Origin of the sequence: Streptomyces sp. NPDC048338 (genome assembly GCF_043201055.1) — a bacterium.
Classification (GTDB): Bacteria; Actinomycetota; Actinomycetes; order Streptomycetales; family Streptomycetaceae; genus Streptomyces.
On record NZ_JBICYQ010000001.1, the window covers coordinates 510,957 to 566,536 of the forward strand.

At 73.1% G+C, this 55,580-nt stretch carries 52 protein-coding genes, 1 other RNA gene and 1 pseudogene (2 of these 54 cut by a window edge); 30 read left to right on the forward strand and 24 right to left on the reverse strand.

Features of this window, described 5'->3' with window-relative positions:
* Window positions 1-1,783, reverse strand: the 5' portion of a protein-coding gene (locus ACGFZF_RS02340) for a bifunctional [glutamine synthetase] adenylyltransferase/[glutamine synthetase]-adenylyl-L-tyrosine phosphorylase (RefSeq protein ID WP_393550641.1). Its footprint begins 1,208 nt before the window's first position; the window shows 1,783 of its 2,991 coding nt (coding positions 1-1,783); the start codon lies at window positions 1,781-1,783; its stop codon lies off the left edge, out of view.
* A 219-nt stretch (window positions 1,784-2,002) separates the two neighbouring features.
* On the opposite strand from ACGFZF_RS02340, the gene ACGFZF_RS02345 reads away from it, so the two are divergent.
* Window positions 2,003-2,518: a pyridoxamine 5'-phosphate oxidase family protein gene (locus ACGFZF_RS02345; RefSeq protein WP_393550642.1), complete on the forward strand. Its 516-nt coding sequence runs from the start codon at window positions 2,003-2,005 to the stop codon at window positions 2,516-2,518.
* The gene (locus ACGFZF_RS02350; protein WP_393550643.1) at window positions 2,515-2,946 is read left to right on the forward strand and encodes a VOC family protein; all 432 of its coding nucleotides are present in this window, start codon (window positions 2,515-2,517) and stop codon (window positions 2,944-2,946) included. The genes ACGFZF_RS02345 and ACGFZF_RS02350 overlap by 4 nt, the downstream gene beginning before the upstream one ends.
* 30 nt (window positions 2,947-2,976) lie before the next feature.
* Here the strand turns inward: ACGFZF_RS02350 and ACGFZF_RS02355 are convergent, their stop codons facing one another.
* Both ACGFZF_RS02355 and ACGFZF_RS02360 read right to left on the reverse strand, forming a co-directional pair.
* Window positions 2,977-3,498 (reverse strand): GNAT family N-acetyltransferase, encoded by a 522-nt coding sequence (locus ACGFZF_RS02355; protein ID WP_393550644.1) that lies wholly within the window; start codon window positions 3,496-3,498, stop codon window positions 2,977-2,979.
* Window positions 3,499-3,812: 314 nt separating this feature from the next.
* Window positions 3,813-4,247 (reverse strand): hypothetical protein, encoded by a 435-nt coding sequence (locus tag ACGFZF_RS02360; protein WP_356609225.1) that lies wholly within the window; start codon window positions 4,245-4,247, stop codon window positions 3,813-3,815.
* 504 nt (window positions 4,248-4,751) lie between these two features.
* Here ACGFZF_RS02360 and ACGFZF_RS02365 point away from each other — a divergent pair.
* The gene (locus tag ACGFZF_RS02365; protein WP_393550645.1) at window positions 4,752-6,248 is read left to right on the forward strand and encodes an IMP dehydrogenase; all 1,497 of its coding nucleotides are present in this window, start codon (window positions 4,752-4,754) and stop codon (window positions 6,246-6,248) included.
* Window positions 6,249-6,363: 115 nt separating this feature from the next.
* Here the strand turns inward: ACGFZF_RS02365 and glnA are convergent, their stop codons facing one another.
* Window positions 6,364-7,725, reverse strand: coding sequence for a type I glutamate--ammonia ligase (gene glnA, locus ACGFZF_RS02370; RefSeq protein WP_147977741.1), 1,362 nt, complete (start codon window positions 7,723-7,725; stop codon window positions 6,364-6,366).
* 225 nt (window positions 7,726-7,950) lie between these two features.
* Here glnA and ACGFZF_RS02375 point away from each other — a divergent pair, with 225 nt between their 5' ends.
* The 4 genes from ACGFZF_RS02375 (at window position 7,951) to ACGFZF_RS02390 (ending at window position 10,318) form a co-directional block, all read left to right on the forward strand.
* The gene (locus tag ACGFZF_RS02375) at window positions 7,951-8,370 is read left to right on the forward strand and encodes a hypothetical protein (protein ID WP_393550646.1); all 420 of its coding nucleotides are present in this window, start codon (window positions 7,951-7,953) and stop codon (window positions 8,368-8,370) included.
* Between the two features lie 82 nt (window positions 8,371-8,452).
* On the forward strand, window positions 8,453-9,130 hold the full coding sequence (locus tag ACGFZF_RS02380; protein WP_393550647.1) for a DUF3105 domain-containing protein: 678 nt from the start codon (window positions 8,453-8,455) through the stop codon (window positions 9,128-9,130).
* On the forward strand, window positions 9,127-9,777 hold the full coding sequence (locus ACGFZF_RS02385) for a DUF305 domain-containing protein (RefSeq protein WP_393550648.1): 651 nt from the start codon (window positions 9,127-9,129) through the stop codon (window positions 9,775-9,777). The genes ACGFZF_RS02380 and ACGFZF_RS02385 overlap by 4 nt, the downstream gene beginning before the upstream one ends.
* 121 nt (window positions 9,778-9,898) lie before the next feature.
* Complete coding sequence (locus tag ACGFZF_RS02390; protein ID WP_356609235.1) at window positions 9,899-10,318, forward strand: CBS domain-containing protein; 420 nt, start codon at window positions 9,899-9,901, stop codon at window positions 10,316-10,318.
* Here the strand turns inward: ACGFZF_RS02390 and ACGFZF_RS02395 are convergent.
* On the reverse strand, window positions 10,303-11,145 hold the full coding sequence (locus tag ACGFZF_RS02395) for an alpha/beta fold hydrolase (RefSeq protein WP_393550649.1): 843 nt from the start codon (window positions 11,143-11,145) through the stop codon (window positions 10,303-10,305). The genes ACGFZF_RS02390 and ACGFZF_RS02395 overlap by 16 nt on opposite strands.
* Window positions 11,146-11,470: 325 nt before the next feature.
* Between ACGFZF_RS02395 and ACGFZF_RS02400 the strand changes: the two genes are divergently transcribed.
* Both ACGFZF_RS02400 and ACGFZF_RS02405 read left to right on the forward strand, forming a co-directional pair.
* Window positions 11,471-12,298, forward strand: coding sequence for a DUF4190 domain-containing protein (locus ACGFZF_RS02400; protein ID WP_393550650.1), 828 nt, complete (start codon window positions 11,471-11,473; stop codon window positions 12,296-12,298).
* 102 nt (window positions 12,299-12,400) lie between these two features.
* A complete protein-coding gene (locus ACGFZF_RS02405; protein ID WP_393550651.1) occupies window positions 12,401-14,161 on the forward strand; it encodes an NAD+ synthase in 1,761 nt (586 codons plus the stop codon).
* Here ACGFZF_RS02405 and ACGFZF_RS02410 read toward each other — a convergent pair.
* From ACGFZF_RS02410 to ACGFZF_RS02425, 4 genes are all read right to left on the reverse strand, one after another.
* Window positions 14,127-15,389 carry an MFS transporter gene (locus tag ACGFZF_RS02410; RefSeq protein WP_393550652.1) on the reverse strand — a complete coding sequence of 421 codons (1,263 nt, stop codon included), beginning with the start codon at window positions 15,387-15,389 and terminating at the stop codon, window positions 14,127-14,129. The two genes, ACGFZF_RS02405 and ACGFZF_RS02410, sit on opposite strands and share 35 nt — an antisense overlap.
* Before the next feature lie 94 nt (window positions 15,390-15,483).
* Window positions 15,484-16,506 carry an endonuclease/exonuclease/phosphatase family protein gene (locus tag ACGFZF_RS02415; RefSeq protein ID WP_393550653.1) on the reverse strand — a complete coding sequence of 341 codons (1,023 nt, stop codon included), beginning with the start codon at window positions 16,504-16,506 and terminating at the stop codon, window positions 15,484-15,486.
* Between the two features lie 159 nt (window positions 16,507-16,665).
* Complete coding sequence (locus ACGFZF_RS02420; RefSeq protein ID WP_393550654.1) at window positions 16,666-17,298, reverse strand: TetR/AcrR family transcriptional regulator; 633 nt, start codon at window positions 17,296-17,298, stop codon at window positions 16,666-16,668.
* Between the two features lie 256 nt (window positions 17,299-17,554).
* Window positions 17,555-19,189: an MFS transporter gene (locus ACGFZF_RS02425; protein WP_393550655.1), complete on the reverse strand. Its 1,635-nt coding sequence runs from the start codon at window positions 19,187-19,189 to the stop codon at window positions 17,555-17,557.
* A gap of 177 nt (window positions 19,190-19,366) precedes the next feature.
* Here ACGFZF_RS02425 and panB point away from each other — a divergent pair, with 177 nt between their 5' ends.
* The 3 genes from panB (at window position 19,367) to ACGFZF_RS02440 (ending at window position 22,262) form a co-directional block, all read left to right on the forward strand.
* Window positions 19,367-20,230: a 3-methyl-2-oxobutanoate hydroxymethyltransferase gene (panB, locus tag ACGFZF_RS02430; RefSeq protein WP_393550656.1), complete on the forward strand. Its 864-nt coding sequence runs from the start codon at window positions 19,367-19,369 to the stop codon at window positions 20,228-20,230.
* 176 nt (window positions 20,231-20,406) lie between these two features.
* Entirely contained in the window at window positions 20,407-21,399 is a 993-nt protein-coding gene (locus ACGFZF_RS02435) for an ATP-binding cassette domain-containing protein (protein WP_393550657.1), read from the forward strand.
* A complete protein-coding gene (locus ACGFZF_RS02440) occupies window positions 21,396-22,262 on the forward strand; it encodes an ABC transporter permease (RefSeq protein ID WP_393550658.1) in 867 nt (288 codons plus the stop codon). Before ACGFZF_RS02435 ends, ACGFZF_RS02440 begins: the two co-directional genes overlap by 4 nt.
* A 25-nt stretch (window positions 22,263-22,287) precedes the next feature.
* Here ACGFZF_RS02440 and ACGFZF_RS02445 read toward each other — a convergent pair whose 3' ends face one another.
* Complete coding sequence (locus ACGFZF_RS02445) at window positions 22,288-25,602, reverse strand: BTAD domain-containing putative transcriptional regulator (protein ID WP_393550659.1); 3,315 nt, start codon at window positions 25,600-25,602, stop codon at window positions 22,288-22,290.
* A 97-nt stretch (window positions 25,603-25,699) separates the two neighbouring features.
* Between ACGFZF_RS02445 and ACGFZF_RS02450 the strand changes: the two genes are divergently transcribed.
* Window positions 25,700-26,497, forward strand: coding sequence for a site-2 protease family protein (locus ACGFZF_RS02450; RefSeq protein WP_393550660.1), 798 nt, complete (start codon window positions 25,700-25,702; stop codon window positions 26,495-26,497).
* A 50-nt stretch (window positions 26,498-26,547) separates the two neighbouring features.
* Here the strand turns inward: ACGFZF_RS02450 and ACGFZF_RS02455 are convergent, their stop codons facing one another.
* The gene (locus tag ACGFZF_RS02455) at window positions 26,548-26,733 is read right to left on the reverse strand and encodes a hypothetical protein (RefSeq protein WP_393550661.1); all 186 of its coding nucleotides are present in this window, start codon (window positions 26,731-26,733) and stop codon (window positions 26,548-26,550) included.
* 90 nt (window positions 26,734-26,823) lie between these two features.
* Window positions 26,824-27,528, reverse strand: coding sequence for an NADPH-dependent F420 reductase (gene npdG / locus ACGFZF_RS02460; protein WP_393550662.1), 705 nt, complete (start codon window positions 27,526-27,528; stop codon window positions 26,824-26,826).
* A gap of 102 nt (window positions 27,529-27,630) precedes the next feature.
* Between npdG and ACGFZF_RS02465 the strand changes: the two genes are divergently transcribed.
* Both ACGFZF_RS02465 and ACGFZF_RS02470 read left to right on the forward strand, forming a co-directional pair.
* Window positions 27,631-28,233: a hypothetical protein gene (locus ACGFZF_RS02465; protein WP_393550663.1), complete on the forward strand. Its 603-nt coding sequence runs from the start codon at window positions 27,631-27,633 to the stop codon at window positions 28,231-28,233.
* Between the two features lie 54 nt (window positions 28,234-28,287).
* On the forward strand, window positions 28,288-29,586 hold the full coding sequence (locus tag ACGFZF_RS02470; RefSeq protein WP_393550664.1) for an MFS transporter: 1,299 nt from the start codon (window positions 28,288-28,290) through the stop codon (window positions 29,584-29,586).
* Window positions 29,587-29,987: 401 nt separating this feature from the next.
* On the opposite strand, the gene ACGFZF_RS02475 is transcribed toward ACGFZF_RS02470, so the two are convergent.
* Window positions 29,988-30,227, reverse strand: coding sequence for a hypothetical protein (locus ACGFZF_RS02475; RefSeq protein WP_393550665.1), 240 nt, complete (start codon window positions 30,225-30,227; stop codon window positions 29,988-29,990).
* A 58-nt stretch (window positions 30,228-30,285) separates the two neighbouring features.
* Between ACGFZF_RS02475 and map the strand changes: the two genes are divergently transcribed.
* Together map and ACGFZF_RS02485 are read left to right on the forward strand one after the other, a co-directional pair.
* Window positions 30,286-31,143, forward strand: coding sequence for a type I methionyl aminopeptidase (map, locus tag ACGFZF_RS02480; RefSeq protein WP_147977758.1), 858 nt, complete (start codon window positions 30,286-30,288; stop codon window positions 31,141-31,143).
* 120 nt (window positions 31,144-31,263) lie between these two features.
* Window positions 31,264-31,914 (forward strand): heme oxygenase (biliverdin-producing), encoded by a 651-nt coding sequence (locus ACGFZF_RS02485; protein WP_393550666.1) that lies wholly within the window; start codon window positions 31,264-31,266, stop codon window positions 31,912-31,914.
* 82 nt (window positions 31,915-31,996) lie between these two features.
* Here ACGFZF_RS02485 and ACGFZF_RS02490 read toward each other — a convergent pair whose 3' ends face one another.
* Window positions 31,997-32,698: a PhzF family phenazine biosynthesis protein gene (locus ACGFZF_RS02490; RefSeq protein WP_393550667.1), complete on the reverse strand. Its 702-nt coding sequence runs from the start codon at window positions 32,696-32,698 to the stop codon at window positions 31,997-31,999.
* 388 nt (window positions 32,699-33,086) lie between these two features.
* Between ACGFZF_RS02490 and efeO the strand changes: the two genes are divergently transcribed.
* From efeO to ACGFZF_RS02510, 4 genes are read left to right on the forward strand one after another with little or no spacing between them, the layout of a single operon-like run.
* The gene (efeO, locus tag ACGFZF_RS02495) at window positions 33,087-34,238 is read left to right on the forward strand and encodes an iron uptake system protein EfeO (protein WP_393550668.1); all 1,152 of its coding nucleotides are present in this window, start codon (window positions 33,087-33,089) and stop codon (window positions 34,236-34,238) included.
* A 15-nt stretch (window positions 34,239-34,253) separates the two neighbouring features.
* Window positions 34,254-35,507, forward strand: a complete 1,254-nt coding sequence (gene efeB, locus ACGFZF_RS02500; RefSeq protein WP_393550669.1) for an iron uptake transporter deferrochelatase/peroxidase subunit — start codon at window positions 34,254-34,256, stop codon at window positions 35,505-35,507.
* 31 nt (window positions 35,508-35,538) lie between these two features.
* Complete coding sequence (gene efeU / locus ACGFZF_RS02505) at window positions 35,539-36,507, forward strand: iron uptake transporter permease EfeU (RefSeq protein ID WP_386541224.1); 969 nt, start codon at window positions 35,539-35,541, stop codon at window positions 36,505-36,507.
* The gene (locus ACGFZF_RS02510; protein WP_393551005.1) at window positions 36,464-37,375 is read left to right on the forward strand and encodes a hypothetical protein; all 912 of its coding nucleotides are present in this window, start codon (window positions 36,464-36,466) and stop codon (window positions 37,373-37,375) included. The genes efeU and ACGFZF_RS02510 overlap by 44 nt, the downstream gene beginning before the upstream one ends.
* Before the next feature lie 64 nt (window positions 37,376-37,439).
* Here the strand turns inward: ACGFZF_RS02510 and ACGFZF_RS02515 are convergent, their stop codons facing one another.
* Entirely contained in the window at window positions 37,440-38,207 is a 768-nt protein-coding gene (locus ACGFZF_RS02515) for a bifunctional DNA primase/polymerase (RefSeq protein WP_393550670.1), read from the reverse strand.
* Window positions 38,208-38,322: 115 nt separating this feature from the next.
* Complete coding sequence (locus ACGFZF_RS02520) at window positions 38,323-38,943, reverse strand: TetR/AcrR family transcriptional regulator (protein ID WP_393550671.1); 621 nt, start codon at window positions 38,941-38,943, stop codon at window positions 38,323-38,325.
* Window positions 38,944-39,052: 109 nt separating this feature from the next.
* Here ACGFZF_RS02520 and ddaH point away from each other — a divergent pair, with 109 nt between their 5' ends.
* Window positions 39,053-39,922, forward strand: coding sequence for a dimethylargininase (gene ddaH / locus ACGFZF_RS02525; protein ID WP_393550672.1), 870 nt, complete (start codon window positions 39,053-39,055; stop codon window positions 39,920-39,922).
* A gap of 85 nt (window positions 39,923-40,007) precedes the next feature.
* Here the strand turns inward: ddaH and ACGFZF_RS02530 are convergent, their stop codons facing one another.
* Window positions 40,008-40,997 carry a small ribosomal subunit Rsm22 family protein gene (locus ACGFZF_RS02530; protein WP_393550673.1) on the reverse strand — a complete coding sequence of 330 codons (990 nt, stop codon included), beginning with the start codon at window positions 40,995-40,997 and terminating at the stop codon, window positions 40,008-40,010.
* A gap of 134 nt (window positions 40,998-41,131) precedes the next feature.
* Window positions 41,132-42,415 carry a Bcr/CflA family multidrug efflux MFS transporter gene (locus tag ACGFZF_RS02535; RefSeq protein WP_393551006.1) on the reverse strand — a complete coding sequence of 428 codons (1,284 nt, stop codon included), beginning with the start codon at window positions 42,413-42,415 and terminating at the stop codon, window positions 41,132-41,134.
* Window positions 42,416-42,494: 79 nt separating this feature from the next.
* On the opposite strand from ACGFZF_RS02535, the gene ACGFZF_RS02540 reads away from it, so the two are divergent.
* A complete protein-coding gene (locus ACGFZF_RS02540; protein WP_393550674.1) occupies window positions 42,495-43,520 on the forward strand; it encodes a Gfo/Idh/MocA family protein in 1,026 nt (341 codons plus the stop codon).
* 112 nt (window positions 43,521-43,632) lie between these two features.
* Here ACGFZF_RS02540 and ACGFZF_RS02545 read toward each other — a convergent pair whose 3' ends face one another.
* On the reverse strand, window positions 43,633-45,264 hold the full coding sequence (locus ACGFZF_RS02545; protein WP_393550675.1) for an alkaline phosphatase D family protein: 1,632 nt from the start codon (window positions 45,262-45,264) through the stop codon (window positions 43,633-43,635).
* A gap of 135 nt (window positions 45,265-45,399) precedes the next feature.
* On the opposite strand from ACGFZF_RS02545, the gene ACGFZF_RS02550 reads away from it, so the two are divergent.
* A complete protein-coding gene (locus tag ACGFZF_RS02550) occupies window positions 45,400-46,155 on the forward strand; it encodes an SDR family oxidoreductase (protein ID WP_393550676.1) in 756 nt (251 codons plus the stop codon).
* Window positions 46,156-46,271: 116 nt separating this feature from the next.
* Here the strand turns inward: ACGFZF_RS02550 and ACGFZF_RS02555 are convergent, their stop codons facing one another.
* The gene (locus ACGFZF_RS02555) at window positions 46,272-46,595 is read right to left on the reverse strand and encodes a nuclear transport factor 2 family protein (protein WP_393550677.1); all 324 of its coding nucleotides are present in this window, start codon (window positions 46,593-46,595) and stop codon (window positions 46,272-46,274) included.
* 189 nt (window positions 46,596-46,784) lie between these two features.
* On the opposite strand from ACGFZF_RS02555, the gene ACGFZF_RS02560 reads away from it, so the two are divergent.
* Window positions 46,785-47,099, forward strand: a complete 315-nt coding sequence (locus ACGFZF_RS02560) for a MazG-like family protein (RefSeq protein ID WP_393550678.1) — start codon at window positions 46,785-46,787, stop codon at window positions 47,097-47,099.
* Window positions 47,100-47,264: 165 nt separating this feature from the next.
* The gene (locus ACGFZF_RS02565; protein WP_393550679.1) at window positions 47,265-48,302 is read left to right on the forward strand and encodes an excalibur calcium-binding domain-containing protein; all 1,038 of its coding nucleotides are present in this window, start codon (window positions 47,265-47,267) and stop codon (window positions 48,300-48,302) included.
* 66 nt (window positions 48,303-48,368) lie between these two features.
* Here ACGFZF_RS02565 and rnpB read toward each other — a convergent pair.
* Window positions 48,369-48,773, reverse strand: an RNA gene (gene rnpB / locus ACGFZF_RS02570) — RNase P RNA component class A.
* Window positions 48,774-48,914: 141 nt separating this feature from the next.
* Between rnpB and ACGFZF_RS02575 the strand changes: the two genes are divergently transcribed.
* Window positions 48,915-49,679 (forward strand): MerR family transcriptional regulator, encoded by a 765-nt coding sequence (locus ACGFZF_RS02575; protein WP_393550680.1) that lies wholly within the window; start codon window positions 48,915-48,917, stop codon window positions 49,677-49,679.
* On the forward strand, window positions 49,676-50,677 hold the full coding sequence (locus ACGFZF_RS02580; protein ID WP_393550681.1) for a hypothetical protein: 1,002 nt from the start codon (window positions 49,676-49,678) through the stop codon (window positions 50,675-50,677). Before ACGFZF_RS02575 ends, ACGFZF_RS02580 begins: the two co-directional genes overlap by 4 nt.
* On the opposite strand, the gene ACGFZF_RS02585 is transcribed toward ACGFZF_RS02580, so the two are convergent.
* Window positions 50,622-52,064 (reverse strand): RNB domain-containing ribonuclease, encoded by a 1,443-nt coding sequence (locus ACGFZF_RS02585; RefSeq protein WP_393550682.1) that lies wholly within the window; start codon window positions 52,062-52,064, stop codon window positions 50,622-50,624. The two genes, ACGFZF_RS02580 and ACGFZF_RS02585, sit on opposite strands and share 56 nt — an antisense overlap.
* Window positions 52,065-52,234: 170 nt before the next feature.
* Here ACGFZF_RS02585 and yaaA point away from each other — a divergent pair, with 170 nt between their 5' ends.
* Window positions 52,235-52,999 carry a peroxide stress protein YaaA gene (gene yaaA, locus ACGFZF_RS02590; RefSeq protein ID WP_356774146.1) on the forward strand — a complete coding sequence of 255 codons (765 nt, stop codon included), beginning with the start codon at window positions 52,235-52,237 and terminating at the stop codon, window positions 52,997-52,999.
* Window positions 53,000-53,125: 126 nt separating this feature from the next.
* Complete coding sequence (eda, locus tag ACGFZF_RS02595; protein WP_393550683.1) at window positions 53,126-53,767, forward strand: bifunctional 4-hydroxy-2-oxoglutarate aldolase/2-dehydro-3-deoxy-phosphogluconate aldolase; 642 nt, start codon at window positions 53,126-53,128, stop codon at window positions 53,765-53,767.
* An 86-nt stretch (window positions 53,768-53,853) separates the two neighbouring features.
* Here eda and ACGFZF_RS02600 read toward each other — a convergent pair.
* Window positions 53,854-54,609 (reverse strand): annotated as a pseudogene (locus ACGFZF_RS02600) (GNAT family N-acetyltransferase); the annotation flags it as partial.
* A gap of 74 nt (window positions 54,610-54,683) precedes the next feature.
* A protein-coding gene (locus ACGFZF_RS02605) for a bifunctional RNase H/acid phosphatase (RefSeq protein WP_393550684.1) crosses the window boundary here: on the reverse strand, window positions 54,684-55,580 show its 3' portion. It continues 579 nt past the right edge of the window; the window shows 897 of its 1,476 coding nt (coding positions 580-1,476); its start codon lies off the right edge, out of view; its stop codon occupies window positions 54,684-54,686.

Below are 55,580 nucleotides of genomic sequence, written 5' to 3' on the forward strand. Positions count from 1 at the left end.
CGGGGGCGAGCCGCCCGGCGGACAGCACGCGCGCGAGGTTCTCCGCCGCCGCCCCCTCGTCGCGCAGCAGCCGCAGGTACCAGGGGGTCTTGCCGAGCGCGTCGGAGACCCTGCGGAAGCCCAGCAGCCCGGCGTCCGGGTCGGCGGAGTCGGCGAACCAGCCGAGCAGCACGGGCAGCAGCGTCCGCTGGATCGCGGCCTTGCGGGTCACGCCCGAGGCGAGCGCCTCCAGATGGCGCAGCGCGGCGACGGGATCGGCGTAGCCGAGCGCCTCCAGGCGCTGACCGGCGGCCTTGGGGCTGAGCCGGGTCTCGCCGGGGGTGAGCTGGGCGACGGCGTCGAGGAGCGGGCGGTAGAAGATCTTCTCGTGCAGCCGGCGGACGACCGAGGCGTGCCGCCGCCACTCCTTGTTGAGCTCGGCGACCGGGTCCGTGCGCAGGCCGAGCGAGCGGCCGAGGCGGCGCAGATCCGTCTCGTCCTCCGGCACGAGATGGGTGCGGCGCAGCCGGTAGAGCTGGATGCGGTGCTCCAAGGCCCGCAGGAAGCGGTACGCCTCGTCGAGCTGGGCCGCGTCCGCGCGGCCGACGTAGCCGCCGGCCGCGAGCGCCCCGAGCGCGTCGAGCGTGGTGCCGCTGTGCAGGGTGGCGTCGCCGCGGCCGTGCACCAACTGCAGGAGCTGGACGGCGAACTCGACGTCCCGCAGGCCGCCGGGTCCGAGCTTCAGCTCGCGTTCGACCTGCGCGGCGGGGATGTTGTCGACGACCCGCCGGCGCATCTTCTGCACGTCGGGGACGAAGTTCTCCCGCTCGGCGGCCTGCCAGACGAGTGGGGAGACGGCGTCGATGTAGTCGGCGCCCAGCTCCGGGTCCCCGGCCACCGAGCGTGCCTTGAGCAGGGCCTGGAACTCCCAGGTCTTGGCCCAGCGCTGGTAGTAGGCGAGATGGGAGGAGAGGGTGCGGACGAGCGGGCCGTTGCGGCCCTCGGGGCGGAGGTTGGCGTCGACGGGCCAGATGGTGCCCTCGACGGTGGTCTCCGAGCAGATCCGCATCAGGTGCGAGGCGAGGCGGGTCGCCGCCTGGATGGCCTTGCCCTCTTCGGCGCCCTCGACGGGCTCGCCGACGAAGATCACGTCGACGTCGGACACGTAGTTGAGCTCGTGGCCGCCGCACTTGCCCATCGCGATGACGGCGAGCCGGCACTGGGCCGCGTCGGCCGGAGCGGCGGTGCGGGCGATGGCGAGGGCGGCCCGCAGGGTCGCGGTGGCGAGGTCGGCCAGTTCGGCGGCGGTCTGGGCGACGTCGATGGTGCCGCAGACGTCCCGGGCCGCTATCGCGAGGAGGCAACGGCGGTAGGCGACCCGGAGCGTGACCGGGTCCGTCGCCTCGGCCAGTCCCTGCTCGAACTCGGCCACCCCGGGGTGCAGATCGGTCGCCTCGTAGGTGACGAGCGTCTGCCAGTCGTGCGGGTGGCGGGCGAGGTGGTCGCCGAGGGCCTCGGAGGTGCCGAGGACACCGAGCAGCCGGTCCCGGAAGGGTTTGGCCGCGAGCAGCGTGGCGGTGAGGGTCTGCCGCTCGTCGTCGGGCTGCGCCTCGACGAGCCGGACCAGGCCGCGCAGGGCCAGATCCGGGTCGGCCGTGGCGCCGAGCGCGTCGAGCAGGACGGGGTCGCCGCGCAGCGCGGCCAGCTCGGGCAGGTCGAGCAGCCGCTCGGCCCCGGACGGATCGGTGAACCCGTGTCGCAGCAGCCGCGAGAAGGTACTGCTCCTGCGTCCCGGCACCGTCATTCCGCCGTTCCCTCCGCCGTCGATGTCCCTTGATCGAGCCTATCCGGAGCGGGTGCCGGGGTCGCCCCGGAGCGCGTGGCGCGGAGTCCGGAATCGGGGGTGCGACGGACGGCGGCGTGCCGGCCCCGGGTGGGACCGGCGGCGATGAGTTTCGCGCCCTGACACGGTCTGCCTCGTTGAAGCGGTGACACCGCCACCGCTCGACGAGAGGGGCACCCCGTGCCGATCGAGACCTCCCTGGACGCCCGCTACAGCGACCCGAAGGCGCACGCCGCGGACTGGCCGGCGGCCGTCGACCGGCTCACCGCGGCCGAGGTGTTCTGGCTGACCACGGTTCGACCGGACGGCCGCCCGCACGTCACCCCGCTCCTCGCCGTCTGGTCGGAGGGCGCGCTGCACTTCTGCACCGGTCCCGACGAACGCAAGGCGCGCAATCTGGCGGTCCACCGCGAGGTGGTCCTCACCACCGGGACGAACGACCTCGCCGAGGGATTCGACCTGGTGATCGAGGGTGAAGCCGTCCGGGTGACGGACGAGGAGCGGCTCCGGGCGCTCGCGGACGCGTACGTGGGGAAGTACGGCCCGAACTGGCGTTTCGAGGTGCGCGACGGAGCGTTCGTGGGCGACGGTGGGACGGCCCTGGTGTTCGCGGTGGCGCCCCGTACGGCGTTCGGCTTCGCCAAGGGCGAGCCGTTCGGCCAGACCCGCTGGCGTTTCCAAGGAGACTCTCGATGAACTGGACGCTCGAAGTCGTCCCCGTCCCCGTCACCGACATGGACCGGGCGAAGGAGTTCTACGGCGACAGGTGCGGTTTCAAGATCGACCTCGACGACGAGGTGGCGCCCGGGATGCGGATCATCCAGGCGACCCCGCCGGGCTCGCGCTGCTCGATCGCCATGCTGTCGGGCATGCCGGGCGCCCCGGGTACACGGAGCATGGAGCCGGGGACCCTGCACGGTCTGCAGATCTGCGTCACGGACATCGAGGCGGCCCGCGCCGAACTCCTCGACCGGGGCGTGGACGTCTCCCCCATCCGTCACGTGGGCGCGACGGGATGGGAGGACGGCAAGGGCGACACCTGGAACTCGTTCATGTCCTTCGAGGACCCCGACGGCAACGGCTGGGTGGTCCAGGAGGCGCCGTCGGAGCTGTCGGAGCGCTGATCCCGCGGCGAGGCCGGTCCCTCGGCGTCGTCACGCACCGCCCGCGGGGAACACGAGCCGGTAGTGGCGCAGTTGCTCGTCCTCGCGGACGAACAGCATGCCCACGGCCTCCATCACCCGCTGGGAGGCGAGGTTCCCGAGGTCGGCGTCGCCCTTCACCCCGGCGGCACCGGCCTCGCCGGCGACCCGGATCAGCTCCGACAGCGCCTCGCGGGCGTAGCCCTGCCCCCGTACGGCCTCGGTCAGCCCGTAGCCGACGGTCACGAAGCGCTCGTCGTCCGGCGGCCCGTGGAAGCCGATCCCGCCGACCGCCTCCCCGTCCTCGCGCCGCCGTATCTCGTACGCCCCGAACACCCCGGGATCGCCGTGGTCCGCCCGCACGCGCAGGTAGCCGGATGCCCCGGCCACGTCCCCGTCGGACGGGTAGCCGCGCCCCCAGCGATCCCCGGCACCCGGCGTCCCGTTGACGATCCGCTCGGCCTCGGCGGGGGTGAGGGGATGCAGCGTCAGCCGCTCGGTCCGTAGGGGCGCGTGGCCCTCGTCGGTCTTCACCGGGGCAGTGTCGGACAGCACCGGGCGGCGATCAAAGACCTTTCCCGGCCACTCGGCACACCCGTCGCCGCGGCCCCCGTTCGGACGCGTGCCGGTTGCCCGGCCCCTAAGGGCTGTCCCGTAATCCGCGGTGGGTTGGCGCACGGCGTCGGATGCGGTGCATCGCAAGGCGGAGGGCCGCTCTCATACTGGGCGTATTCGGGCGATCCGACAACGCAGCGAGGTGCCGTAACCGGCGTCGTGCGCCCGCCGGGGATTACGGGACAGCCCTTAGGGGGGTGTCTTGCGGCGGACGGGTCCCGCCGTCCGCCGAGTCAGGCGGCGACGGGCAGGGCCGCCGCGATGACGTCCCGCTCCTTGCGGCCGAGCAACGGGAAGACGATCTTCAGCCCCTGCGGGCGGTCCCCCGAGGAGACGACGAACGACGAGTTGAGGAAACGCTCCCGGACCGCCGTACGGACGAGGCCGGCCCGCGGGATGGTCATCAGGTGCTCCCCGGTCCTGGCGAACGTCGGGTCGGCCCGGAAGACGAAGAGGCGACGGTCGGTCATGGCGAGGTACATCGGCACCGGGACCGGTATCACGCTCATCGCGCCGGCGCTCACGACGGCCGAGGCCACCGCGAACGCCGCGGTCCGCCGTACGGAGACGGAGCTGAGGTTCACGATCGTCGTGACCTCGACGCGCTCTCCGGCCTCCAGCAGGGGATCGATGGCGGCCAGCAGAAGGCGGCGGCGCTTTCCGTTCACGGGTGGTGCTCCTGAGGCATGGTGCGGCCGGAGCCCGTACGGGCGCGCCGACCCGGTGGGGTTCGTCGCCGCAGCCTGCCACACGCCCGGCCGGGGGCGACGGGCGGCCCGGGTCGGCCGGGAGACGGCTCAGGCGCACCTGATCCGCGGCTTCGGATCGGACCGGTCGGCGGAGGTCGTACGCGGCGTTTCCCCACGGGGTCGGGGCCATGGCCGGGTGCGGGATTCCTGATGCCCATGTCCGGCTCCGGGCCGGTGACCGGCTGCAACCGGCCCTGATCGTCGTTCCGTTGGAGAGGACGGGATTCGCGCAGCGGCGGGGCCAGTCGATAGGGTCCCAGGTCACGACCGCCCCCGGTGAGAACCACGGGCAGGTCAGGGTTCTGCCGCAGCTCGTGGCACCTCCGCAGCTGTCATGCCGTCACCTGCCTGCCCGGTCCTGGGACACGGGGCGGCCTTCACGGCCGGACAGTCGGGTTCCGGCCGACGGGTCAGGAGGAACGAGTGGCACAGGTCATCGCCGAGGTCTCGAGGACGTTCAACGAGTTTCTGCTCTTGCCCAACCGGACCCGGACCGACTGCTCGCCCGCGACGGTCGACCTGCGCACTCCCCTGGTGCGGCACGCCGTCGGAGAGCCGTCGGCGATCGAACTCGGCTCCCCGTTCACCTCCGCGATCATGCAGGCCGTCAGCACACCGGAACTCGCCGTCGCCCTCGCACGCAACGGCGGTCTGAGCTTCCTGCACCACAACCAGTCGATCCAGGACCAGGCCGCGGCCGTCCGCCAGGTGAAGAACTTCAAGGCCGGTTTCGTCACCAGCGACACCAACGTCCGCCCCGACGACAGCCTGAGCCACCTGGTCGCCGTCATGCTGCGCACCGGTCACAGCACCGCCGCGGTCACCCACGACGGCAGCGCCACCGGCCGCCTGCTCGGCCTGGTGACCTCCCGCGACTTCCACCCCCAGCGCCACGACCTCGACGGACCGGTGAGCGGTCGGATGACCGCCGTCGCCGACCTTCCCCACGCCGCGGCCGACACCACGCTCTCCGAAGCCAACGCCCGGCTGTGGGACCAGCGGCTCGACTGCCTCCCGGTGCTCGACGCCGAGGGCCACCTGCAGTACCTGGTCTTCCGGTCCGACTACACGGACAACAAGCGCTTCCCGAACCAGGCCGTCGACAGCGCCAAGCGCCTGCGCGTCGGCGCGGGCATCAACACGCACGACTACCAGGAGCGCGTTCCCGCCCTGCTGGAGGCCGGCGCCGACGCCCTGTGCTTCGACTCCTCCGACGGCTACAGCGACTGGCAGGCGCAAGCCCTGACCTGGGTGAAGAAGCACTACCCGGAGATCCCCACCGGCGGCGGCAACGTGGTCGACGGCGAGGCGTTCACCTTCCTCGCCGAGGCCGGTGCGGACTTCGTCAAGGTCGGCGTGGGCGGCGGCTCCATCTGCATCACCCGCGATCAGAAGGGCATCGGCCGCGGCCAGGCCAGCGCGGTCCTGGACGTCGCCGCCGCCCGGGACGCCTTCCGCGACCGCACCGGCGAGTACGTGCCGATCTGCTCCGACGGCGGGCTGGTCCACGACTACCACGTGGCCCTGGCACTGGCGATGGGAGCCGACTTCGTCATGATGGGGCGCTACTTCGCCCGCTTCGACCAGGCGGCCGGCGCGAAGCTCCCCACCCGGGACGGCTTCGTGAAGGAGTACTGGGGCGAGGGCTCGAACCGTGCCCGCAACTGGCAGCGCTACGGGCAAGGAGGCCAGGGCCTGATCTTCGAGGAGGGCGTCGACGGCTACGTCCCCTACGCCGGCGACCTCGACGAAGGGCTCGCCGTGACCGTCGCCAAGCTCAGGACCACGATGGTGTCCTGCGGCTCCACCACTCTTCCGGAGTTCCAGTCCACGGCCCGGCTGACCCTGGTCTCCGACCAGAGCTTCCAGGAGAGCCACGCCAACGTCACCCTGCGCGACAGCCCGATGACCGTCGCCTGAGACGGCGCCCGCGGCCCACAGGCGGCCCAGGGCGGTTGAGACGACTCGGGGCCGGTGGCTCACCGCCACCGGCCCCGACCGTCGTTCCGCGGGGGCACCCCCCGCCGACCTGCCCTTACAGCACCGGCAGGTTCTTCCGCAGTTCGAAGGCGGTGACCTCGCTGCGGTACTCCTCCCACTCCTGCTTCTTGTTGCGCAGGAAGAAGTCGAAGACGTGCTCGCCGAGCGTCTCGGCGACCAGTTCGCTCTTCTCCATCAGGGCGATCGCCTCGCCCAGGTTCTGCGGCAGCGGCTCGATGCCCATCGCGCGGCGCTCGGCGTCCGAGAGCGCCCAGACGTCGTCGTCCGCGCCCGCCGGGAGCTCGTAGCCCTCCTCGATGCCCTTGAGGCCCGCCGCCAGCAGGACGGCGTAGGTCAGGTACGGGTTGGCGCCGGAGTCGATGGAGCGGACCTCGACGCGGGAGGAGCCCGTCTTGCCGGGCTTGTACATCGGGACGCGGATCAGGGCCGAGCGGTTGTTGTGGCCCCAGCAGATGTACGAAGGGGCCTCGCCGCCCGCGCCCGCGCTGCGCGCCGAGCCGCCCCAGATGCGCTTGTAGGAGTTGACCCACTGGTTGGTGACGGCCGAGATCTCGGCGGCGTGCTTGAGCAGTCCGGCGATGAAGGAGCGGCCCACCTTGGACAGTTGGTACTCCGCACCCGACTCGTAGAAGGCGTTCCGGTCGCCCTCGAAGAGGGAGAGGTGGGTGTGCATCCCCGAGCCCGGGTACTGCGAGAACGGCTTCGGCATGAACGTCGCCTGCACGCCCTGCTCCAGCGCGACCTGCTTCATGACCAGGCGGAAGGTCATGATGTTGTCGGCCGTGGACAGCGCGTCCGCGTACCTGAGGTCGATCTCCTGCTGGCCGGGCGCGCCCTCGTGGTGGGAGAACTCCACCGAGATGCCCATCGACTCCAGCATGGTGATCGCCTGGCGGCGGAAGTCCATGCCGACGTTCTGCGGGGTGTGGTCGAAGTAGCCGGAGTTGTCGGCGGGCGTGGGGGTCGAACCGTCGAGCGGCTTGTCCTTCAGGAGGAAGAACTCGATCTCGGGGTGCGTGTAGAAGGTGAAGCCGAGGTCGGACGTCTTGGCCAGCATCCGCTTCAGGACGAACCGCGGGTCGGCGAAGGACGGCGAACCGTCGGGCATCAGGATGTCGCAGAACATCCGGGCCGTGCCCGGGGCCTCGGCGCGCCACGGCAGGATCTGGAAGGTGCCCGGATCCGGCTTCGCGATCATGTCCGACTCGTATACACGGGCGAAGCCCTCGATGGCGGACCCGTCGAAGCCGATGCCTTCGTCGAATGCCTGCTCAAGCTCGGCGGGCGCCACGGCGACCGACTTCAGGAAGCCGAGCACGTCGGTGAACCACAGGCGCACGAACCGGATGTCACGCTCCTCGAGCGTCCGGAGCACGAATTCCTGCTGCTTGTCCATTTCCACACCCATCTTTGCTGGTCAGGCCGCCTGTTCCCACCGCCTTGGGCATATCGGAGGGCACCTGAGCATCCCACCACATGGTTTCGCGCACGTTGCACACCCATAGTGCCTGCTCGGGTGTGACACAGGTAACGGGGGACGGGCCGTTTTCGCGCGTCCGATCACCCCGAGCGTCCACCCACCCGTGCCCTCCGGGTCCGTCGGCCACTACGATCTCCGCCCATGGGGGGCCCTCCACTCGTCCGCCTGACCCGGCGCGCGCGTCCCGTGGCACTGATGAGTGCCGTGGCGACGCTCCTCGCCGCGCTCTTCGTCTGTCTGGGCGGCGGTCCGGCGCACGGCACGGCCCCGCGGGCGCACGAGCGCCACGCCGCCGGCGGCACGGACGTCGCCGGCGTCGTCGCGCGCGGCGCGGACCGGTCCGGTGCGGACGAGTACGTGTGCCCGTACGACCGCGGCGACTGCTCGCTCTTCCCCTCGCTCAGCCCCGCGGTGCTGACCGCCCCGCCGCTCGACCCCCCGCTGCGCGCGGAGGGCCGGCTGCCGGGCACCGGCCCGTCGCACGACACCGGCCGGGCTCCCCGCCCCGGCGCACAGCCGCGTGCGCCGGACCTGCACGTCCTTCAAGTCCTGCGGACGTGACGGTCGGGTCACCCGCAGCACCCGCCCGCCGCGTCCCGACCGACGCGTGACGACCCCCCTCACCACAGAAGGACGAAACACCATGGCCGCCAACCGCTCCGCCGCCTCCGACCGCCGTGCCCGCATAGAGGAGATGCGGCGCGCCGAGAAGGCCCGCGACCGCCGCAACCGCATCCTCACCATCAGTGTCTCCACCGTCGTCGTCCTGGCCCTCGTCGGCTTCGGCGGCTACGTGCTGAAGGACCAGGCCGACAAGAAGGAGCAGAAGGAGGCCGCGGCCAAGGCGCCCATCAAGGACGAGAAGTCCTGGGACGCCAAGAAGCTCGGCCGCAACCACGTCACCAACGCCGTGACGTACCCGATGAAGCCCCCGGTCGGCGGCGACCACGACCAGGTCTGGATGAACTGCGACGGCGACGTCTACCAGCAGAAGGTCGCCGAGAGGAACGCCGTGCACTCCCTGGAGCACGGCGCGGTCTGGGTGACGTACAGCAAGAAGGCCGCCGAGGCGGACGTGAAGAAGCTGGCCGAGAAGGTCGGCAAGACGCCGTACTCCCTGATGAGCCCGGTCGACGACCAGGCCGGCGCGATCATGCTGAGCGCCTGGGGCAAGCAGGTGACCGTGGACGGCGCGAGCGACCCGCGCGTGGACGCGTTCTTCACCAAGTACGTGCAGGGCCCGCAGACCCCGGAGCCGGGTGCCGCGTGCACCGGCGGCCTGGGCGCCGAGGGTCAGGGCGGCGCCGGGACGGGCCAGTGAGCGGGTCCCGCCCGAACCGCACGCAGTGGGCGGCGATCACCGCCGTCGTCCTGGCGCTGCTGTTCGCCGGCGGCGCCCTCACGGTCGCCTCGGCCCAGCGCGACGCGGAGCCGCGGACGCCCGTCACGGAGTCGGCGGACGCGGGTTTCGCCCGCGACATGTCGGTCCACCACCAGCAGGCCGTGGAGATGTCGTTCATCGTCCGGGACCGGACGAAGGACGAGGAGGTGCGCCGGCTGGCGTACGACATCGCCAACACGCAGGCCAACCAGCGCGGCATGATGCTGGGCTGGCTGGACATGTGGGGGCTGCCGAAGGTGGAGTCCGGCACCGAGCCGATGTCCTGGATGGGCATGGGCGGCCACGGTGACGCGGGCCCGCTCGACGGGGCGCTGATGCCCGGCATGGCGACGAAGACGGAGCTGGACCGGCTGCGGAAGGCCGAGGGCCGGGAGGCCGAGATCCTCTACCTCCAGCTGATGTCCGACCACCACAAGGGCGGCGTCCACATGGCCCGCGGCTGTGTGGAGAAGTGCTCCGTGGACATCGAGCGGAAGCTCGCCCAGGGCATGGTCGAGGCCCAGGAGTCCGAGCTGGCGCTGATGGCGGATCTGCTGGCCGCGCGGGGCGCGAAGCCGCGCGGCTGACGCTCCCGCAAGGCAGGGCGGCCCCCGTGATCCCAGCGGTCGCGGGGGCCGCCTCGTACGCGGACAATGGGTGAGGCTCGGGGACGTACGTACGACGTCGTTCTACGGAGGTACGCACCCCATGACCACGGCCAAGGACATCATGCACCCCGGGGCCCAGTGGATCCCCCGGCACGAAACGCTCGACCGTGCGGCGCAGATGATGCGCGACCTCAACGTGGGCGCGCTTCCCATAGCCGACGAGCAGGAACGGCTGTGCGGCATCATCACGGACCGCGACATCGTCGTGGGCTGTGTCGCCATGGGCCACGACCCGGCGAAGGTCACCTGTGGCGAGATGGCGCAGGGCACCCCGCGCTGGATCGACTCGGGCGCGGACGTCGGCGCGGTCCTGGAGGAGATGCAGGGTCATCAGATCCGCCGGCTCCCCGTCATCGAGGACAAGCGGCTCATCGGCATGATCAGTGAGGCCGATCTGGCCCAGCACCTGTCGGACGAGCAGATGCAGGCGTTCTGCGCGAGCGTCTACGCCTCGTCCTGACCGCCGGTGCGCAGAGCCGCCCGTGCCACCGCGTCCGGGCGGTCCAGCATCATCAGCTGGCCCGACGGCTCGACCGCCTCGTAGCGGGCGCCGAGCCGCCGGGCCAGCGTGCGCTGGCGCCGGTCCCAGCGGGCCGACCCGTCCGGGGCCGCGAGCACGGTGACGGGCAGGTCCGGCGGGAGCGGGAAGCGCTCGCGCAGGGCGAGGAGTTCGGCGGCGACGGCGCGGTAGTGGGTGTTCTCCAGGAGCGCGCCGCGCAGTACGCGGGTCGTGGCGTAGCAGGCGCGGACGAGGGTGGCCGGTGCCGGGTCGCCGCCCGTGGGGCGTGACAGCCGCACGCCGGCACGGCGGACGGCCGGGCCGAGGGCGGCGGGCGCTCCGGCGGCTCCGAGCACGGTGCCGAGGGCCCGGGCCACGGCGGTGCGCAGGGCGGGGGCGGCGGGCGGCCGGGCGTGTTCCTCGACGGAGGAGTCGACGAGGACGACCCCGGCGGTGCGGGCCGGGTACAGGCGGGCGTGGGCCTCGGCGTGGAAGCCGGCGATGGAGTGGCCGACGACGGTGGCGGGGCCGGGCAGGCCCAGCGCGTCGAGGACTCCGGCTATCCGGTGGGCCTCGCCTGCCGCGCTGGGCGGGACGGCGGCGGGGGCGGACAGTCCGTGACCGGGGCGGTCGAAGCGGACGACCGTGCGGTGCGGGGCGAGCAGCCGGACGACCGGGTCCCAGTCGAACCAGCACATGGCGAGGCCCGCGCTGAGGACGCAGACGGGCCCGGAGCCCTCCACGACGACGTGATGGGCCACTCCGCCGACGCGGACGAACCTGCTCAAGGGCGCTCCTCGGCCACGGAGACGGCGGCTGCCGCGAGCCAGCCTGCCACGAGCGGCGCCCGGAGCCGCCGACCGGCACCGGGCGAGCGGCGGGTCCGGGGCAGGGCGCGAGGCGCGTACCCGCGCCGGGTGGGCGGGAGGCACCGCAGCCGCACCGGCCGCGTGGGCCGCGGCACCGAGCCCGGGAGACGAACCCGTCTCGCCCGCAAAATCCCTGGCGCCCGCACATACCGCCGACATACGGTCATGATCACCAGGGGGCTGTGTGCCGGTGCCGGCCGAGGAGTCCCTCCCCGACCCCCGCGCCCGCCGTGAAGGATGCCGCATGACCATGCCCCCGAACGCCCCTGCCCAGATGCCCTGGGGGCCGCCGCCCCCGCCGGTCCGCCAGGCCCGCAACGGCCTCGGCATCGCCGCGCTGGTCACCGGCATCGTGGGGCTGGTCCTCGGGATCGTCCCGTTCCTGTTCTGGCTGGGCGGCGTCCTGGGCGTGCTCTCCCTCGTGCTCGGTCTGGTCGGTCACGCCCGTGCCCGCCGGGGCGAGGCGAGCGACAAGGGCGCGGCCGTCGCCGGCATCGTCCTCGGCGCCGTCACCGTCGTCGTCTCGCTCGTGTGGCTGGTCGTCATCGTCATGGCGGTCGGCGACGTGGCGGACGACCTGGAGAAGGAGATACGCGAGCAGGAGTCGGCCACGGCCGCCCCCTCCGAGCCGGGTCCCGCCACGCCCGACGACCTGCCGACGGATTCCGCTCCGGCGGCGCTGGCGTTCGGCGGGACGCACACCTACCCCGACGGCATGAAGGTGACCGTCTCCAAGCCGCGCGCGTACCGGCCGGACGAGTTCGCGGCCGGTCACACCAAGGGCAACAGCGCCTTCCAGGTGACGATCACCATCGTCAACGGGTCCGACAAGGCGGTGGACATCACCACGGCCCTGCCCAGCGTCCGGGACGGCGCGGGAGCGGCGGCGGGTCAGATCTTCGACGGCAGCGGCGCCTCCGAGCCGTTCACGGGCCGGCTGCTGCCGGGCAAGCAGGCCAAGGGGGAGTTCGCCTTCTCGCTGCCCGCGAACGCCGACGGCGAGATGCAGCTGGAGGTGGGCCCCAAGGTGCTGGACTACGAGGACGCGATCTGGACGGGTCCCACCGGGTGACCCTCGCGCACGGCCCGGTCCGGCGGCCGCGTCCGCCGGGCCGTTCCCGCCGGGCTCCCGTATCCCAGGACATAGCGTCGGTCTGACGATTACACTGGGCAGGTGCCTCAACTACGCCTCGCTCTGAATCAGATCGACTCGACCGTCGGCGACCTCGCCGGGAACGCCGAGGCGATCGTCCACTGGACCCGGCACGCCGCCGAGCAGGGCGCGCACCTCGTCGCGTTCCCCGAAATGGTGCTCACCGGCTACCCCGTCGAGGACCTGGCCCTTCGCTCCTCGTTCGTGGAGGCGTCCCGGGACGCCCTGCGGGCGCTCGCCGGGCGCCTGGCCGCCGAGGGCTTCGGGGGACTGCCGGTGATCGTCGGCTACCTCGACCGCTCCGAGCGCGACCGCCCGCGCCTCGGCCGGCCCGCCGGGTCCCCCGAGAACGCCGGCGCCGTGCTGTACGGGGGCGAGGTGGTCCTGCGGTTCGCCAAGCACCACCTGCCCAACTACGGCGTCTTCGACGAGTACCGCTACTTCGTCCAGGGCGACACCATGCCCGTCGTCCGGGTCCACGGCGTCGACGTCGCCCTCGCGATCTGCGAGGACCTCTGGCAGGACGGCGGCCGGGTGCCGGCGGCCCGCAGCGCGCACGCGGGGCTGCTCGTCTCGATCAACGCCTCGCCGTACGAGCGGGACAAGGACGACACCCGGCTCGAACTGGTCCGCAAGCGCGCCCAGGAGGCCGGCTGCACCACCGCGTACCTCGCGATGATGGGTGGTCAGGACGAGCTGGTCTTCGACGGTGACTCGATCGTCGTCGACGCCGCCGGCGAAGTCGTCGCCCGTGCCCCGCAGTTCTCCGAGGGAAGCGTGATCCTCGACCTCGACCTGCCGGCCGCCTCGGCCGACGCGCCGACGGGCGTCGTGGACGACGGGCTGCGGATCGACCGTGTGGTCCTCTCCGAGGAGCCGCTGCCCGCCTATGAGCGGGAGCTGACGGGCGGCTACGCGAACCGGCTCGACGACGACGAGGAGGTGTACTCGGCGCTCGTCGTGGGCCTGCGTGCGTACGCCGCGAAGAACGGCTTCCGGTCCGTCCTCGTCGGCCTGTCCGGCGGCATCGACTCGGCGCTCGTCGCCGCGATCGCCTGCGACGCGGTCGGCGCGCAGCACGTGTACGGGGTCTCGATGCCGTCGAAGTACTCCTCGGACCACTCCCGGAGCGACGCCGCCGAACTGGCCCGGCGCACCGGCCTGAACTTCCGCACGGTGTCGATCGAGCCGATGTTCGACGCGTACATGGGGGCGCTCGGCCTGTCCGGCCTGTCGGAGGAGAACCTCCAGTCCCGGCTGCGCGGCACCCTGCTGATGGCGCTGTCCAACCAGGAGGGCCACATCGTCCTCGCGCCGGGCAACAAGTCCGAACTGGCGGTGGGCTACTCGACGCTGTACGGAGACTCCGTCGGCGCGTACGGCCCGATCAAGGACGTGTACAAGTCGACCGTGTTCCGGCTCGCCCGCTGGCGCAACCGGGCGGCCGAGGACCGCGGCCAGACGCCGCCGATCCCGGAGAACTCGATCTCCAAGCCTCCGAGCGCGGAGCTGCGCCCGGGGCAGGTCGACACCGACTCCCTCCCGGACTACGACGTCCTGGACCGGATCCTCGCGATGTACGTCGACCGCGACCAGGGCAAGGACGCGATCGTCGCGGCCGGCTTCGACGAGGAGCTGGTGGCGCGCACGCTGCGCATGGTGGACGCGGCGGAGTACAAGCGGCGCCAGTACCCGCCGGGCACCAAGATCTCGGCGAAGGGGTTCGGCAAGGACCGCCGGCTTCCGATCACGAACCGCTGGCGGGAGACGACGGCTCGCTGACCGGGGCCGGCACGCCGCCGGCCCGCGTACCCGCCGTACGGAGGGGGCTTTTCGCGACGACGCGGGAAGCCCCCTCGGGCGTGCCGCCCCGCAGGTCGAGGAGTCCGGCCGCGGCGGCGACCGCCAGGCCCACCACCGTCAGGACGGCGCCGACGAGCGCCGGGGAGGTCCAGCCCCAGCCGACCGCGACGGCGGCGCCGCCGGCCCAGGCCCCGCCCGCGTTGGCGAGGTTGAAGGCGGAGTGGTTGGAGGCGGAGGCGAGGGTCGGAGCGTCCTTGGCCTTGTTCATCACCAGCATCTGGAGCGGGGTGGTGGTCATGAAACCGACCGCGCCGAGGACGACGACGGTCACGAGCGCCAGCCACGGCACGTGGACGGTGAAGCGGAAGGCGACCAGCACGAGGGCGAGCGCGGCCAGCGAACCGTAGAGCGTCGGGCGCAGCGCGCGGTCGGTGAGCGGGCCCGCGGCGAGCGCGCCGGCCGTCATGCCGATCCCGAAGAGGGCGAGCACGAGGGTGACCGAGGACTCGCCGAAGCCCATCACCTCGGTGGTCATCGAGGCGAGGTAGGAGTAGACGGCGAAGACGCCGGCGAAGCCGAAGACGGCGGTGAGCAGGCCGAGCAGCACCTGGGGGCGGCCGAGCGCGCGCAGTTCACGGCCCAGGCTCTGCTGCGCGTCGACCGGTACCCGCGGCACGAGCCGGGCGAGTGCCGCCATCGCGAGCAGGCCGATGGCGGTGACGACCAGGAAGGTGGCCCGCCAGCCGAGGCGCTGGCCGAGGAGGGTCGCGGCCGGGACGCCCAGGATGTTGGCGACGGTCAGGCCGAGGAACATCGTGGCCACCGCCCGCGCCTGCCGGCCCTCGGGGACCAGGCGGGCGGCGACGACGGCGCCGACGCCGAAGAACGCGCCGTGCGGGAGTCCGGCCAGGACCCGGCCGGCGACGAGCCAGCCGAAGCCGGGCGCCAGCGCGGAGGCCAGGTTGCCGACCGCGAACAGGGCCATCAGCAGCAGGAGCATCCGCTTGCGCGGGACCCGCGAGCCGAGGGCGGTGAGCAGCGGGGCGCCGATGACGACACCGATCGCGTAGGCGGAGACGAGGTACCCGGCGGTGGGGACGGAGGTGCCGAGGTCGCCGGCGACGTTGGGCAGCAGGCCCATCATCACGAACTCGGTGGTGCCGATGCCGAAGGCGGAGACGGCGAGCGCGAGCAGCGCCAGGGGCATGGGAGAGCCTTTCGAGAAGTTAGTTCTGCAACTTAACAAAGGCTCCCCGCCCGAGGGAAAACGCGGGTGAAGGGGAGGTTTCCGGCGCGTGCCGTCACAGGCTGATGCGCGCCGCGATCGGCAGGTGGTCGCTCTCGGTCTCCGCGAGCGTCCAGGACGAGACCGGCTCCACGCCCTTGACCATGATCTGGTCGATCCGGGCCATCGGGAACGAGGCCGGCCAGCTGAAGCCGAAGCCGTCGCCGGAGGCGCCCTGCGTGGAGCGCAGCTGCGAGGTGACGGCGTTCAGCGAGCGGTCGTTCATGGTGCCGTTGAGGTCGCCGAGCAGGATGACCCGGCGGTTCGGGTCGTCGGCGATGGCCTCGCCCAGCGCGTTGGCGCTCCGGTCGCGCTGGTTGGCGGTGAAGCCGGCGTTCAGCTTGACCCGCACGGACGGCAGGTGGGCGACGTACACGGCCACCGCGCCCTGGGGGGTGGCGACGGTCGAACGCATGGCGCGGGTCCAGCCCATCCGGATGTCGACCTCACGCGTGTCGCGCATCGGGTACTTGCTCCACAGCCCGACGGTGCCCTGCACGGAGTGATAGGCGTACGTGTCGGCCAGGCCGCGCTCGTAGACCGGGACCATCTCGCCCTTGAGCTCCTCCAGCGCGACCACGTCGGCGCCGGACGAAGCGATCTGGCGGGCCGTGCCCTCGGGGTCCGGATTGTCGGCGTTCACGTTGTGGGTCGCGACGGTGAGGTCGCCGCCGCCGGCGGACTTGTCCGTGACCAGGCCGCCGAAGAGGTTGAGCCAGACCACGGCCGGCAGCAGCAGGGCGATCAGCGCGGTCGCGGAGCGCCGCAGCACCGCGAGGACCAGCAGCACCGGCACGAGCAGGCCGAGCCAGGGCAGGAAGGTCTCGGTGAGGCTGCCGAGGTTGCCGATGCGGTTGGGGATGTCGGAGTGCAGGACCATCAGCAGCGTGAGCAGGACGGCGCAGACCGCGAGCAGGATCCCGCGGCGCCAGATGCCCCGGTCGCCCAGCCGGCGCCCGAGCACCGATCGGAACCGCGATCCGGAGCGCTCGTCCCGTGCGCCGCCGTTCTCGGTCTCCGTCATGTCCACCCGCGCCATCACTCTGTCCTCACTGCCTTGCTCGGTGACCCGACGTCGACACTAGGTGATGACGGGTCCGTCGTACTGCCACGGGGGACGACAGAGCGGCGCGGCGGGTTCCGGCGGGTGGCCCGGGCGGTACGGCTGTGACAGAACGCGCACATTCGTACGGTTCGGTCAGCTTCCGGGGCGTACGCCGGACAGGACGGCGTCGACGACCCGCTCCGGCAGACCGGGGTCCAGCGGGGCGCCGGGCCGGATGACGGTGCGCAGCAGGAGGGGCCCGACGAAGAGGTCGTCGAGCAGTTCGAGGTCGAGGTCGGGCCGGATCTCGCCGGCCTCGATGCCCCGGCGCAGCACGTCCAGGCCGAGCCGGCGGCGCGGCTCGATCACGGTCGCGTGGTACGCCTCCCACAGCTTGGGATACAGCCGCATCTGCGAGAAGACGTTGTGCAGCAGGGCCGAACTCCGTTCGGCGAGTCCACGTCGTCGCAGCGACTCGAGCAGCGTGACGAGGTCGTCGCGGACGGAGGTGCCGGGAAGGATCGGATCGGGTGGCTCGACGGAGCGCAGGAGGTCGACGAAGAGCTCCTCCTTGCCGGGCCAGCGGCGGTAGATGGTGGCCTTCCCGACCCCGGCGGTGCGGGCGATCCGCTCGATCGACAGGTCGGCGAGCGGGACCCCCTCCTCCAGGAGCGAGGTCGCCGCCGCCAGGATCGCCCGCTCGGCGGCCTCGCTGCGCGGCCGCCCGCGCCGTGCGGCGCCCCCGCCCCGCGGGCCCTTCGGGGCGCCGTCGTCTTCGAGGGACACGTCCGCTCCGCCTTTCGCCGTCACCGCGGGACACCTGCTGTCACCTGCTCGCATCCTCCCGATCCCCGGCGACGCCCCTGCACGGCGGCGGCTAGGTCCTGTCCTGGCGATCTTCTCGGGCCCGCGACGACGGCTGCGGCGTCTCGCGGCGTTGTCGGAGTCGCCCGAGTACGCCCGGTACGAGGGCGATCCTCCGCCTTGCGATACACCACATCCGACGCCACGGGCCGGTCCTCGAAGATCGCCCGGACAGGGCCTAGCTCCGGACCGGCGCGCTCGCTCCGGCGTCCGACTCCGGTTCGGGCTTCGCGACGGACTCCGACCCGCCGGGGGCGCCCGGTCCGCCCGCCCGCCGGCCCGGCAGGAAGGCGCCCACGACGACCGCGCCGAACAGGGCGATCGCGGCCGAGCAGGCGGCCGTGACGTGCATGGCGTCGAGGAAGGCGTCGTACGCGGGCGCCACCAGCGCCGCCCCCTCCGGGCCGAGGCGCGCGGCGACACCGAGGGTGGCCTCGATCGATTCGCCGGCCGTGTCCCGCAGGCCCGGTGGCAGCCCGGTCAGGTGGCCCTCGATCTCGCCCCGGTAGGTGGCCGAGAGCACCGAGCCGAGCACCGCCACCCCGAGCGCGCCCCCCACCTGCCGGAAGGTGTTGTTGATCGCCGAACCCGAGCCGGCCTTCTCCCGGGGCAGGGACTGCATCACGGCGACGGTCACCGGCGGCATGATGTGCGCCATTCCCAGGCCCTGCGCGAAGAAGACCAGCTCCAGTGTCCACACCGGCGTGTGCGCGTCGAAGGAGGTGAAGGCGGTCAGGCCCGCGGCGACCAGCAGCATGCCCCCGGCGCACACCACCCGCGCGCCGAAGCGTTCGACGGCCAGTCGCGCCCGGGGCGAGAACACCAGCTGCGCGGCGGCGATGGGCAGGATCAGCAGTCCGGCCTGCAGCGCGCTGTAGCCGCGCACGCTCTGCAGGTAGAAGGCGGAGAAGAAGGTGACGCCCATCAGCGCGAAGAAGACCAGCGCGATGGCGGCCACGGCGGCGGAGAACGCGGGCTTGGCGAAGTAGCCGATGTCGATCGCCGGGTGGTCGCTGCGCTTCTCGTGCAGGACGAAGCCGACGAGGACCGCGAGGCCCGCGAGCAGCGGGGCGAGGACGGTGGGGTCGGTGAAGTCGGCCAGCTCGCCGCCACGGATGATCCCGTACACGAGGAGGACGAGCCCGACGACGGACAGGAAGACGCCCGGCACGTCGATCCGGCCGGGCGCGGGGTCGCGGGAGTCGGGCACCAGCCAGGCCATCAGCACGAAGGCGAGGATCACGACCGGCACGTTGACCAGGAAGATCGAGCCCCACCAGAAGTGTTCGAGCAGGATGCCGCCGGTGATCGGGCCGACCGCGATGGCGACCCCGACGCTGCCCGCCCAGATGCCGATGGCCCGTGGCTGCTCCTCCCGCTCGAAGACGTTCATCAGGACGGCGAGGGTGGCGGGCATCACGAAGGCGGCGCCCAGGCCCATGACGGCCCGGTAGGTGATGAGCTCGCCGGGGGATCCGGAGAACGCGGCGAGCGCGGAGCCCGCGCCGAAGACGGCGATGCCGAAGAGCAGCACCTTCTTGCGGCCCCACCGGTCGCCCAGCAGCCCCGCCGTGAACAGCAGGCCGGCGAAGACGAGCGTGTAGGAGTTGATCGCCCATTCCAGCTCGCTCTGACCGGCGCCGATGCCGGTGGGCGCGGGGCTGGCGATCGTCTTGACGGCGACGTTCAGGATCGAGTTGTCGAGGACGACGATCAGCAGGCTGAGCGTCAGGACGCCGAGGACCACCCAGCGGCGGCGGTGGACGGCCTCGGGGATCCGGGGTGCCGCGGGAACGGCGGACGGCTGGGACATGCCCCCACGCCTACCCGATTTCGATACGGCGCCGTCTCGTATCGAAATGGTTCGCCCGGTCGGCGTGTGAACAGCACCACTCCGGCCCACTTCCCCCGCCGCCTCGTGAAGTGCCACCATGGACGTGATCCGGGGACGCCGTCAGGGCGCCTCGAGATGACGAAGGAGCCGTTCACCATGACGCTTCAGCCTGCCCCGACGCAGTCCCCCGACAGCAGCAAGGCGCTGTACGGAGGCAAGGGCACGCGCCGCATCACCGTCCACGACATCGCCGCCGCCAAGACCCGCGGCGAGAAGTGGCCGATGCTCACCGCCTACGACGCCATGACGGCGTCCGTGTTCGACGAGGCGGGCATCCCGGTCGTCCTCGTCGGCGACTCGATGGGCAACTGTCACCTCGGCTACGACACCACCGTGCCCGTGACGATGGACGAGATGACCCTGCTGTCCGCCGCCGTCGTGCGGGGCACCAAGCGGGCCCTCGTCGTCGGCGACCTCCCCTTCGGCTCGTACCAGGAAGGGCCCGTCCAGGCCCTGCGCAACGCCACCCGGCTGGTCAAGGACGCCGGCGTCGGCGCGGTCAAGCTGGAGGGCGGCGAGCGTTCGCTGCCGCAGACCGAGCTGCTGGTCCAGGCCGGCATCCCGGTGATGTCCCACCTCGGCCTGACCCCGCAGTCCGTCAACACCATGGGCTACCGGGTGCAGGGCCGCAGCGACGAGGCCGCGCACCGGCTGCTGAGCGACGCCAAGGCGGCCCAGGACGCCGGCGCCTTCGCGGTCGTGCTGGAGCTCGTGCCGTCCGAGCTGGCGGCCGAGGTGACCCGTTCCCTGCACATCCCGACCATCGGCATCGGCGCGGGGCCCGAGACCGACGCTCAGGTCCTCGTCTGGACGGACATGGCCGGCCTCACCGGCGGCAAGGTGCCGCGCTTCACCAAGCAGTACGCCAACCTGCGCCAGACGCTCGGCGACGCCGCGCGCGCCTTCGCGGAGGACGTCAGCGGTGGGGCCTTCCCCGCCCCGGAGCACACTTTCCACTGACCCCCGGGAGCCCGCCGGCTCCCTGATCCGCCCTGGTCACCGGGGCTTTTCCTCGCGCCATCGCGGTACGGACGACAGCCCGCCGACATCCCCCATCGGCGGGCTGTCGGCGCGTCCGGGGCCGCTGTCGGTCGTCTGTCGGAGGGTTGTCGGTGGCGGCTGGTCTAGTAGGGGCCATGACGCGATCACACACCAACGCCGTCGAGGTCCGGGGCCTCGTGAAGCACTACGGCGAGACGAAGGCCCTGGACGGGGTCGACCTGGACGTCCGGGAAGGCACGGTGCTCGGGGTCCTCGGCCCGAACGGCGCCGGCAAGACCACCCTCGTGCGCTGCCTGTCCACCCTGATCGTCCCGGACGCCGGGACCGCCCGGGTCGCCGGGTACGACGTGGTGAAGCAGCCCCGCCAGCTCCGCCGCACCATCGGCCTCACCGGCCAGTACGCCTCGGTCGACGAGAAGCTGTCCGGCTGGGAGAACCTCTACATGATCGGGCGGCTGCTCGACCTGTCCCGTGCCGACGCCCGGCGCCGCGCCGACGCGATGCTGGAGCGCTTCTCGCTCACCGAGGCCGCCAAGCGGCCGGCGATGAACTACTCCGGCGGCATGCGGCGGCGCCTCGACCTCGCCGCCTCGATGATCGGCCGGCCCGCGGTCCTCTACCTGGACGAGCCCACCACCGGTCTCGACCCCCGCACCCGCAACGAGGTCTGGGACGAGGTCCAGAACATGGTCTCCGAGGGCGTGACCGTGCTGCTCACCACCCAGTACATGGAGGAGGCCGAGCAGCTCGCCAGCGAGCTGACGGTCATCGACCGCGGCCGGGTCATCGCCAACGGCAAGGTCGACGAGCTCAAGGCGCGGGTGGGCGGCCGCACGCTGACCGTCCGCCCGGTGGACTCCGCCGACCTGCCCGCCATGGCGGGCGCCCTGCGCGAGTCCGGCCTGGACGGGGTCGCCGGCGCCACCGTCGTCCCCGACGAGGGCGCGCTCTACGTGCCGATCCTCAGCGACGAGCAGCTGACGGCCGTCGTCGGCCTGCTCGGCGCCCGCGGCTACGGCATCGCCCACATCGGTACCCACCTGCCCAGCCTGGACGAGGTGTTCCTGGCCATCACGGGCGAGAAGGCCACCGTGTCCGACACGCTTCCCGAGGAGGTCGCCGCATGAGCACCACCACGACCACGCAGCTCTCGAAGCCGCCCGCCGGCTCCACCCCCGGGCCGGCGCCGATGCGCGCCGCGCAGCCCGGCGAGGGACGGATCGGCCTGCGGGCCAACCTCCGCCACATCGGCGCCCTGGTGCGCCGGAACGCGCTGCAGATCAAGCAGGACCCGGAGTCGATGTTCGACGCGGTCCTGATGCCGATCATCTTCGTCCTGCTGTTCGTGTACGTCTTCGGCGGCGCGATCTCCGGCAAGGGCAACAACGACGCCTACGTGAACTACGTGGTCCCCGGCCTGATGGCGATGATGGGCATGAACATCGCCATGGCCGTCGGCACCGGCATCAACGACGACTTCAAGAAGGGGGTCATGGACCGGTTCCGCACGATGCCGATCGCCCGGTCCTCCGTCCTCATCGCGAAGATCGTCGTCGAGGTCGGCCGCATGCTGGTCGCCACCGCGATCCTGCTCGGCATGGGCTTCCTGCTCGGCATGGAGATCAAGACCTCGGTCCTCGACCTCTTCGCCGCCATCGGCCTGTCGATGGTGTTCGGCGCCTCGCTGATGTGGATCTTCATCCTGCTCGGTCTCACGCTGAAGACGGCCCAGGCCGTCCAGGGAATGGCCATGATCGTACTGATGCCGCTCCAGTTCGGCTCCTCGATCTTCGCTCCCCCGACCTCGATGCCGGGCTGGCTGGAGACCTTCACCGACTACAACCCGCTGTCCAACCTGGCCGACGCGGCGAGGAACCTGATCAACGGCGGTCCGGTCGCCCACTCCGTGTGGATGACCCTCGGCTGGGCCGTGGCGATCACGGTCGTCACGGCGCCGCTCGCGGTCGCCAAGTTCCGCAAGAAGACCTGATCCGCCCGGGGACGGCCCGGGAACGTCAGGACTCGGCGCGCCTCGTGATCGCGTCGGCGCCGTCGAGCAGGGCGGTGGCCTCCTCCAGGGAGAGGCCACCGCCCTCGGCGTACGCGGCCTCGAACGCCGTGTCGCCGAGTACGGACCGGGTCAGCGCGGTGGCCGCGTCCAGGTTCTCCCGCTCCATCGGGGCGAGGCGGTGTTCCTTCGGGAGAAGGTCCGGGACAGCGCCGAGGAGCCGGGCCGCGCGTGTGGCGTCGTCGCCGCCGAGACCGGCCAGCGCCCAGGCGGCGGTGACCAGGTGGATCGTCGGCATCTGCGGGGCGACCATCAGCGACAGGGCGCCGGTCGCCCGGTCCAGGGCCTCCCGGACGAGCTTCAGCGCCGCCGCGTACCGGCCGTCCAGGTTGTCGAGCCAGGCCAGGCTGCCGAAGGTGAAGCCCTCGAAGATCGACAGGGTGTCGGAGCCGAACTCGGCCAGCAGTTCGGTGAGCTGCTCGCGCGCCTCGGCGGTGCGGCCGGTCCGGCCGAGGAGCATCGCGAGGAAGATCCGCGCGGCGAGCATCGGCTCGTGGCCGCGCCCGGGGCCCTCCGCCAGGACCTGGCGCAGGATCGCCTCGCTCTCCTCGTGCCGGCCGACGGCGGCGAGCGTGTCGGCGTAGCGGGCCCGCAGCAGCGCCGTCTGGGACTGGGCGCCGATCCGCTCCGCGTATCCGATGGCCGCGGCGAAGTCCTCGGCCGCGCCCTCGAACTCGCAGCGCTTCTCGCGGGCCTCGCCCCGCGAGGAGAGTGCCTCGGCCGCGCCCCAGGCGTCGTCGAGGCGGAGGAAGATCCCCAGGCTCTCGTCGGCGTCGGCGCTCGCTCCGTCGGCCCAGGAGACCCGGTTGGCGAGCATGTTGGCGCGCAGCTGGAGGATGTTGGCCAGCTCCCAGGCGTAGCCGTGGGTCCGGCAGGCTTCGACGGTGGCGTCCAGCGAGGTCCGCATCCCTTCGACGTCGCCGGTCAGCAGCACCGCGAAGACGGAGAAGGAGCCGGGCAGCCGGCAGGTCTGCGGCAGCCCGGGCGGGTAGGCGTCGGTGATGCGCCGCAGTCGCTCGATGCCCTCGGGGGTGGTCCACCGACCGGTCTGGTGGTCCATGTTCAGCAGCTCGATGAGCCGCGCCCCGCGCCGGGCCTCCCACAGCGTGTCCTCGTCGAACGGCGGCGGCGCGGCGGTGACGTGCGCGAAGAGGGGGACGACGGGCGGCGCGTCCGGTCCGAAGGGGTCCGGGCCGAGGGCGGCGACGGCCTCGGCCCAGTGCAGGGCGTCGACGCGCAGGTCGCGCATCTGCCAGTACCAGAGGAGGGCGTGGACGAGGCTGAGCGCCTCGTGCTCGTCCCGGGCGGTGACGGCGCGGCGCAGGGCGGTCCGCAGGTTCTCGTACTCGAGGCGGAAGCGGGCCATGGCCGCGAGCTGTCCGCCGCCGCGGAGTTCGGGGTCGGTGGTGCGGGCGAGTTCGCGGTAGTACGTCAGATGCCGCCGCTCGGCCACCGCACGATCACCCGCCTCGTCCAGCCGCTCTCCCGCGTACTCCCCCACCGTCTCCAGCAACCGGTAACGCATCACCCCCTCCTCCGAAGGAGCCGCCACCACCAACGACTTGTCCACCAACGCACCCAGCACGTCCAACACCCCGGCCCCACCGGACCCCCCGCACACCGCCTCCGCCGCCTCCAGACCACACCCGCCCGAGAACACCGAAAGCCGCCGCAACACCCCCCGCTCACCCTCGTCCAACAGATCCCACGACCAGTCCACCACCGCACGCAACGTCTGCTGACGCGGCAACACCGTCCGCGCCCCCGACGTCAACAACGCGAAACGATCATCCAACCGATCCGCGATCTGCCGCGGACTCAACAACCGCAACCGCGCCGCCGCCAACTCGATCGCCAACGGCAACCCGTCCAACCGCCGACCGATCTCCGCACACGCCTCCGCATCCTCCGACACCACAAAACCCGCACGCGCCGCAGCACCCCGCTCCCCCAGCAACCGCAACGCCTCACCCCGCGACAACGGCCCCACCGGACGCACGAACTCCCCCGGCACCCCCAACGGCTCCCGACTCGTCGCCAACACCGACACCCCAGGACACCGCGCCAACAACACCTCCACCAACCCCGCGACCACACCCACCACGTGCTCACAGTTGTCCAGCAGCAACAACAACCGCCGCGACCCGCAATGCTCCACCAGACGCCCCGTCGGGTCGTCGTGGACGTTCGTGCGCAGTTCCTCGGCGCCGGCGCCCCTGAGGACGGTCTGGCGCGCGCCGACGGCGCCGAGGACGGCCTCGGCCACGGCCTGCGGGTCCGTGACGGGAGCCAGTTCGGCCAGCCACACCCCGTCCGGCCACGCGTCGGACGCGGCGTCCGCGACCTCCTGGGAGAGCCGGGTCTTGCCGGCGCCGCCGGGCCCGAGGAGCGTGACGAGCCGGGCGCCGCGCAGGTCCTCCCGTACGGCGGCGATGTCCCTCTCACGCCCGACGAAACTGGTCAGCCGGGCGCGGAGGTTGCCGGTGGTCCCGGCGGAGGCCGGGGCGGAGCCGGGGGCCGAGGCGGTGGGGGCGGTGGCCGGGTCCGTGGCCAGGAGCTCCGTGTGCAGGGCCCGCAGCGCGGGGGACGGGTCGGTCCCGAGGCGGCCGGCGAGTTCGCGGCGGACCGCGTCGTAGGCCGCGAGGGCCTCGGCCGCGCGGCCGGTGTCGCGCAGCGCCCGGATCCGCAGGGCCTGGAGCAGTTCGTCCAGCGGGTGTTCCTCGCAGAGCGCGGCGAGTTCGGGCAGGACGGTGGCGGCCTGTCCGAGGGTGAGGGCGGCGCCGAGGCGGGCACGGCGGGCGTCCAGGCGGCGGGCCTCCCAGCGGGACGCCTCGGCCGCGCGGTCGGGCAGGTCGGCGAGCGCGGGTCCCCGCCAGAGCCCGAGGGCCTCGTCGAGGAGCCCGGCGGCGCGGGCCGGATCCCCGGACTCCAGGGCGTGGAGGCCGTCCGCCGCGAGCCGTTCGAAGCGCCGCGCGTCCACGTCCTCGGGGCCCGCGGCGAGCCGGTAGCCGCCGTCCGCGGAGACCACGGCCTCGTGCCCGAGCGCCCGGCGGGCCCGCCCGACCAGGGCCTGGAGCGCCGCGGCGCCGTCCGCGGGCGGCTCCCCGTGCCAGACCTCGTCGACGAGGACGGGGACGGGGACGGCGCGCCCGGCCCGCAGCGCGAGCACGGTCACCAGGGCCCGCAGCCGGGGACCGCCGATGGGGACGGGCGTGCCGTCGGGGCGGTGGGCGAGGGTGGGGCCGAGGACTGAGTAGCGCACAGGCCCTATTCTCCGTGAGCCGGGGGACGTCGCAGGAACTCACCCCCACCCCGGCACGTTCCCCGCACAGCACCCCGTCCTCCAGGGAGTCCCACCGATGTCCACGGCCACCACCCGCAGCCACGAGCGCAGGATCAGCCCGGTCTTCCTGGCGATCCTCGCCGTCATGGCGGTCACCGGCTGGGCCGTGTGGACCGGCTTCGCGACCTCTCCCGGCCTCGCGGTCTTCCTCTTCGTGACCTCGGCCTGGATCGTGTCGCTGTGCCTGCACGAGTACGCGCACGCCCGCACCGCGCTGCACAGCGGGGACATCACGATCGGGGCGAAGGGCTACCTCACGCTCAACCCGCTCGCGTACACCCACGCGGTGCTCAGCATCATCCTGCCGGTGCTCTTCGTGATCATGGGGGGCATCGGTCTGCCGGGCGGCGCGGTCTTCATCGAGCAGGGCCGGATCCGGGGCCGCTGGAAGCACAGCCTGATCTCGCTCGCGGGGCCGCTGGCCAACGTCCTGTTCGCGGTCGTCTGCACGGCGCCGTTCTGGCTGCACCTGCTCGACGGCGTGCCGCTGCCCTTCCGCTTCGCGCTGGCCTTCCTGGCGTTCCTCCAGGTGACGGCGGCGCTGCTGAACCTGCTTCCGGTGCCCGGCCTCGACGGGTACGGGGTCGTCGAGCCGTGGCTGTCGTACCGGCTGAAGCGGCAGATCGAGCCGTACGCGCCGTACGGGTTCTTCGTCGTGATCGCGCTGCTCTTCGTGCCGGCGGTCAACGGCGCGTTCTTCGACACGATCGACGCGCTGATGCGCTCGCTCGGGGTGCCGGAGGTGTACCGCTACTGCGGCTCGGAGCTGTTCCGGTTCTGGCAGGAGACGCCGGAACTCTGCCGGGTCGGCTGAGCTCCGGCGGTCCGTGTCAGGGCCGGACGGGCGCCGGGTCCGGACGCTTCCTAGGCCTCGGAGGCCGCGGTGCTCTCGGCCTTGGCCCGGCGGACGTAGTACCAGGCCATGTTCGAGGACAGGCCGGCGAGCAGCACCCAGATCACGCCGAGGAAGCTGCCCTGGACGAAGGAGACGACGGCCGCGACCACGGCGAGGGCGCAGACGACGAGGGCGTAGAGAGCGAGGCGGGGCATGGGGGTCGGCTCCTGTCCGGTACGGCTGATGGTGCCCGACCAGTGTCCCCCATGCCCGGGCCCGTGCCCGCAGGCGCCCGGGCGGGGCGCTCAGACGTCGGTGACGCGCAGCCCGGCGTGCGCCTTGTAGCGCCGGTTGACCGAGATCAGGTTGGCGACGAGCGACTCGACCTGGTGGGCGTTGCGGAGCCGGCCCGCGAAGACGCCCCGCATGCCGGGGATGCGGCCGGCGAGCGCCTGGACGATCTCGACGTCGGCGCGCTCCTCGCCGAGGACCATCACGTCCGTGTCGATCTCGTCGATCGAGGCGTCCTGGAGGAGCACCGCGGACAGGTGGTGGAAGGCGGCGGTGACCCGGGAGCCGGGCAGCAGGGCGGCGGCCTGTTCGGCGGCGGACCCCTCCGCGGGCTTCAGGGCGTAGGCGCCCTTCTTGTCGAAGCCGAGCGGGTTGACGCAGTCGACGACGAGCTTGCCCGCCAGCTCGTCCCGCAGGGTTTCGAGGGTCTTGGCGTGCCCGTCCCACGGAACGGCGACGATCACGATGTCGCTGCGGCGGGCGCACTCGGCGTTGTCGGCTCCTTCGACGCCGAGGCCGAGCTCGCCGGCGGCGGCCTGGGCGCGGTCGGCGGCACGCGAACCGATGATCACCTTCTGGCCGGCCTTGGCGAGCCGGTAGGCGAGGCCGCGGCCCTGGTCGCCGGTCCCGCCGAGGACACCGACGACGAGTCCGGAGACGTCGGGCAGGTCCCAGGGGTCCTTGGGCGCGGGAGCGGGAGTGGGGGTGTCGGAAGTCATGGCCCCGACATTACTGGCCGGTCGGCCGGGCGGGGATCCCGTACGGGTGGAACGTGCGCGACCGGCCCCGGCGCGGGGCCGGCTGCGGCAGTATGCGGCCCCATGGATGCCGTACGCGTCGCGTTGCTGCGGGAAGTACTGGCCGGAACGGCGTGGCCGCGGGAGGCCCGCCGGTTCGCGGGCGTCCTGCAGGCCTCCGTCGTGCCCCGGGGCGGCGGGCTGCTCCTGGTGGGGACGGCCGGGTACGAGCCCTGGCACCTGGCCGCGCACCTGGTCGACGAGTCGGCCTGGTCCGGGCAGCCGGAGCTGGCGCCGACGCTGGTCCGGCACCGGGTGCGGCCCGGGGATCCGGCGCACCTGGCGGTCGGGCTGAACCGGCTGGAGTCGGCCGGGCGGGGGTCGACGCTGCTGATGGTCGCCCCGGAGCGGGCCGACGCCGGCCTCCTGGAGCGGGTGCACGACGCCCGCAGGGCCGGGGCGACGGTCCTGTCGCTGGACGGCGGCGATCCGGAGGTGCACGGGCTGGCGCACGAGGCGCTCACGGTGGACGCCTCGGCGGAGGTCGACCTGGACACGGTCCAGCATCTGGTCAGCGCGGCGGCCGGGGAGAACAGCCTGCCTTCCGCACGCGGCCGGCGACGCTTCCGGGACCGGCTCTCCGCACTGACCGACCACCTGACGGTCCCTCCGCAGGCGCCCTGGTAGCGGGCGACGAAATCCGGTTGCCTCCGGCACCGATCGGCACGAGCATGACCCCTCGTGACCTCCAAGCTGTCGGTGAGACTGGCATCCGTCCTGCCCGACACGGCGCCGTGGCGGTCGTCCGCCGACTTCCGGCTGCTGTGGATCCAGGGGCTGGTGACGTACTTCAGCAGCTTCATGGCGCTGATCGCCCTCCCCCTCCAGATCAAGGACCTCACGAACTCGCCGTTCGCCGTGGGCGCGATGGGCGCGGTGGAGCTGGTCCCGCTGGTGGTGTTCGGTCTCTACGGCGGGGCGCTCGCCGACGCGGTCGACCGGCGCAAGGTGATCATCCTCACCGAGGCCGGACTGGGTGTCCTCGCGCTGGTCCTGTTCCTGAACGCGCTGCTGCCCTCCCCGATGCTGTGGCCCCTGTACCTCGTCGCGGCCTGCGTCTCCGCGCTGGCCGGGCTCCAGCGACCCGCGCTGGACTCCCTCCTCGCCCGCATCGTGCCGCACGAGCAGCAGACCGCCGCGGCCGCGCTCAACTCGCTGCGGTGGCAGACGGGCGCGATCGCGGGCCCGGCGCTCGCGGGCCTCGTGGTCGCCTACGCCGGGCACGCGCCGGCCTACGGCCTGACGATCGCCGGCTTCGCCGCGTCGGTGCTGCTCTGCCGCCGGCTGGCCCCCGCCCCGCCCGCGCACGACGCCGAGAAGCCCTCGCTGCGCGGCATCGCGGAGGGGGCGCGCTACGCCTGGTCGCGGCCGGTGCTGCTGGGCACCTACGCGATCGACCTCGCGGCGATGTTCTTCGCCTTCCCGAACACGATCTTCCCGTTCCTCGCGGACGAGCTGGACGCCGACTGGGCGCTGGGCCTGATGTACGCGGCCGGATCGGTCGGCTCCCTCGTCCTCGGCCTCACCAGCGGCTGGACCTCGAAGGTCCGCCGACACGGCCTCCTGGTGGTGTTCGGCGCGGCGGGCTGGGGACTCGCGATCGCACTGGCCGGCCGGTTCGACGACATCTGGCTGGTGCTGCTGTGCCTGGCCTTCGCCGGCGCCGGCGACATGCTGAGCGGGCTCGGCCGCTCCACGATCTGGAACCAGACGATCCCGGAGGAGCTGCGCGGCCGGCTGGCCGGCATCGAGGTCCTCTCCTACAGCGTCGGCCCCCAGCTGGGGCAGGTCCGCGCCGGCGCGATGGCCGGCTGGACGGGCACCCGCCCGGCGATCTGGTCGGGCGGGCTGGCCTGCGTCGCCTCGGTGGGCCTGCTCTGCCTGACGCTGCCCCGGCTGCTGACGTACGACGCCGCGACGGACGAGGACGCGCTGCGCCGGAAGGCGGCGCGGGGGCGGGAGACGTCGGAGGTCGGGTAGCCGGCGGCGGTCCGGGACACCGCGGGGGCGGTACGGCCGCCGTGCCGGATCGCCCGATCGAGTGCGTTCGCGCGCCGGCCGGGACGGGCGCGGCACGGACCGCGGCCGCCCCGGCCGGCGCGAAGGGGCGGCCGGGCGGCCCCCGAGGTCAGGGCCTCGGCGCCAGGACCTCGGCGTCGGGCCGACCCGGAGATCGCCGGGGCAGGTCCCTAAGGGCTGTCCCGTAATCCCCGGCGGGCGCACGACGCCGGCTACGGCACTCCCCCAGCCTTCGGCCGGGGGTGCCCCCACGCGGCGTTGTCGGATCGCCCGAATACGCCCAGTATGAGGACGACCCTCCGCCTTGCGATGCACCGCATCCGACGCCGTGCGCCGACCCACCGCGGATTACGGGACAGCCCTTAGGGCGTGTCGTCCCGGGAGCCGTCGGACGCCGGGGCGTCGTGCCACTTCGGGTCGTTCTCCCACTCCAGGTTGCGTTCCTTCGCCGTCTCCATGGCGTGGGCCGCCTCCTCACGGGACGCGTACGGGCCGAAGCGGTTCTTGGCCGGGCACTCGGGGCCCTCCTCGACCTTCTTGTGCTCCAGGCAGTAGTACCACTCGCCCGGCTTGCCCGCCGTGCGCTTCTTGAACAGGGCCATCGTCGGCTCCTTCCTCTGTCGCCATGCTGCCCCAGACCCGGTCGTTAGACTCGCTGGTATGTCTGGCCAGTCGCTGCTCGTGCCCGGGGAACTCTCCCCCCACCGCTCCGTTCCGGGAGCCATCCGTCGTCCCGAGTACGTCGGGAAGCCCGCCCCCACGCCGTACAAGGGACCGGAGGTGCAGGACTCCGACACCGTCGAGCGGATGCGGATCGCCGGTCGCATCGCGGCCCAGGCGATGGAGGAGGCCGCCAAGCACATCGCCCCCGGCGTGACCACGGACGAGCTGGACCGGGTCGCGCACGAGTTCATGTGCGACCACGGGGCCTATCCCTCCACGCTCGGCTACCGCGGGTTCCCGAAGTCGCTGTGCTCCTCGGTCAACGAGGTCATCTGCCACGGCATCCCGGACTCCACCGTCCTCAACGACGGCGACATCGTGAACCTCGACGTCACGGCGTACATCCACGGCGTCCACGGCGACAACAACGCGACCTACCTGTGCGGCGACGTCGACGAGGAGTCGCGGCTGCTGGTCGAGCGGACCCGCGAGTCCCTCGACCGCGCCATCAAGGCCGTGAAGCCCGGCCGCCAGATCAACATCATCGGACGGGTCATCGAGTCGTACGCCAAGCGCTTCGGCTACGGCGTCGTCCGGGACTTCACCGGGCACGGCATCAACTCGTCCTTCCACTCCGGCCTGATCATCCCGCACTACGACTCCCCGCACGCGACCACGGTGATCCAGCCGGGCATGACGTTCACCATCGAGCCGATGCTGACGCTGGGCACCCACGAGTACGACATGTGGGACGACGGGTGGACCGTCGTGACCAAGGACCGGAAGCGGACCGCGCAGTTCGAGCACACGCTCGTGGTGACGGACACCGGGACCGAAATCCTCACGTTGCCCTGACGCTCGCGCGGGGTAGCTTCTTACCGACAGGACGTCGGGAACCAGTTGACTTAGGTAAGCCTAAGTAGCAGTATTCCAGCAGGTTCCCGTCCCCATCGGCAAGGTCCCCGGAGGCACGCCTTGGACACGCCCTTCTCGACGCTCATCCGCACGGCCTCGCACGAGCAGCACACCGAGGCCGAGACGTCGACGTTCATGAGCGACCTCCTCGGCGGACGGCTCGGCGTGGACGCCTACGCGCGCTACACGGAGCAGCTCTGGTTCGTGTACCGGGCCCTGGAGGACGGCGCCGAGGCGCTGAAGGGCGACCTCGTCGCCGGGCCCTTCATACAGCCGGAGCTGTTCCGCACGGCCGCGCTGGAGCAGGACCTGGCCCACCTGCGGGGCCCGGACTGGCGCGCCGGGCTCTCCCCGCTGCCCGCCACGGCGACCTACGCGGAGCGCGTCGCGCACTGCGCCCGCGCATGGCCCGCCGGATACGTGGCGCACCACTACACGCGCTACCTCGGCGACCTCTCCGGCGGCCAGATCATCCGCGACAGGGCGGAGCGCACCTGGGGCTTCGCCCGCAAGGGCGACGGCGTCCGCTTCTACGTCTTCGAGGAGATCGCCAACCCGGCCGCCTTCAAGCGCGGCTACCGCGAACTGCTCGACGGCGTGGCCGCCGACGACCTGGAGAAGCAGCGGATCGTCGACGAGTGCAAGCGAGCCTTCGACTTCAACGGCGCGGTGTTCCGCGAGCTGGCCGGCGAGTTCCCGCTCAGCGCCTGAAGCCCGCGCGGGCTCCGGGTGCGGGGACGTACCCCGCACCCGGAGCCCGCTCGTGAGCGGGGAGACGTCCCCGCCGCCGGACTCAGCTGGTGAGCGGCGGTGCCAGCGTCGCCTCCAGCCGGACCCGCCCGCCGAGTTCGATCACGCCGTCGGGGCCGGGGGCCGTCAGGAGCTGTGAGCCCCGGCCCTGCGTGATGTTCAGGGCCCGGCCCAGCTCGGCCGTCAGCAGGATCGCCGCCGCGCCGGTGGCCTCGTCCTCGTCGATGCCGTCCCCGCGCCCCGGGAACCCCCGCGCCCGGACGCGGCCGGCCGCCTCGTCCTCCCAGGCCCAGGCGTAGACCCACTCCCCCGGCTCGGGCACCTCCAGCGCGTCGACCTCCGCGGCCGAGGCGTACCGCCGCAGGGTCCGCGGCGGGGCCCACTCGGCACGGGCCTCGATCCAGGTGAACTCCCCGTCGCCGCGCACCCACACCTCGCCCACCGGCGGACAGACGACCTCCAGATCCAGCAGCCAGGCCACGCCGACCACCGGGTACCCGGCGAACGGCAGCCGGACGCCGGGCGTGTAGATGTCGACGACGCCGCGCTCCGGATCGTCGACGAACACCGTCTCGCTGAAGCCGAGTTCCTTGGCGAGCGCCTGCCGGGACGCCTCGTCGGGGTGCGTACGGCCGTCGCGTACGACGCCGAGGGCGTTGCCGTACCGGCCGTCGCCGGCGCAGAAGACGCGCAGTACGTCGATGTCGGTGGCGCTGCGCACGATGTCAGTCACGGTCGTGTTCATGGCGGAATTGAAACATCCAGGAGTCCCGTTCCGCCGGACCACCCGCGATCGGCCGTGCCCGGGCGGGTCCTTCGCGATACGGCGAGGAGGCCACGGACCGGGCGAAACCCGCACCCCTCCCGCATCCGCGCACGGGCGTGCCGCTCGTCACCCCCCACCCGGCCGCCTCTTCTTCGCAAAACGCCCGAATCAACTGGCTTGACCCGCACTTGACCCTGTCATGGGTCGACCATGAGCGAGCTGTGATCCCGCTGTGCCCCGACCGGGAACCTGAGAGCTGAATCACTGGACGCCTGGGTACCGCTCAGGTAAGCCTCGGTTAAGTTAGGTCCGCCTCAGCGCCGGACCAACCCGTTCCCGGCACCCTCGTCCTTCCATGGAGCCCTCTATGCGAGCCGTCCGTCTCTCCGTCGTCACCGCCGCCGCGACCGCGGCAGCTCTGACCGCTGTCACGGGCTGCGCCGAGAAAAGCGACGCCAAGGGCGACGGCGCCGTCCAGGTCGTCGCGAAGGACGACTCCTGCACCGTGTCCAAGACCGAGTTCCCCGCCGGGCACGTGAAGCTCGCCGTGGAGAACCAGGGTTCCAAGGTCACCGAGGTCTACGTCCTCTACCCGGACGGCCGGATCGTCACCGAGCGCGAGAACATCGGCCCCTCCACCAAGGCGACCATCACCGCCGAGGTCAAGGCCGGCGACTACGCGATCGTCTGCAAGCCGGGCATGAAGGGCGCGGGCATCAGCCAGAAGGTCACCGTCACCGGTGGCGCCAAGGGTGCGGCGCGCTCCCCCGAGATGGACGCCGCCGTCGCGGCCTACCGCCAGTACGTGCAGGCGCAGGCCGAGGAGACCCTGCCGAAGGTGAAGGTCTTCACCGACGCCGTCCGCGCCGGTGACGTCGAGGCCGCGAAGAAGGCCTACGCCGACTCCCGCATCGGCTGGGAGCGGACCGAGCCCGTCGCGGAGTCCTTCGGCGACATCGACCCGAAGGTCGACGTCCGCGAGGACGGCCTGGAGGACGGCCAGGACCCGGCGAAGGACTGGACCGGCTGGCACCGCCTGGAGAAGGCGCTCTGGCAGGACAAGAAGATCGGCGACCGCGAGAAGCAGCTCGCCGACCTCCTCGACAAGGACCTCGCGGACTGGGTGAAGCGCGTCGGCAAGGCCGACATCACCCCCACCTCCATGGCCAACGGCGCCAAGGAGCTCCTGGACGAGGTCGCCAGCGGCAAGGTCACGGGTGAGGAGGAGCGTTACTCCCGCACCGACCTGGTCGACTTCAAGGCGAACGTCGAGGGTGCCCAGAAGTCCTTCGAGCTGCTCAAGCCGGTCGCCTCCAAGAACGACCCGAAGCTCGTCGCCGACCTGGACAAGCAGTTCGCGGCCCTGAACGCGCTCCTGGACAAGTACCGCACGGACAAGACCTCCTACGTCTTCACCTCGTACGACAAGGTCGGCAAGGCGGAGCGCAAGGAGCTCTCGGACGGCGTCAACGCGCTGGCCGAGCCGCTCTCCAAGCTCGCCGCCGCGGTCGTGAAGTAAGCCGGGAGGACCGAGATGACCGAGTCGACCGATCGCCCGAACGAGCCGACGGCCTCCCGGCGCACGGTGCTCGGCTGGGGAGGTGCCGGGCTCGCGCTCGGCGCCGCCGCGGCCGGCGGCGCCGTCGCCCTGACCCGCACCGGGGACACCGCGGTGCCCGCCGCCGACAGCGGCTCCGCCGTCCCCTTCCACGGCCCCCACCAGGCCGGCATCGCCAGCGCCGTCCAGGACCGGCTGCACTTCGCGGCCTTCGACGTGAAGACGAAGGACCGGGCCGAGCTCGTCCAGCTCCTCAAGGACTGGACGCGCGCCGCCGAGCTCATGACGGCCGGTCACGAGGTCGGCGAGGGCGCCTACGGCGGCCTGCCGGAGGCTCCGCCGGACGACACCGGCGAGGCTCTCGGCCTCAAGCCGTGCCGCCTCACCCTCACCATCGGCTTCGGCCCCTCCCTGTTCGACGGGCGCTTCGGCCTGAAGGACCGGCGGCCCGGGGCCCTGGTCGACCTGCCGAAGTTCCCCGGCGACAACCTGGACGCGGCCCGCAGCGGCGGCGACCTGTGCGTCCAGGCCTGCGCCGACGACCCCCAGGTCGCGGTGCACGCGATCCGCAACCTGGCCCGGATCGGCTTCGGCAGGGTCGCGGTCCGCTGGTCGCAGCTCGGTTTCGGCAAGACCTCCTCGACGACGCCCGAGGCGCAGACCCCGCGCAACATGATGGGCTTCAAGGACGGCACCCGGAACATCGCGGGCACCGACACCGCCGCGCTCGACAAGCACGTGTGGGCCGCCGAGAAGGACGGCTCCGCGTGGATGGCGGGCGGCTCGTACCTGGTGGCGCGCCGGATCCGGATGAACATCGAGACCTGGGACCGCACCTCGCTCCAGGAGCAGGAGGACATCTTCGGCCGCGACAAGCGCGAGGGCGCGGCCGTCGGCAAGGCCAAGGAGCACGACGAGCCGTTCCTGAAGGCGATGAAGCCGGAGGCGCACGTCCGGCTCGCGCACCCGGACTCCAACGACGGGGCGACGATCCTGCGCCGCGGCTACTCCTTCACGGACGGCACGGACGGCCTGGGCCGCCTCGACGCGGGCCTGTTCTTCCTCGCGTACCAGCGCGACGTCCGCAAGGGCTTCATCCCGGTGCAGACCTCGCTGGCGCGGGCCGACGTCCTCAACGAGTACATCCAGCACGTGGGTTCGGCGCTGTTCGCCGTCCCGCCGGGCGTCCGCGACAAGGACGACTGGTGGGGCCGGGCGCTGTTCTCGTAGCAGTGCCCGGGCATTACCGAAGGGAGCCGGCGTGTTCGGCAACTATCTGATCGGCCTCCGCGAGGGCCTGGAGGCCAGCCTGGTCGTCTGCATCCTCATCGCGTACCTGGTGAAGACGGGCCGCCGTGACGCCCTGAAGCCGATCTGGATCGGCATCGGGGTGGCGGTCTCGCTGGCCCTGGCCTTCGGCTTCGCCCTCGAATTCGGCTCGCAGGAGCTGACGTTCGAGGCGCAGGAGCTGCTGGGCGGCTCGCTCTCCATCGTCGCCGTGTGCCTGGTGACCTGGATGGTCTTCTGGATGCGGCGGACGGCGCGGCACCTGAGGAAGGAGCTGCACGGGCGGCTGGACGCGGCGCTGCAGATGGGCACCGGCGCGCTGGTCGCCACGGCCTTCCTGGCCGTGGGCCGCGAGGGCCTGGAGACGGCGCTGTTCGTGTGGGCGTCCGTACGGGCCTCGCAGGACGGCACGTCCGCCCCGCTGGCCGGCGTACTGCTGGGCATCGCGACCGCGATCGTCCTCGGCTGGCTGTTCTACCGCGGCGCGCTCAGGATCAACCTGGCGAAGTTCTTCACCTGGACCGGCGGCATGCTGGTCGTGGTGGCGGCCGGCGTGCTGGCGTACGGCGTGCACGACCTGCAGGAGGCGCGTTTCGTCGGGGGTCTCGCGAACAAGGCCTTCGACGTCTCGGAGACGATCCCGCCGGACAGCTGGTACGGCACCCTGCTGAAGGGCGTCTTCAACTTCCAGCCCGACCCGACGGTCGTTCAGGTCACGGTGTGGGCGCTCTATCTGATCCCGACCCTCGTCCTGTTCCTGGCCCCGGTAGGGTCGGTTCCGTCCGTGCGGGTGAAGGAGCAGAAGGCGACCGATGAGAAAGCTGAGGCGGCCGGCGAGGGCGCTCGTGGCGACGGCGGCGGCGACGGTGCTGGCGCTGACGGCGAGCAGCTGCGTGACGGTGCACGGCGAGCTGGAGCTCCTGCCGGCGGCGACGAAGTCTGAGGCCGAGCAGGCTCTCAAGGACTTCGTCGACGCCTACAACAAGGGCGACAAGGCGAACGACCCGGCCCTCACCGCGGGCCGGGTCACCGGTCCGCTCGGGGCGATCAACCAGGCGGGCCTGAAGTCCCGTTCGGTCACAAGTCCGAACGGGAACCCGGGCCACGTGCCGCTGGAGCTGTCGGACGCGACGTTCCTGCTGCCGAAGAAGGCGGGCTGGCCGCGCTGGTTCGTCGCGGACACCGACTCCAACCGGGACACCGACCAGGGGCCCGGTGACAACCGCTGGCTGCTGGTGTTCGTCCGCAACGGCGCCACGCAGTTGTGGGAGGTCGCCTATCTGACGATCCTCACCCCGGACGAGGTACCGGCCTTCGCGACCGACGACGCCGGCTTCGCGGTCCCGGTCCCACCCGACTCCGCACGGCTGGCGGTCGCGCCGCAGAACCTCGGCAGGGAGTACGTCTCCTACCTCTCGACCGGCCGGCCCGGGCCGTTCGCCGCCGGTCCGCACACCTCGCTGTGGCGGACCGAGCGGCAGAAGTCGGCCCAGCGGGCCGGTCTCGCCACCCAGTACATCGACGAGGCCACGGACACCGGCGATTTCGCGCCGCTGGGGCTCGCGACGCGGGAGGGCGGGGCGCTGGTCTTCTTCGCGACGAAGTACTTCGAGCGGCAGACCGCGGCCCAGGGCTACCGCCCGAAGGTCGGCGCCGACGTGAAGGCCCTGCTGACCGGCGAGATCAAGCGGTCGGTCACCAAGACGTGGGTGTCCAGCCAGGCGGTGCTCGTGAAGCCGGCGGGCGCGACGCAGGACGGGGTCACGGTCGCGGGGCGGCTGCAGGGCGTGACGGCGGCGGAGGGCTCGTAGGCGGTCCGGGTCCTGTCCGGGCGGACAGGACCCGCGGGGCTCAACGGCTCAACGGCTCAACGGCTCAACGGCTCAACGGCCAGGCGACCTCGTGGCCCGACTGCTGCTCCTCCTGCTCGGCGAGGTGCCGGGCGCAGGCGTCGGTGAGGGTCTCCAGCAGGTTCAGGGGGTCCGGCAGCGGGTGCTCGGGGCCGCGGGCCCAGGAGACCCCCGGGTGCTCCTCCTCGTCACCGATGAGCCGGGACGGCGGCAGGAGCACGTAGCTGCCCCGGCAGTGCCAGCGCAGCCCCGGATGCTCGTCCATGGTCTCCGGATGGCAGTCCAGCTCGCAGGGCCACCACTCGTCCTCGTCCTCGGGGGTGCCTCGGGTGGCGGTGAAGAAGAGCATCCGTGCGCCGTCGCCCGCGGTCGGCGCGGACTCGGCGACGGGGCCGACGTCGATCCCCTGGTCGAGGAGCCGGGCCAGGGCGCCGCGCCCGGCCTCCAGCGGGACGTCGAGGACGTCGTGCACCATGCCGGTGGCGGTGACGAAGTTCGCGGCGGGCTCGGCACGGGCCCAGCGTTCGATCTGGGCGCGGTCGGTGGTCGACTGGGTCTGCCAGGCGAAGGACACCGGATGCCGGGCCGGGGTGGGGCAGCCCATGCGCTCGCAGGAACATCGGTAGCCGACGGGGTACGCGGCGGGGGCGAGGGGCATTCCCGCGGCGGCGACGGCCAGGAGCAGCTTCTCGCGGTCGTTCCCGTCGTCCGCGGGGGTGCGGCGGGGGCGCCTGCGCAGCCATCCCGCGAGCCTGCTGTCCGTGCCGCGGTAGCGGCCTTTGCCGTCGCCCATCTATCCCCTCACACGCTCGTGCTCGCCCGTTCGGCTCTGCCCATGGTCCCACCATCCTGCGCTCCGGGTGACCGGACTTCCCAACCGGGGTGGGGTGGGACGGCGCACAGGGACCTCAGGAGCGGGGGGCGATACCGCGCAGGACGTAGTCGACGAGGGTGTCGGCGTAGGCGTGGGTCAGCGGCAGGGTGCGGTGCTGCCAGCGGTGGTTCAGAGGGCCGACCAGGAGTTCGAGGGCGATGCGCGGGTCGACGGCGGGGTCGACGTCCCCGGCCGCCTGGGCGGCCTCGATGCGGCGCACGTAGTACTGGAGCTGGGGTTCGAGGAGTCGCTCGACGAACCGGGCGCCGAGCTCCGGATCGACCAGTCCCTCGGCGGCCAGCGCGCGGGAGGGGCCGTCGTAGGTCGGGTCGTTCAGCTCGTCGACGGTCGCGCGCAGCACGAACCTGAGGTCGGCGGCGAGGTCCCCGGTGTCGGGGATCTCACTCTCGGCGTCGCCGCCGAGGGCCTCGTGGGCCCGCGCGGCGAGGTCGAGGAAGGCGTCGAGCAGAACGGCGGACTTGGAGGGCCACCAGCGGTAGATCGTCTGCTTGCCGACACCCGCGCGGGCGGCGATGCCCTCGATCGTGGTCCTGGTGTAACCGGACTCGGTGACGAGGGCGAGGGCGGCGTCGTAGATGGCGCGGCGGGAGCGTTCGCTGCGGCGCGAGGCGTCGGGGGCCTTGGTGTCGGACATGGAGGCAATCTAACACTCGCGAGACGACGCGTCTCGCCACCTGTGGTACGCCGGTATTCGGCCGAACCACCCGAACGGTTCACTGCGCGGACGCCGGGGAGGGCGGACCATGGGGACCGTCCGAACCACCGTCCGTGAGGAGCCCTCATTGCGCCCTACTCCGCGCGAGGCTTCGCTTCGCCGTTACCTGATGTGCCCACCCACGCACTTCGAGGTGACGTACTCCATCAACCCCTGGATGGACCCCACGAAACCGGTCGACCTGCCCCTGGCCCTCGCCCAGTGGGAGGACCTGCGCGACCGCTACCGCTCGCTCGGCCACGGCGTCGAGCTGCTCGACCCGCGACCGGGCCTGCCGGACATGGTCTTCGCCGCGAACGGCGCGACCGTCGTGGACGGCCGGGTGCTCGGCGCCCGGTTCGCCCACCCGGAGCGCACCGACGAGGCGGTGGCGCACCTGGACTGGTTCCGCAGGAACGGTTACGCGGACCTGTGGGAGCCGGAGCACGTGAACGAGGGCGAGGGCGACTTCGCCGTGACCGCCTCCTGGATCCTGGCCGGCCGCGGCTTCCGCTCCAGTCCGCTCTCGCACGACGAGGCACAGGAGTACTTCGGCCGCCCGGTGATCGGTCTGGAGCTGGTGGACCCGCGCTACTACCACCTGGACACGGCGCTGTGCGTCCTGGACGACGCCCGCGACGAGATCATGTACTACCCGGACGCCTTCTCCCCCGGGAGCAGGGCCGTCCTGGCCCGGCTCTTCCCCGACGCCCTGCTGGCCACGGAGCGCGACGCCGCGGCGCTCGGCCTGAACGCCGTCAGTGACGGCCTGCACGTGCTGCTGCCCCAGGCCGCGGTGGGCCTGTTCGAACCGCTGCGGGACCGGGGCTTCGACCCGGTGGGCATGGACCTGTCGGAACTCCTCAAGGGCGGCGGCAGCGTCAAGTGCTGCACCCAGGAGCTGCGGACGGCGGCCTGACACCCGCCCGCCCCGCCCCCGGGGGCGTCACGCCTCCGGGGGTCGCGCCCGCGGGCCCAGGGGGGTCTTGCCGATCTTGCCGGGCTCAGTCCTCCGGCGGCCAGGCGTCGCCCCAGTCGGCGTCGCGCGCCGCACGGTAGAGCGCGCCGTGGCGCTTGGTGACCGTCTCGCGGGTCAGTCCCGCCTCCGGGGGCCCGCACAGGTCGAGCAGGACCTGCCCCTTGCGGATCTGCGGCTTGCGCGTGATCCGCGCGGGCGCCGGCACGACGGGGAAGCGGGTCGCCGCGACGTAGCTGAACTTCTCGTCCTCGTACGGCAGCGAGCCGCCCTTCACCTGGCGGTGCAGCGAGGAGCGGCTCACCCGCGCCGCGAAGTGGCACCAGTCCGTGCCCGGTTCGATCGGGCAGGCCCCGCTGTGCGGGCACGGCGCCGCGACCGTCAGCCCCGCCTCCACGAGCAGCGACCGCGCGGCGATGATCCGTTCGTAGCCGTCGGGTGTGCCCGGTTCCACGATCACGACGGCCTGAGCCGCCCGCGCCGCCTCGGTCACGACCGCCCGGCGATCGGATTCGGTCAGCTCCTTCAGGACGTACGAGACCGTCACGAGGTCGGTCCCGTCGAGCGTGAGCGCCCCGCTGATCCGGGCCCGCCGCCACTCCGCCGCGAAGACCCCCTCGGCGAGCTCCCGCCCCAGCGCGAGGGCCGGCTCCGCCCAGTCCAGGACCGTCGTGCGGGCCGCGCCCTCCCACGCCTCGGCGACCGCCCAGCTCGCCGCGCCGGTGCCGCCGCCGATGTCGGTGTGCGTGGCCGGCTCCCACCCGGGTGCCGCGTCCCGCAGCGCGTCGAGCACCGCCCGTACCGCCTCGAACGTCGCCGGCATCCGGTACGCGGCGTACGCGGCGACGTCGGACCGGTCGCGCAGCACGGGGGCGTCGGTGGGCGTGGTCCCGCGGTAGTTGGCGATCAGGCGCTCGACGGCCGATGCCGCCTGCCGCGGGGGCAGCCCGTCGAGGAGCCCGGCGAGCGCGGCCCGCAGGGTGTCGGCGGTCGGAGCGGTCGGAAGAGAGGCGTTCACCCGGACATGTTAGGTGGCGCGGGCGCTCCGCCCGCGCGCGGCGCCCGGGCGCCGTACGGGGCACCGCGGGGCCGACGCGGGTCCTCGGAGGGCGCCGCGAGCCGGGCGGGCCGTCCGCCGCCGGGCCCGTCGGTTCAGGCGGTCTTCCGCTGCTCGCGGGCGCGCCACGGGCGGCAGAGAGTCAGGAAGCAGGTGAGCGCCGCCGCCGCGCAGACCAGCTGCACGACGGCCATGGGCACCGCCGTCGCCTCCCCCGCGATCCCGACGAGGGGCGAGGCGACCGCCCCGATGAGGAAGGAGGAGGTACCGAGCAGCGCGGACGCCGAGCCCGCCGCGTGCGGGGTGCGCATCAGCGCCTGCGCGTTGGTGTTGGGCATCGCCAGGCCCATCGCGGACATCAGCACGAACAGACCCGCGGCGATCGGGACCAGGCCCACCTCGCCGAAGACCCCGCTCGTCATCAGCAGCAGCGCCACGGAAGCGAGCAGGATGACGCACAGCCCCCAGCCGAGCGCCTTGTCCAGGCTGACCCGGCCGACGAGGACCTTGCCGTTGACCTGGCCGACGGCGACGAGACCGATGGAGTTGAGCCCGAAGAGCAGGCTGAAGGTCTGCGGCGAGGCCCCGTAGATCTCCTGCACCACGAAGGGCGAGGCGCTGATGTAGGCGAAGAGGGCGGCGAAGGCCAGCCCGCCGGACAGCATGTAGCCGGTGAAGACCCGGTCCGCGAGCAGTCCGCGCATGGTGCGCAGCGCCTCGCCGACCCCGCCCTCGTGCCGCCGCTCCGGCGGCAGGGTCTCGCCGAGGAAGCGCCAGACGACGAGGGTGAGCAGCACGCCGATGAGGGTGAGGACGTAGAAGACGCCCCGCCAGTCGGTGGTCCTCAGGATCTGGCCGCCGATGAGCGGGGCGATGATCGGGGCGACGCCGGAGATCAGCATGAGGGTGGAGAAGAAGCGGGCCATCTCGACGCCGTCGTACAGATCGCGGACGACGGCCCGGGCGATCACGATGCCGGCCGCGCCCGCGAGTCCCTGGAGGAGCCGGAAGCCGATGAGCAGCTCGGCGGAGGGCGCGAGCGCGCAGACGGCGGTGGCGGCGACGTACACGATCATGCCGATGAGCAGCGGGCGGCGGCGCCCCCACCGGTCGCTCATCGGGCCGACGACGAGCTGGCCCAGCGCCATGCCGGCGAGGCAGGCGGTGAGGGTGAGCTGGATGGTCGCCGCGGGCGAGCGAAGCGCCTCGGTGACCTCCGGCAGGGCGGGCAGGTACATGTCCATGGAGAGCGGCGGGAGCGCCGTGAGACCACCGAGGACGAGGGTCACGAGCAGCCCCGCGCGGCGGGCGGCGACTCCGTCCGTGGGGGAGCCGGTGGATATGTGGCCTTGTGTCGTGGTCTGGCCGCGCTCCGGCATCGACTGCTCCATTTCGTTGAAACTTTCCCTATGCTCTCAGCTCGTCCGGGGTGGTCGAGACCTATTTCCGAGGTGAGGCATGGGGAGATCCGGTAGGACCGTGCGGTGGGGCGTGCTGGCGACCGGAGGGATCGCGGCGCAGTTCACCACCGATCTGCTGGGGATGGAAGACGCGGAGGTGGTGGCCGTCGCCTCTCGCACGGAGGCGTCGGCGAGGTCCTTCGCCGATCGCTTCGGGATACCGCGGGCCTACGGGGACTGGGCCGCGCTGGCGGCCGACCCGGACGTGGACGTGGTGTACGTGGCGACGCCGCACCACGCCCACCGGGCGGCGGCCGGACTCGCCCTCGAAGCGGGCAAGGCCGTCCTGTGCGAGAAGGCGTTCACGATCGACGCCGTCGAGGCGGAGGAGCTGGTCGCGCTCGCCCGGGACCGGGGCCTCTTCCTGATGGAGGCCATGTGGATGTACTGCAACCCGCTGATCCGGCGGGTGGCCGCCCTGGTCGCGGAGGGGGCGATCGGCGAGGTCCGGACCGTCCAGGCGGACTTCGGTCTCGAAGGTCCCTTCGCGGCCGACCACCGGCTGCGTGATCCCGCCGTGGGCGGCGGGGCGCTCCTCGACCTCGGGGTGTACCCGGTCTCGTTCGCGCAGCTGCTGCTCGGCGAACCCGACTCCGTCCAGGCGCACGCGCTGCTCTCGCCGGAGGGCGTGGACCTGAACACGGCCGTGCTGCTGGGCTGGTCGGACTCCGGGGCCTCGGCGCTGCTGTCCTGCTCGATCGCGGCGGACACCCCGATGACCGCCTCCGTGACGGGCTCGCGGGGCCGGATCGACTTCCCGCGCGGCTTCTTCCACCCGGAGCGGTTCACCCTGCACCGGACGGGTCACGAGCCGGAGGACCACGTGATCGCGGGCGACGGCACCGCCGAGCGGTACACCTTCCGGCACGAGGCGGCCGAGGTCATGCGCTGCCTGCGGGCCGGCGAGACCGAGTCGCCGCTGGTCCCGCTGGACGGTTCGCTCGCGGTGATGCGGACGCTCGACGCGGTGCGGGACCGCATCGGCGTCCGCTATCCCGCGGAACGGGCCGCGGCACGGGTGTGACGGCGCCGCGGCACGGACGAGGGTGAGCTGCGGCGCGCCCGGCGGATCGGGACGGATCCGGCCGGGCGCGCGGCGGTACCGATCCGGACGGAGGACCCGGACAGGACACCCCCTAGGCCGGCGTGAGGCCCGGCCTGCCCGCCTCCGTGACGAAGGACGCGGCCGTGGCGACCGGGGCACCCGGGGTCGTCACGGCCGTCACCGTACGGAAGTCCGCCCGCGCGCTGCGCTCGCCGAGCGCGACCTTCACGTATCCGCGCCGCCCGTTGTAGAACCTCATGTGCGGGTTGGCCCGGGTCAGGGCGTCGTGGTTGGCCGGCCGGTCCGCGCCGTCCTTGCCGCTGGCGATGGAAGTGGCGACGATCTCCGTGCCGACGGTCCGGGAGGCCGGATCGCGGAAGTCGGCCTTGAGGTCGAAGGCGTGGCCGACGTGGACGTCGCCGGTGAGGACCATCAGGTTGTCGACGCGGGCCGCGGCGGCCCCGTCCAGGATCCGCTGCCGGGAGGCCGGATAGCCGTCCCAGGAGTCCATCGACAGCTTGTAGCCGGCGGTCGGGACGTTGCGGCGCTCGGCGAACACGACCTGCTGCGGCACGACGTTCCAGCGCGCGTCCGACCGCCGCCACCCGTCGATCAGCCACCGCTCCTGGGTGGCGCCGGTCAGGGTGCGCGAGGGGTCCTCGGACTCGGGTCCGGGGACCTGCCAGCCGTCGCCGTACGCCTGGTCGGAGCGGTACTGGCGGGTGTCGAGGACGTCGAACTGCGCCAGTCGGCCGAAGCGCAGGCGGCGGTAGAGCCTCATGTCGGGGCCGACGGGCCGCTGGGGCGCGCGCAGCGGCTGGTTCTCCCAGTAGGCGCGGTAGGCGGCGGCGCGGCGGGCGAGGAACTCCTCCGGCGGCACGTCGTTCTCGGGGACGTCGTCCGCGTAGTTGTTCTCGGTCTCGTGGTCGTCCCATGTGACGACGAAGGGGTGTGCGGCGTGCGCGGCCCTCAGGTCGGGGTCCGACTTGTAGAGGGCGTAGCGCAGCCGGTAGTCCTCCAGGGTGACGGTCTCCCGGGCGAAGACGTCGGGCAGCCGGCGGTCGGTGTAGGCACGGGCGCCGCCGGTGGCGTTCACGGCGTACTCGTAGAGGTAGTCGCCGAGGTGGAAGACGACGTCGAGGTCCTCCTCGGCGAGGTGCTTGTAGGCCGTGAAGTAGCCGTCGTGGTACGCCTGGCAGGACACGGCGGCGAGGGTGAGGCCGGCGATCCGGGCACCGGGGGCGGGCGCGGTGCGGGTGCGGCCCACGGGGCTGACCCAGTCGCCGGCGAGGAAGCGGTAGAAGTACGCCCGGCCCGGGGCGAGATGGTCGACCTCGACGTGCACGGTGTGCTGGAACTCCGGGTGGGCGGTGGCCGTCCCCCGTCTGGCGATCCTGCGGAACCGCTCGTCGTGGGCCAGTTCCCACCGGACGGCGACCCGCTCGCGCGGCAGCCCGGCGTCGGTCTGGAAGGGGCGGGGGGCGAGCCGGGTCCACAGCAGCACGGAGCCGGGCAGCGGGTCTCCCGAGGCCACGCCGAGCGTGAACGGGTCCTCGGCGATCCGGCGGGCGTCGAGTTCGGCGGCGCTCGCGGCACCGGCGGCCGGAAGGTTGACGGCGAAGGCGAGCGCGGCGGCCGCCCCGGTGACGGTGAGGAACCGGCGGCGGCCGAACCGGGCGGCGGCGGCGCGGAGTTCGTCGGTGTGGGTCTGCGCGGGTGTCATAAGCCCCTCCCCTGACGGATGTTGTCCGTCAGGTATTCGAGTGGCACGGGAAGACCCAGGGTTGTCGGGTACAGAACATCCGCGTGTCGGACAGATGAGTTCCCTGTGCACCGATCTCCCGTACGCTGCGCGCCCATGAGCACTGAGTCGCGTGTGGCAGTGGTGACGGGAGCGGGTTCGGGTATCGGCCGGAGCGTGGCACGGGCCCTCGCGGACGCCGGCTGGTCGCTGGCGCTGGCGGGCCGTAGGAGGGAGGCCCTGGAGGAGACGGCCGCGGCCGTGACCTCGGGAGAGACCCTCTGCGTCCCGACCGACGTGACGTCGCCGCAGGCCGTGACGGCTCTGTTCGAGGCGGTACGGGACCGGTTCGGCCGGGTCGACCTGCTGTTCAACAACGCCGGGACGTTCGCGGGCGGCGGAGTCCCGGTCGAGGACCTCGACTACGAGACCTGGCGGACGGCCGTCGACGTCAACCTGACGGGCGCGTTCCTGTGCGCCCAGGCAGCGTTCCGGACCATGCGGGAACAGGCGCCGCAGGGCGGCCGGATCATCAACAACGGCTCGATCTCCGCGCACGTGCCGCGCCCGCACTCCATCGCGTACACCGCGACCAAACACGCGATGACCGGTCTGACGAAGTCGCTGTCGCTGGAAGGCCGCCCGTACCGGATCGCCTGCGGGCAGCTGGACATCGGGAACGCGGCGACGGAGATGACGGCGCGGATGCAGACCGGGATCCTGCAGGCCAACGGCGCACTGGCGGTGGAGCCGGTGATGGACGCGGCCGACGTGGCGGCGACGGTGGTGCACATGGCGGGGCTGCCGCTGGAGGCGAACGTGCAGTTCGCGACGGTGATGGCGACGGCCATGCCGTACATCGGCCGGGGGTAGCAAGCGGGGCGCGTGCAGGCAGGCGAGGCAGGCCGTACGGGCGGGGCGCGGGGCGGGCCCGCCGGTCACCGACCGGCCGTCCTTCCGCCGCGCCGACCGGCCCCGCCCGTACGGCGTTACGCCTGGCCGGTCTCGAAGCGGGCGACCTTGCCGCCCTCGACGACGAAGCGCCAGCGGGTGCGCATCTCGCCCCAGGTGTCGTTGCGGAAGCGGGCGACGAGCGCGTGCCCGCCGTCCTTGACGGACTCGATCTCCATGTGACCGCGCGAGGAGAAGATCTCCTTGTCGGTCCAGTCGTCGAGGTCGCGCTCCGATCCGTCGTCGGACATGGTGGCGCCGTCGACGAGTGCGGTGCGGAAGGCGTCGCGGTCGTGGGCGTTGAGGGCCGCGACGAAGGCGCGCACGGCGGGGTCGGTGAGTTTGTCCAAGGGGATGGTCATGGCCTACCCGTACACCTGGCGGCCCCCGATCCGGGAGAACCCGGGCCGCCGGGGTGCCGCGTTCAGCGGACGGACTCGGCCACCTGGGCGAGCGGCACGGGCGGCCTCTGCCCGGCCGGGGTTCACTCGGATCGGCGGTGTCCCACGTCCGGACGTCGTCCGCGCGCCCCACCTGGCAGGCTGGCCCGCATGGACGACGCCTGGAGCACCATCGACCGGCTGCACGGCTGGCTGACCGACCATCAGGACCTGCAGCCGGGGCAGGAGGTCCTCCTGCGGGTCCTGAAGCTCTCCGAGGAGGTCGGCGAGGTCGCGGAGGCCGTGGTCGGCGCGACCGGCCAGAACCCGCGCAAGGGCACCAGTCACTCCTGGCAGGACGTGGAGGCCGAACTCTCCGACGTGATCATCACGGCGATGGTCGCGCTGCGCACCCTCACCCCCGAGGCCGGCGACGTCTTCGCCGGGCATCTGCGACGGGTGGCCGAGCGGTCGCTGCGGGCCTGAGCGCACATCGGGCCCCGGGAGCGGCCGCCGCGGGCCGCGCACGGCACGGCACCCTCGGGCACCTCCCGGCCCGGACTTCCCGTACTCCCCGTGGGCGAACCGCAACTCTTAGTAGGATCCGGGCACTTGACCGCCGCCGCGAGCGGCCCTGCCGCGAGGAGCCCCGTGTACCCGCCCCCACCGCCGCAGTCGCCGTACCCGCCCCCCGCCGCGCCCGCCCGGGCGTGGTGGCGGCACCCGGCACTGGCCGTCGCGACGCTGGTCGTCCTGCCGCCCGTCGGCATCGCGCTGACCTGGCTGGGCCGGTGGAGCCGCAACCGGAAGACCGTCGCCACCGTCCTGTCGGGCCTGTGGTTCCTCGTGCTGCTGTTCGCCGACCCGCCGCCCGCGGACCCCGCGGCCGACGCCGAGCCGCGGGCCACCGCGTCGGCGGGTGCCGCGACGGGCAGCCCGACCGCCCGGCCGACGCCCACCGGCCCGCCGACCTTCGTGGGCAGGAGCCTCGAGGAGGCGAAGTCGGGCGCTCGGACCGCCGGGTACGACTCCGTCTCGCACGACGCCTCGGACCAGGACGCGGCCCAGTGGGACGCCGACGGATGGAAGGTGTGCTTCCAGACACCGGCCGACGAACAGCCGGGCGGGCGGCCCGTGCTGGACTTCGGTGTCGTCCGGATCGACGCCCTGTGCCCGGCGAAGGACGGCGACAAGGTGCCGTGGCCGAAGATGCCGGCCGTCACCGGCAAGACCTTCGACGAGGCCTCGCAGGTGCTCGCACGGACCGGCTTCAGGGCGAGCGAGCCGCGAAGCGCGTACACCGACGTCACACTGCCCGAGGACGTGGCCGCGTGGAAGGTCTGCTTCCAGGACCCGCGCCCGGGCGAGGAGGTCCAGACCCCGCAGTACCAGACGGCCTATCTCTCCCTGACCGCCCCGGCGACCGCGTGCCCCCCGAACCCGAACACCGCGCTGCGTCCGGGCACGGGCGGGACGACCGCGGGGAACGACGACGCGGACGGCTCCACGCGCGACGGCGGGACGACGGGCGGCGGAACGACGGGCGGCGGAACGACCGGCGGCGGGGGCGTGTACTACGCGAACTGCGCGGCCGCCCGAGCGGCGCATGCCGCGCCGATCCGCAGCGGCGATCCCGGCTACCGCGCCGCCCTCGACCGGGACGGGGACGGCGTCGCCTGCGACCGCTGAAGGCCGTCCAGGACGGAAAGAGCCCCCGACCGGTGTCGCGGTCGGGGGCTCCCCGGTTCCGGAAGGCAGACGAGCCGGGCTGTACGCCGGGTTCTGTCCCCCGGGACCTCGCGGTCGTCGGGGTGACGGCCATCCATCTAGGGCCGGCGTTGCCGCCGGCCTCGTGCGGTCTACCCGCGGACTCGGGCGGGCAGCCCTCGAACGTCCGCGCAGGGCCGCCTGTCACCAGGTGGCCCCTCTTGACCTTGCTCCGGGTGGGGTTTACCTAGCCGCCTGAGTCACCTCAGGCGCTGGTGGTCTCTTACACCACCGTTTCACCCTTACCGGGGACCGAGGTCCCCGGCGGTCTGTTTTCTGTGGCACTGTCCCGCGGGTCACCCCGGGTGGCCGTTAGCCACCACCCTGCCCTGTGGAGCCCGGACGTTCCTCGGGAGGATCCGAGGATCCCCACGCGGCCGCCCGCCCGGCTCGTCTGCCGTGGCGCCCATGCTACCCGCCCGGACGGCGGAGGCCGGACGCCTCCGCCTCCCGTGCGGGGCCGGCACCCCCACGGGCGAGCACCGGTCGCGGCCCGCTTGACCTTGTCGCAGCGTCAGGGTTTGTACTGGGCTCATGCGAATCGGCGAGATCGCCGCGCTCGTCGGGGTCACCCCGCGGGCCGTGCGGCACTACCACCGGCTCGGGCTGCTGCCCGAGCCCGTACGACGGGCCAACGGGTACCGGGAGTACGACATCCGGGACGCCGTCCTGCTCGCCCGGATCCGCCGGCTGGCCGAACTGGGACTCGGGCTCGACGAGGTCGGGGACGTGCTCGCCGACGACGCCGGACGCGAGCTGGTGGAGGTGCTGGAGGAGCTCGACGCCGATCTCGGGCGGCAGGAGGCGGTGATCCGGGAACGGCGGGCGCGGCTCGCCGGGCTGCTCGACGACGCCCGGGAGGGGCGGCTGAACGCCGAGGGGCCGTTCTCGGCGGAACTCACCGGACTGTTCGCGGGCATCGGCGAGCTCCCCACGTCCGCCACGGCCGCCATGGACCGGGAGATGCTGGGGCTGCTCGACACCGTGACCCCCGACGAGGAGCGGGCCCGGCTGATCGGGGCGATGCGGGAGATGGCGGAGGCGCCGGGCGCGCGGGAACGCCTGCACGACGTGTACGCGCGGCTCGACGCGCTCGCCGGGGCGGACCCCGGGGATCCCCGGGTGGCGGCGGCCGGGCAGGCGCTCGCGGCCTGCCTGCCGGACGCGGTCGTGGCGCAGCTCGGCGACGAGGGCCTGCCCGAGGGGCGGGTCACCGACGCCTTCTTCGGCGTCTTCTGCGCCGCGCAGACCGCCGCCGTCCGCCATGCGCTGCGACTGGTCCGGGAGCGTGCGGCGTGAGCCCCGCGCCGTACGGGCGGCGCGGCACGGTCCGCGGGAAGAGCGCCGCGCCACGACGGCGGGGCCCGGGCGTCCGCCTGCTGCGGGGGGCGGGGTACGCCGTCCTGCCGGCGGAACTCGTCCTCGCGGTCTGCCTCGTCGCGGGGGTGCGGATACCCGAGCCGGCCGTCCTGGCCGCGGAGACCGCCACCCTGCTCCTGCTCGCCGTCGGTGCCTGGGTCTTCGTCCGGCTGCGCCGGCGCGGGGTGGCGGGCCGGGACGCGCTCGCCGAACTCGTGCCCGAGCCGGTGCTCCGGCTGGCCGGTCACGAACTGCGGCTGCTGGCGAGCCTCGGCCTGTGGGTCGCGCGCCGCCGCGTCGGCGTCCGCGCGGGCGAGACGCCCTTCCCGCACGCCCGCGACCAGGCGGCCCTCATGTACGGCTTCGCGTTCGTGTGCCTCGTCGAGACGGTCGGCATGTCGTACCTGCTCGCCGGCCTGCCGGTCGTCCACGCCGTCGTCCTCGTCCTCGACGTCTACACCGTGCTGTTCGTGCTCGGGCTGCACGCCGCGTCCGTGACCCGGCCGCACGTCCTCGGCCCCGACGGCCTGCGGCTGCGCCAGGCCGCACACGTGGACCTCCTCGTCCCGCTGGAGCGGATCGCCTCCGTCCGGCACGAGCTGCTGTTCTCGCACGAGAAGGCCGAGGGCGAACTCGACCTCGCCGTCGGCTCGCAGACCTCCCTCACCGTCGAACTGACGGAGCCGGTCGACGCGCCCCGGCTCCTCGGCAGGCCCCGTCCCGTGCGGATCGTGCGCTGCCACGCGGACGACGCCCGCGCGCTGGCCCGGGCCCTCGCCGGCGCGCTCGCCGAGGCACGGGACGCCCCGACGGCTCCGGACGAGGACGCTCCGACGCCCGCGGAGAAGGCCGCCGACCGGGTTCCGGCCGGGCGGGCCGGGACTACGCCGGCGCGAACCGCACCTTCGCCGCTCCCGGGTCCGCCTGCGTCAGCCTGACCCTCAGCCACTCCCCCAGCGGGAGCCGGGAGTCGCCGCCCTCGACCCGGGCCACCACCGCAGGATCCTCCAGATGCACGGTCCCGACGGCCGGCTCGCGGTCCTTCACGTCGATGACGTACGCGTCGAAGATCTCGCCGACCCGCTCCCGCAGCAGGGCGGCCTCGACGATGTCGACCGACTCGCGCTCGACGGTGTTGGCGAGCCGCGAGCCGGCCGCCATCTCGTCGGGAAGCACCGGCAGGGCGGCCCGCACCCACTCCGGCGGCTCCTCCCCCGCCACGGCCGCCACACACAGCTCGCCCGCGTACCGGTCGACCAGCCGGCGCAACGGGGCGGTGCAGTGGGTGTACTCGTCGGCCACCGCCGCGTGGACCGCGGGCGTGGGCACGTTGCCGTCGGTGAACACGGTGTAGCCGGCCCCCCGCAGCAGGCTGGTGCAGTCCTGCAGGAAGGCGGCGTGGCGGGGGTCGGAGGGGTCGGCGGAGCGGACGACGTCCGCGTACGAGACGTGATGCGGCCAGTCGACCCCGAGGGCCTGGGCGGAGAGGCGCAGCCGGGCGACGGCGCCGTCGGGGGCGGTGGGGAGCGTGCGCAGGATCCCGGTGCCCGCCGCCGTCATGAGGTCGGCCGCGGCCATGCCGGTCAGCAGGGAGATCTGCGCGTTCCAGCCGTCGGCGGGGAGCGGCGCCCGGTAGGCGAGGGAGTAGGTGTGGTCCTGCTCGACGACCTCCTGCTCGGGGACGTTGAGGGAGATCCCGCCGCGCTCGGATTCGAGGGCCTCGCGGAGCCGGCCGACGTCCCGCAGGAGGGCCAGCGGCTCCTCGGCCGTGCCGTCGTCGATACGGCGCTGGGCGCCCGCGTAGTCGAGCTTGGCGCGGCTGCGCACGAGGGCGCGGCGCAGGTCGGTGGCGACGCGGCGGCCCTCGGCGTCGAGGTCGATCCGCCACAGCAGCGCGGGCCGGGGTTCGCCGGGCAGGAGGCTGGCCGCGCCTTCGGAGAGCACCGGCGGGTGCAGGGGCACCTTGCCGTCGGGGAAGTAGAGGGTGAGGCGCCTGCGGTGGGCCTCGGCGTCGAGGGCGGAGCCGGGCGCGACGAAGGCGGCGACGTCGGCGATGGCGTAGTGGACGCGGTAGCCGCCGTCGGCGCGCCGGGCCAGGTGCATGGCCTGGTCGAGGTCGGTGGAGGTGGGCGGGTCGATCGTGAAGAAGGGGATGTCCGTCGCGTCGTGCCCGGGGAGCCGGGGGGCCTTGGCCGCGGCGTCCGCCTCGGCGAGGACGGCGGGCGGGAAGGCGTCGGGGATCGCGAGCTCGGTACGCAGTGCGCGCAGGGCGGCCCGCAGCGGAGCCTCGGCTGCGCCGGTCACGTGGAGGTGGCGGCGGGGCATGGACCGAGCGTATGGCCGTGCCGGGGCCCCGGCACGTCGGCGTCCGGGCGAGGCCGGGGCCCTGAGGCAGGAGGAGCGGTGGCGGACGCGGGACCGGCGGGTGCCGCCGGCTTTGTAGGCTGAACAGCCGGGGCCGCACCCCCACCCCGTACGTACGAAGGAGAACCGCCGTGCTCGTGCTGTTGCCGCCCTCCGAAGGAAAGGCCGCCTCGGGCCGTGGCGCACCGCTGAAGCCGGAGTCGCTGTCCCTGCCGGGCCTGGCCGGGGCGCGGGCGGCGGTCCTGGACGAGCTGGTGGAGCTGTGCGCCGCCGACGAGGAGAAGGCGCGCGAGGTGCTCGGTCTGAGCGAGGGGCTGCGTGGCGAGATCGCCAAGAACACCGAACTGCGCACGGCGGGGGCCCGGCCGGCCGGGGAGATCTACACGGGCGTGCTGTACGACGCGCTGGGCCTGGCCACCCTCGACGCGGCGGCGCGCAGGCGCGCCCGGCAGTCGCTGCTCGTGTTCTCCGGGCTGTGGGGAGCGGTCCGGGTGGACGACCGGATCCCGTCGTACCGCTGCTCGATGGGCGTGAAGCTGCCGGGTCTGGGGGCGCTCGGCGCGCACTGGCGCGGTGCGATGGCCACCGTGATGCCCGAGGCCGCGGGCGACGGGCTCGTCCTCGACCTGCGCTCGTCGGCGTACGCCTCGGCCTGGAAGCCGAAGGGCGAGTCGGCGGAGCGGACCGCGACGGTGCGGGTGCTGCACGCGCCGACCCGGAAGGTGGTCAGCCACTTCAACAAGGCGACGAAGGGCCGGATCGTCCGGAGCCTGCTGGAGGCCGGGGCGCGGCCGAAGCGGCGACAGGAGCTGGTCGAGATCCTGCGGGACCTGGGATACGTGGTCGAGGAGGGCCGGGCCGGGGCCCTGGACGTGCTGGTGGACGAGATCCACTAGGCCTAGGCCCGTTACGGGCAATCGGCGGGACACCCCCTGAAGAGGTCCCGCCGGACCACCACAGGCGGCATTGCACCATACGCAACGAGCGTTGCGTATCACGCTTCCCCTCGGCACGATGGGCCCATGGAGAGCGTGCTCGACCTTGCCCCCGAAGCCCCCGTCGTCCCGGTCGTCGTGATCGAGGACGCTGCCGACGCCGTCCCGCTGGCCCGTGCCCTGGTGGCCGGCGGGCTGCCGCTGATCGAGGTGACGCTGCGGACGCCGGCCGCGCTGGACGCCGTCCGCGCGATCGCCGCCGAGGTCCCCCGGGCCGTCGTCGGCGCCGGCACCGTCGTCTCCCCGGCCGGCGTCGCGGACGCGGTCGGCGCGGGGGCACGGTTCCTCGTCAGCCCCGGCTGGACGGAGGGCCTGCTGGTCGCGATGCGCGAGTCGGGCGTCCCGTTCCTGCCGGGCGTCTCGACGACCTCGGAGGTCGTGGCCCTGCTGGAACAGGGCGTCCGGGACATGAAGTTCTTCCCGGCGGAGGCCGCCGGCGGCGTCCGTTACCTCTCGTCCCTGGCCGGACCGCTCCCGCAGGCCCGCTTCTGCCCGACCGGCGGCATCTCGCTCGCGTCCGCGCCGTCCTATCTCGCCCTGCCGAACGTCGCCTGCGTCGGCGGCACCTGGATGCTGCCGCCCGACGCGCTCGCGTCCCGCGACTGGGCGCGGGTGGAGTCGCTGGCCCGCGAGGCCGCGGGGCTGCGGACGACCCGGGGGCTTGCCTGAGCGCTGTCCGGGCGATCCTGCCGGGCCGCCTGCGGCCGTTCGCGGGCGTCGATCGCGAGCGCCGCGTGGTCGCTCAGCGGGCGGTAACCCAGCCGCTGGTACAGGGCGTTGCTCGTCGGGTCGGCCAGGTCGGTGAAGAGCAGGACCTGTTCGGCGCCCGCGTCCAGGGCGGCGCGGCCGACCGCACAGGTGACGGCCCCCGCGAAGCCCCGTCCGCGTTCCTCCGGCGGGGTACGGACGAGGGACACCCGCGCCTGGCCGGCGAGGGTCGGCGAGACGCTCGCCATCGACCGGGGGACGCCGTGCGCCTCCCAGAAGTACAGGCGGCCATCGGTGACACGGGTGGTGATGTTCGCGGTGGGGTCGGTGTCGGCCGTGTCGCCGATGTCGCGGGCGAACTGCCGGGCCCACGCCACGGCGAGGGGGATCTCCGCCGCGGTCGCCCGCCGTGCCCGGCCCGGTGGCGCCGGTTCCGGCGGGGTGAGCGCGGCGAGCCGGAAGAGCCGCATCCGGCGGGTGGTGGTCCAGGGGCGGCCGAGGGCGCGGGCGAATGCCTCGCAGGCGGCCGCCTCGCCCCGTACGCCGGTCACCGCACCGGCGCCGGGCAGGGTGCGGGCCAGGGCGCGGGCGACCGCCGCGGTCATGACGCCGAGGACCGGCACACCGGGCGGGGAGACCACGCAGGTGCCGGTGACGCGGCCGTCCGGTCCGGTCCGCCAGCCGAGGAGCTCCGCTCCGTCGACGAGGGTGAGCACGGCGGTGTGCCGGGCCGGATCGGCCGCGAGCGGGGCGGCCGCGGCACGGCGGAACACCTCGGCCTGCTCGGTGAAGTGCCAGGTCATGGCCCGACGGTGCGACGAGGCGGCGGGGCGGGCCACGTCTTTTCCCGGTGCCCGCCCCGCCGCCCCGTGGCAGGTCACCTCAGGTGCGCGGTGTCGTTGAGGAGCCGTACGGACGCGTTGCCGTCCGCGTAGTAGGCCACCGCCGACAGGGAGGCCGCCGACAGCTCCATCCGGAACAGCGACTCCGGCGGGGCGCCGAGCGCCAGCCGGATCAGGGTCTTGATCGGCGTCACGTGCGTGACCAGCAGGACCGTACGGCCGGCGTGGGCCGCCGTCAGCCGGTCGCGGGTCGCCGCGACGCGGCGGGCGACGGTCGCGAAGCTCTCGCCCCCACCCGTCGGCTCGGCCTTCGGCGAGGCGAGCCAGGCGTCGAGGTCCTCGGCGTGGCGCTCGCGGACCTCGGCGAAGGTCAGCCCCTCCCACGCCCCGAAGTCGGTCTCGCGGAGCCCTTCCTCGACCCGTACGGACAGGCCCAGACGTGCGGCGACGGTCTCGGCGGTCTGGCGGCAGCGCGTGAGCGGCGAGCTGACGATCTCCTGGATCGTGCCCCGGGCGGCGAGCGCGGCGGCGACGGCTTCGGCCTGCCGCAGTCCGGCGGCCGACAGCTCGGGGTCGGTGCCCCCGCTTCCGGAGAACCGCTTCTCCGGGGTGAGGGCGGTCTCCCCGTGGCGCAGCAGGACGAAGGTGGCCGGGGCGCCCATGTCGGGTCCGGTCCAGCCCTGTGCGGGGGGCGCCTCGGCGGCGGGGGCGTGCGGACGGCCCCGCCCGCCGTGGCCCGCGTGTCCCTCGGCGGCCGCCTCGGCCTCGAAGTCCCCGCTCGCCTCGGTGAGGCCGGACGCGGACCGTGCCGCCGCGGCGGACTCCCGTTCGGCGGTGCCGGCCGCGGCCAGCGACGCGCGGGCCTGGGCCGCGACGGCCTCGTCCGCGGGGAAGAGCGCGTCGTCGGACGGCCCGGAGCCGCCCGTTCCCGT

Bases quoted from the DNA above. Each gene is read 5' to 3' on its own strand.
- ACGFZF_RS02350 (WP_393550643.1), top strand. From the start codon at position 2,515: ATGAACTGGACGCTCGAAGTCGTCCCCGTCCCCGTCACCGACATGGAC.
- glnA (WP_147977741.1), bottom strand. From the start codon at position 7,725: ATGGACAAGCAGCAGGAATTCGTGCTCCGGACGCTCGAGGAGCGTGAC.
- ACGFZF_RS02585 (WP_393550682.1), bottom strand. From the start codon at position 52,064: ATGCCCCGCCGCCACCTCCACGTGACCGGCGCAGCCGAGGCTCCGCTG.
- ACGFZF_RS02535 (WP_393551006.1), bottom strand. From the start codon at position 42,415: ATGCCGGAGCGCGGCCAGACCACGACACAAGGCCACATATCCACCGGC.
- ACGFZF_RS02465 (WP_393550663.1), top strand. From the start codon at position 27,631: ATGGATGCCGTACGCGTCGCGTTGCTGCGGGAAGTACTGGCCGGAACG.
- ACGFZF_RS02455 (WP_393550661.1), bottom strand. From the start codon at position 26,733: ATGCCCCGCCTCGCTCTCTACGCCCTCGTCGTCTGCGCCCTCGCCGTG.
- ACGFZF_RS02550 (WP_393550676.1), top strand. From the start codon at position 45,400: ATGAGCACTGAGTCGCGTGTGGCAGTGGTGACGGGAGCGGGTTCGGGT.
- ACGFZF_RS02435 (WP_393550657.1), top strand. From the start codon at position 20,407: ATGACGCGATCACACACCAACGCCGTCGAGGTCCGGGGCCTCGTGAAG.
- ACGFZF_RS02400 (WP_393550650.1), top strand. From the start codon at position 11,471: ATGACCATGCCCCCGAACGCCCCTGCCCAGATGCCCTGGGGGCCGCCG.
- npdG (WP_393550662.1), bottom strand. From the start codon at position 27,528: ATGACTTCCGACACCCCCACTCCCGCTCCCGCGCCCAAGGACCCCTGG.
- ACGFZF_RS02415 (WP_393550653.1), bottom strand. From the start codon at position 16,506: ATGGCGCGGGTGGACATGACGGAGACCGAGAACGGCGGCGCACGGGAC.
- ACGFZF_RS02575 (WP_393550680.1), top strand. From the start codon at position 48,915: ATGCGAATCGGCGAGATCGCCGCGCTCGTCGGGGTCACCCCGCGGGCC.
- ACGFZF_RS02425 (WP_393550655.1), bottom strand. From the start codon at position 19,189: ATGTCCCAGCCGTCCGCCGTTCCCGCGGCACCCCGGATCCCCGAGGCC.
- efeB (WP_393550669.1), top strand. From the start codon at position 34,254: ATGACCGAGTCGACCGATCGCCCGAACGAGCCGACGGCCTCCCGGCGC.
- ACGFZF_RS02390 (WP_356609235.1), top strand. From the start codon at position 9,899: ATGACCACGGCCAAGGACATCATGCACCCCGGGGCCCAGTGGATCCCC.
- ACGFZF_RS02375 (WP_393550646.1), top strand. From the start codon at position 7,951: ATGGGGGGCCCTCCACTCGTCCGCCTGACCCGGCGCGCGCGTCCCGTG.
- ACGFZF_RS02450 (WP_393550660.1), top strand. From the start codon at position 25,700: ATGTCCACGGCCACCACCCGCAGCCACGAGCGCAGGATCAGCCCGGTC.
- ACGFZF_RS02440 (WP_393550658.1), top strand. From the start codon at position 21,396: ATGAGCACCACCACGACCACGCAGCTCTCGAAGCCGCCCGCCGGCTCC.
- ddaH (WP_393550672.1), top strand. From the start codon at position 39,053: ATGGGGACCGTCCGAACCACCGTCCGTGAGGAGCCCTCATTGCGCCCT.
- ACGFZF_RS02475 (WP_393550665.1), bottom strand. From the start codon at position 30,227: ATGGCCCTGTTCAAGAAGCGCACGGCGGGCAAGCCGGGCGAGTGGTAC.
- ACGFZF_RS02410 (WP_393550652.1), bottom strand. From the start codon at position 15,389: ATGCCCCTGGCGCTGCTCGCGCTCGCCGTCTCCGCCTTCGGCATCGGC.
- efeO (WP_393550668.1), top strand. From the start codon at position 33,087: ATGCGAGCCGTCCGTCTCTCCGTCGTCACCGCCGCCGCGACCGCGGCA.
- eda (WP_393550683.1), top strand. From the start codon at position 53,126: ATGGAGAGCGTGCTCGACCTTGCCCCCGAAGCCCCCGTCGTCCCGGTC.
- ACGFZF_RS02490 (WP_393550667.1), bottom strand. From the start codon at position 32,698: ATGAACACGACCGTGACTGACATCGTGCGCAGCGCCACCGACATCGAC.
- ACGFZF_RS02540 (WP_393550674.1), top strand. From the start codon at position 42,495: ATGGGGAGATCCGGTAGGACCGTGCGGTGGGGCGTGCTGGCGACCGGA.
- map (WP_147977758.1), top strand. From the start codon at position 30,286: ATGTCTGGCCAGTCGCTGCTCGTGCCCGGGGAACTCTCCCCCCACCGC.
- ACGFZF_RS02545 (WP_393550675.1), bottom strand. From the start codon at position 45,264: ATGACACCCGCGCAGACCCACACCGACGAACTCCGCGCCGCCGCCGCC.
- ACGFZF_RS02380 (WP_393550647.1), top strand. From the start codon at position 8,453: ATGGCCGCCAACCGCTCCGCCGCCTCCGACCGCCGTGCCCGCATAGAG.
- ACGFZF_RS02515 (WP_393550670.1), bottom strand. From the start codon at position 38,207: ATGGGCGACGGCAAAGGCCGCTACCGCGGCACGGACAGCAGGCTCGCG.
- ACGFZF_RS02520 (WP_393550671.1), bottom strand. From the start codon at position 38,943: ATGTCCGACACCAAGGCCCCCGACGCCTCGCGCCGCAGCGAACGCTCC.
- ACGFZF_RS02555 (WP_393550677.1), bottom strand. From the start codon at position 46,595: ATGACCATCCCCTTGGACAAACTCACCGACCCCGCCGTGCGCGCCTTC.
- ACGFZF_RS02560 (WP_393550678.1), top strand. From the start codon at position 46,785: ATGGACGACGCCTGGAGCACCATCGACCGGCTGCACGGCTGGCTGACC.
- panB (WP_393550656.1), top strand. From the start codon at position 19,367: ATGACGCTTCAGCCTGCCCCGACGCAGTCCCCCGACAGCAGCAAGGCG.